Below are 57,671 nucleotides of genomic sequence, written 5' to 3'. Positions count from 1 at the left end.
AAAGCTTCGTGACAGTATTGCAAAATACGTCGTTGAAGGTGATCTTCGTCGTGAAATCTCGATGAACATCAAGCGTTTGATGGACTTAGGCTGCTACCGCGGTCTGCGTCATCGCAAAGGTTTGCCTGTTCGTGGTCAACGTACACGTACTAACGCACGTACACGTAAAGGCCCACGTAAAGCAGCGCAATCATTGAAGAAATAATCCAGTAAGCTGGATTCAAGGAACCAATTATGGCAAAAGCACAAAATAACGCAGCGGCAGCTCGCGCTCGTAAAAAAGTTAAGAAAAATGTTGCTGAAGGTATCGCACACGTTCACGCATCTTTCAACAACACCATCATCACGATCACTGATCGTCAAGGCAATGCATTGTCTTGGGCAACAGCTGGTGGTCAAGGTTTTAAAGGCTCTCGTAAATCTACACCTTTCGCGGCTCAGGTTGCGGCAGAAGCAGCTGGTAAGGTTGCGGTAGAATGCGGTATCAAAAATCTTGAAGTACGTATCAAAGGCCCAGGCCCAGGTCGTGAGTCCTCTGTGCGTGCTTTGAATAATTTGGGTATCAAGATCTCTTTGATTCAAGACGTTACGCCAGTTCCACATAACGGCTGCCGTCCTCCAAAGCGTCGTCGTATCTAATTCATCGCTTAGCTTAGGCTAGGCTTTGGACAATTCTAGCAATCATGTTAGAATGCAGCCCGCCAATTCAATTGGTGGGTTTTGTCTTTCGTATTTTATACGTTTATCATTCTTATTTACACCTTGTTTAATAAGACCACTGTCTGATAGCAGGTAGATCAGACTAGCGCAGTTTGTTTAACGGCATCTGCGTCATTTTTAAAGGAAATTACTGTGGCACGTTATATCGGACCTAAAGCAAAATTATCCCGTCGCGAAGGCACGGACCTGTTTCTGAAAAGCGCGCGTCGCTCTTTGGACTCCAAATGCAAATTAGATGTAAAACCAGGTCAACACGGCGCGAAATCTGGCGCACGTACATCTGACTTCGGTAATCAATTGCGTGAAAAACAAAAAGTTAAGCGTATGTATGGCGTTTTAGAGCGTCAATTCCGTCGTTATTTCGCTGAAGCGGATCGTCAAAAAGGTAACACTGGCGAAACTTTGTTGAAGTTGTTGGAATCTCGTTTGGACAATGTTGCATACCGTATGGGTTTTGGCTCTACACGTGCAGAAGCGCGTCAATTGGTTAGCCATAAAGCATTTACAGTAAACGGTACCGTAGTAAACATCGCTTCTTTCCAAGTTAGAGCTGGCGACGTAGTTGCGGTTCGTGAAAAAGCGAAAAAGCAAACACGTATCGTTGAAGCTTTGTCTTTAGCAGAACAAGTTGGTATGCCATCTTGGGTTTCTGTTGATGCGAAGAAAATGGAAGGTACTTTTAAGTCTATGCCTGATCGTAGCGACATCGCTCACGATGTCAACGAATCTTTGATCGTTGAATTGTACTCACGTTAATATTCAGTTTCACCGCCTGCCCATTTTACGATGGGCAGGCTTTTTTCTTTTTGCCATCAGCCTTATCGGTGTAACGAGCCGAGGGTATTGAAAAGGACAAATCATGCAAAACAATCTGTTTAAGCCTCGTATTATCGACGTTGAAATGTTGGGCCCTGGTTCAGCGAAAGTAGTGATGGAGCCATTTGAACGTGGTTTTGGTCATACTCTCGGTAACTCTTTACGTCGTGTCTTGTTATCTTCTATGGTTGGTTATGCGCCAACTGAAGTGACGATCGCTGGCGTCGTTCATGAATACTCAACTCTCGATGGCGTGCAAGAAGACGTCGTTGATATTTTGTTGAACTTGAAAGGCGTGGTCTTCAAGTTGCACGAGCGTGATGAAGTTACTTTGACTTTGAAAAAAGAAGGCGAAGGCGCAGTATTGGCTTCCGACATCGATTTGCCACATAACGTAGAACTGATTAATCCAGATCACGTGATTGCGAATTTGACCGCCGGCGGCAAATTGGATATGCAAATCAAAGTAGAAAAAGGTCGTGGCTACGTTCCTGGTAACGTACGTCGTTTGTCTGAAGATGCGAACAAAACTATTGGTCGTATTATTTTGGACGCGTCTTTCTCTCCAGTACGTCGTGTTTCTTACTCTGTTGAATCTGCTCGCGTTGAACAACGTACAGATTTGGACAAATTGATCATTAACATCGAAACAAACGGTGTAATCACGCCAGAAGAAGCGATTCGCCAATCTGCTCGCGTATTGGTTGATCAGTTGCACGTATTCGCTGCATTGGAAGGCACAGAAGCGGCTGCAGAAGCACCATCACGTGCACCTGCTGTTGATCCAGTATTGTTGCGTCCAGTTGATGATTTGGAATTGACTGTACGTTCCGCAAACTGCTTGAAAGCAGAAAACATTTACTATATTGGTGATTTGATCCAGCGTAGTGAAAACGAATTGTTGAAGACACCAAACTTGGGTCGCAAATCTTTGAATGAAATCAAAGAAGTATTGGCTTCCCGTGGTTTGTCTTTGGGCATGAAGTTAGAAAACTGGCCTCCTGCTGGTTTAGAGAAGTAATCTTGATGTCGGGTCGACTCGTTTGACCCGACGTTTTATTTGTAGTGCGTAGTAAGAACATTACCGGTCCGCGTCAAATGGTTTGACGATAGAAGAACTGGAATTTTTAAACTTATTGAAAGGAAGTACCATGCGTCATCGTCACGGCTTACGTAAGCTGAATCGTACATCATCCCACCGTTTAGCAATGTTGCGCAATATGACAGTTTCTCTGTTGCGTCACGAAGCAATTAAAACAACTTTGCCAAAAGCAAAAGAATTGCGCCGTGTTGTTGAGCCAATTTTGACTTTGGGTAAAACAGACACATTGGCAAACAAGCGTTTGGCATTCAACCGTTTGCGCGATCGTGAAATCGTACAAAAATTGTTCGCTGAATTAGGCCCACGTTTTGCAAATCGCAACGGTGGTTACCTGCGTATTTTGAAAATGGGTTTCCGCGTTGGCGACAATGCGCCTATGGCCTACGTAGAATTGTTGGATCGTCCAGAAGTTACTGACGCTGCAGATGCACCAACAGTAGAAGAATAAGCTGAACTTTCATTAGTTCGCTTGTATAAAAAGCCGTTCAGTAAAATGAACGGCTTTTTTTATGTCTTAGACGTTTTGCTGTTGAAATTGTTCTTTTGCTTGATTTCAGAAAATACGTGCGCAGCATTGAATTGTATATTCCGTTAAGATACTGAAACTTTCAATCTTGTAGTGCGGATTCGCTTTGTGCCGCATAACGAGATGGCTTAAATTAAAACGCGGCAATTATTCACGAAGATATTTATGAAATTTATTGGAAGCTTCAGTTTTCTTTTACGAATTCGTTTTTTATTTGAGCGAAGCTATCTGTTAGGCATGAGCTTAATGCTTTGCCTTATCACTAGCGGCAGTTTGCGCGCCGAAGATTTTTTAGCACCTGAGTTAGCTTTTAAAGTGAAAGCGCAGATGGTTTCAGCGAATCAAATGGCGGTCCGCTTTGATATTGCAGATGGCTACTATTTGTATCGGGATCAATTTAAGTTCGAGGCCAAAGGCGCTGAATTGGGCGCCTTTGAGATCCCTGCTGGAAAGGTAAAGTTCGATGAGACTTTTCAAAAGGATGTTGAAAGTTACTACCGCGAATTAACTGTACTGATTCCCGTTAATGCCAAATCAGATTTTCAAGCACTGATTCGACTTCAAGGATGTGCAGATGCAGGCTTGTGTTATCCGCCTATGGATTTGGTGCTCCCCGTCAGCTTAGCTGAGATTGCGCCGTTGCCCGCTTCAAAAGTTTTACCAACGGATAGCGCGTCGAGTGGCGAGCAATCAAGCATCGCAGAAGCGCTCAAAAGTGGTCGATTGGCATTAATCGTGCCTTTGTTTATTTTGTTGGGTCTTGGTTTGTCTTTGACACCATGCGTGTTGCCGATGGTGCCAATTCTGTCATATATCATTGTTGGAGAAGGTGCGGGAATTAAGCGTAGTCGCGCTTTCTTTTTATCTTTGAGTTATGTATTGGGTATGGCGCTCGTCTACACTGCTTTGGGGGTGGCCGCAGGCTTGCTTGGGGAAGGTCTGTCCGCTAGCTTACAAAACCCTTGGGTGCTCAGTGCCTTTGCACTATTCATGGCGATCCTTTCACTATCGATGTTTGGCATTTATCAATTGCAAATGCCGGTGGCTATACAGACCAAGTTGACTTATTTCTCCGAAGGGCAGCGAAACGGCAAAATGCTTGGCGTGTTCTTAATGGGAGCTGTGTCAGCGTTGATTGTGGGGCCTTGTGTTGCCGCGCCACTTGCTGGGGCCTTAGTGTACATTAGCCAAACCAAAAATGTGGTGGTCGGTGGAGCTGCCCTGTTTGCGATGGCAATTGGCATGGGCGTGCCACTACTCTTGGTGGGTATTTCAGCGGGAAGTTTGTTGCCTCGCGCGGGCGTATGGATGGAGCAGATCAAACGATTTTTTGGTGTGCTTATGTTGGCGATGGCTATTTGGATGGTGTCGCCTGTTATCCCGGCCTTATATCAGATGCTGGCATGGAGTCTTCTTTTGTTGACATATGGCGCCTACCAGTTGTTTGTGTATAAGGGGCGTGTATTCTCAAAATTTTTAGCGATGTTATTTATTTTGGGCGGCGCTGCGCAATTGATTGGCTTGATTACTGGTGGGCGTGATCCACTTTCCCCAGTTGCCCATTTGACTGGGAATGTGGTGCATGTGCAGTTCCAGCGCGTAAAAACGACGGCTGAGTTGGACACGATTCTCGCGCAGTCGAGAGAAAAGCTCGTGATGTTAGATTTCTACGCGGACTGGTGTATCTCCTGTAAAGAAATGGAGAAGCTAACCTTTGTCGAGCCGCGTGTAAAAGCCAAATTGGATCAGATGCTGTTATTGCAAGTGGATGTGACGAAAAATGATTCTGATGATAAAGCGATGCTAAAGCGCTTCGGTTTGTTTGGTCCGCCAGGGATCATCTTCTTTGATCGCACTGGTCAAGAAATTGTAGGCAAGCGCGTAATTGGCTATCAAAACGCTGAGAAATTTTTGCAGTCTTTGCAGCAGTTAGAAACCGTTAAGCCGTAGTTGAGTTATTCTTACTTGACGGCACAAAGAAACAAAAAGCTGGAATAAATCCAGCTTTTTTGTTTCTATCGAACAGGCACAACCAGCTCAGCGTAGTCGTACAGAGCTCCCAAAATATGCTGCTCTTCCTCATCGGCATTTTCGGATAGTTGATCAATTTCATTGAAATAGGCATCGACCGTGCGAGCATTTGCTTCACCATCTAATAAGCGTGCCCGTCGATGTTCTTCCCACAGCGCTTGTTCTTCTACATTGAGACTCGTTGGGAAATTACGTGCGCGATAACGAAATACCAGTTCCTCTAAACGACTATCGTTGAAATGTGGATGCGTGGATGCCAATTGCTGTGGCGTAAGTTGACGTAAATCGTTCAAAATTTTACGGTCTGCGCTGCTGATAAATCCACCATACAAATCTTCATCGACATCAACAGCTTCATGAGCAGGACGCGAATACACTTGCTGCCAAAGTTGCGGATCCAATGTCGATTGTAACTCGCGCGCTACTTCGATATTAGTCATCACTTGCTGCATATCGATATTCCAACGGGCAGCCATTTCACTGCTGAGTGTTTTGAGATTACCAATCACGATAGGTGATTTGTTGAGGTGGATACTTTTTACCGGTAAACGTAAAACGCCTTCGGGTAGCACATCGCTCTTGCTAAACATGCGTTGTTGAATGGTCGCGATGTCTAAATTTTGCAGCTCGCTAGGATCAAATTGTAGATCCCAAGCGATTACCTCGTTTTTATTGCTTGGGTGAATTGCTAACGGCCACATCACGGCAAGACAACCGCGCTCGGTACTAAACATGCCAGAAACGTGCAAGAAAGGTTTTGCAAGTAAGGGAAGACCGATTTCACTGGCGACCTTTTCTTTCTTGTGTAGTGCAAAACAAAAATCAAATAATTTAGGTTGTTTTTCTTTGATTAATTTTGCCAATGCAATTGTGGCACGCACATCTGATAGTGCATCATGTGCTGCGTCGTGGGTGATGCCGTTTGCCGCCGTGAGGTGTTCCAGCCTAAAGCTCGGTTTTCCCTCATCATTTAATGGCCAATTGATTCCGTCTGGTCGTAACGCGTAGGTGGTACGAACCATGTCCATGATATCCCAGCGCCCACATTGATTTTGCCACTCGCGCGCATAAGGATCGATTAAATTACGCCAAAACATAAAACGTGTAATTTCATCGTCAAAGCGTATTGTGTTGTAACCTACACCAATCGTGCCCGTCGTCGCTAACTGCTTCTCAATTTGGGCGGCAAACGCGTGTTCAGGCAAGCCTTGTTCAAGGCATTGCTGCGGTGTGATATGTGTGATTAGGCAGGATTGTGGATCGGGTAAAAAGTCGTTGGCTGGCTTGCAAAATAAATTAATTGGCTCACCGATTTCATTTAAGTCGGCATCGGTACGAATCGCCGCAAATTGTGCTGGGCGATCGCGTCGAGCTTGTGCGCCGAAGGTCTCATAGTCGTGCCAGAGAAAGCTATGTGTTGTCATTGTGAATGCGCGTGCTTTGGGAGTCGTGAATTATTCATTGCGCTGTCCGCGACCCTCTAAATAACCTTGCAGCCGCATCGCAATTAAAAAAAGGATGACGGTGAGTGCCATCAGTCCAAGTACGAGTTTGAAACCAGTATCTTCATTAATCCACGGCATCTTTGCGAAATTCATGCCGAAAATCCCTGTGATTAAAGTCAGCGGCATAAACAAAGCGGTGATCACCGTCAAGATACGCATAATCTCGCTGGTTTTGTGTGACACGGCCGCGAAGTGAATTTGCACCGACGATTCAAGCGATGCTTCGAGCCGTCGAGTGTGATTGAGCACGCGATTAATATGTTCCATCACATCATTAGTGCGAACCAATAACAAATCTTTAGCGCGACTTTGTTTGTTACCAGACCCGTCAAACGTGTCAATAAAGTGATCGCGCAGCTCTTGTAAAGCATCATATTGTTCTTCACACAAATGCTCCAGCTTACGCAACTCTACCCGTGAGTCGAGTAAAGCAACCCAATTATTAAACGGTTTGCGCGGATCAAGTAAGGCATGCTGCCAGCGATCTAATTGATTGGTTAATGGCTGGCGTAAATCAAGATATTGATCAACCATGGCATTTAACAAACGCAGCATTAAATCCTCTGGTGATGCCGGTAATTTACTACTCAAGTTATTATTGTCTTTGGGCTTAAAGTTGAGTAAGCGTGCGCGCATAGTTTCAACTGTGCGGCTATAGTTTGCGCGTACTGTGATCAGTGCGTTACCAATCAAGAGAAAAGAAACAGGTTGCGTTTGCAGTCGATGTAAAACTGCCGGCATTTTTTTCTTGGCGTTATGACTCTCTTGTGGAGTTGAATTGGATTCGCCACTCTCCCCATTTAATGCCAGCTTTTGAAAGATCACTAATTCGTAATCTTGTGTCGCATCAAAATTGGATGGGTGGCTGCGATTGCAAATATCCTTGAGATGTAAATCAAAGATGCGTATGCCAGTGAGTTTTTCAACTTGATCACGCCAAGCATCAGCATCTCGCTCAACTTCATCATGCGTGATGTCTATCCACATAAACCGATATGTGTCATCCCCAGTATCGTTTTCACCATCGCCAATTAATTCGATCGCTCTATTTAATGTGGTCGGGTTCAGAGTGACTTGCGTATCGCTAATGTAGAAAATATCCATGAAATGCAAACTCAATGATCAAAGTGAATTTATTTGCTTTGCTGTAGCAAGCGTGCAATGTCGCGTGCAAAGTAAGTTAGCACACCGTCAGCACCAGCACGTTTAAATGCCATGATTGCTTCCATCATGGTCTTGTCATGATCTATCCAGCCGTTCTGCGCTGCCGCTTTAATCATCGCATATTCACCGCTAACCTGATAGGCAAACGTCGGCACTTTAAACTCATCTTTTACGCGACGTACGATGTCAAGATAAGGCATACCAGGCTTCACCATGACCATGTCCGCACCTTCTGCCAAATCAAGTGCGACTTCACGCAATGCCTCATTGCTGTTGGCTGGGTCCATTTGATAATTGGCTTTGTTACTTTTTCCTAAATTGCCAGCAGAGCCAACAGCGTCGCGGAACGGACCATAAAATGCTGATGCGTATTTCGCAGAGTAAGCCATAATCCGTGTGTAGATGAAACCTTGTTCCTCAAGCGCGCTACGAATGGCACCAATTCTGCCATCCATCATGTCGCTAGGAGCGACAATATCGGCACCAGCCGCGGCATGGGTGAGCGCTTGCTTGACCAGTATTGCAGTCGTTTCATCATTTAACACATAGCCATCGGCATTAATCAAACCATCTTGTCCGTGACTGGTATAAGGATCTAATGCGATATCAGTCAAAATGCCTAACTCTGGGCAACGCGCTTTCAGTGCGCGAATAGCGCGCGGAATTAAACCATCTGGGTTCGTCGCTTCCACGCCATCTTCTGTTTTTAAATGATTCTCGATCGACGGAAATAAGGCCAATACAGGGATTCCCAACGCAACGCAATCATCGGCAACTTCCAATAGCTTATCCAAGCTCATGCGTTCGACACCAGGCATGGACGCGACAGGTTCGATTTTGTTTTCACCGTCAACCAAAAACACGGGATAGATTAAATCTGCAGCAGTGACGTGATTTTCACGCATTAAGTTACGAGAGAACGTATCTTTGCGCATACGGCGCATACGCAGGTGCGGAAATTGGGATGAGAGAGTAGTGGACATAGAGATTTAAAAAATTATCGAGGTTAATGAAACTTTTCTTACGAATTTAGCTCTTAGTATTAGGCATTATGCTTACCGCTGGTCCTCCCTAAGCGGGCGCCACTTGTTCCCATTCGATTGGCGTTTTTTTCCTCGGCACTACAAAGTGCCGGGGTTTTTTTATGCCAAATCAGAATTGCTGTCTGCTTGCTTCAAGTCTTCAAAGATTGGTGTTGCATCCAAGCCAGTCAATTCACGAATCTTTGCATCCGCTTCTTCGATACCAGTTCGGTTTAATGCTGAAAATAATTGTGCAGTAAATGGATAGGGCGTGCCGATTGCATCCACATAACTAGCCAAAATATTTTGTGCTAAGCGAAGCGCATTGGTTGCGTCATTGCGATTGAGTTTATCGGCTTTTGTTAATATGCAGTGAATTGGACGGCCTGTAGGCGCGAACCACTCTAACATTTGTTTATCTAAATCGGTGAATGGGCGGCGTGAATCCATGATCAAAATCAAAGCCGCTAATTGCTCACGTCTTTGTACGTAGCTGCCGAGTAAGACGTTCCAATGATTCTTGGCCGCACCCGGAACTTCAGCGTAACCGTAACCTGGCAAATCGACTAGTAAAGCGCGAATTTCATCTTGCCGTGTCTCATCCTTGCGGTGTTGGCCGACGTGTGCACCGCCAATTGAAAAAAAGTTAATATGTTGCGTGCGACCGGGCGTTTTAGATGCGAAACAGAGTTTTTTCTGATTACATAAAATATTGATCGCGGTTGATTTGCCTGCATTTGAACGACCAGCAAATGCGACTTCAGGCACTTGTAAGCTCGGCAGATCGCGTAAGTGGTTGACTGTGGTAAAGAACCGGGCTTGCCAGAGGATAGACATAAATCAGAGCCAATCAAAAAGGAGGGGCAAAAATGCAAAAAAAGGGACAAAACGATTAGTTTCATCTTGAAATGTGAGGTTTCTTAACGTCAATTGACTTGGAATAGCTCAACATTTCCACGAAAGCTATTGTACAATAAGGGGTTAGCTACGTGGGCTCCATGGCATCATTGCTTGTCACGTATGTTTTGCTTCTCAGATGCTTCAATAGAACCGATTTCCAATTTTTAGTCTCAAGGTGTTTGAATGAACCGTGCATTTTTATCATTTTCCAAGTCCCTCAGCATCGTTGCTTTAGCGGCATCTTCACTCGTTTCTATTGCCTCTGCAACTGAGCCTGTAGCTAAACCAGTCAAAGCTGATCTGGCAAAAGGTGAAGCTTTGTACAGCAACGGCGATGCAGCTCGCGGTATTGTTGCTTGCGTTTCATGTCATGGTGCGGCAGGAAATTCAACAATCAGTATTAATCCTAAATTGTCAGGTCAGCATGACGCTTACCTCGTAAAACAATTAATGGATTTCACGACACCAGCGCGTAATAATGCAGTGATGACGACATTCTCTAAGTTAATGACTCCAGAAGACATGAAAAATGTGTCTGCCTATTTGGCTGTGCAAAAGCCGAAGGCTGGCGCTGCAAAAAATAAAGACATCGTGAACTTAGGTCAAACTATTTACCGCGCAGGTATTGCGGAGAAGAATGTTGCTGCTTGTGCTGGTTGCCATAGTCCAAATGGCGCAGGTATTCCAGCGCAATTCCCACGTATCGCTGGTCAACACCAAGATTACACTGTGGCGCAGTTAACAGCGTTCCGCACAGGCGCTCGTAAAAATAGCGCACAGATGACAACTATTGCAAAACGTATGTCAGATGAAGAAATGAAAGCAGTTGCTGACTATGTTGCTGGCTTGAAGTAAGCGCTTCGCAACTACAATAACAAGTAAAACGATTAACGGAGGGGGTGGCAAATGCCATCCCCTTTTTGTTTTTGGACATGTATGGAACTTGAAACTAACACCTCAGGCCTAGAAATTAAAACGCAACGTGTTTGGCTCGCCAGTAGTGTAGAGCTTTTGTCATCGATGCGTTTTGCGATCAGCTTGCTCACTATTATCGCGATCTCGTCGATTATTGGCACCGTACTGAAACAAAATGAACCTTTGCCAAATTACGTAAATCAGTTTGGCCCATTTTGGTTTGAGGTTTTTCAACATCTGAGTTTGTACTCTGTGTACTCTGCATGGTGGTTTTTGGCCATCATGGGCTTTTTGGTTTTGTCGACAAGCTTATGCTTGATTCGCAATACGCCGAAAATGCTCAAAGATATGCGTAGTTGGCGTGAAAATGTACGCGAGCAATCATTGCGTAATTTCCGTCATAAAGCTGAGTGGCGTAGCACGGTCTCAAGAGAGGCAATGATTCAGCAGATGACACAGCAAATAAAGAATTTAGGATATCAATTTAAGCTGGTTGAAAAAGAAAATGCGAGTTTGATCGCAGCAAAAAAAGGCGCAGCAAATAAGTGGGGTTACATTTTTGCACATGCTGCCATCGTTGTTATTTGTATTGGTGGCCTATTGGATTCGGATCTAGCGATTCGATTTCAACAATGGTTTGGTGGCAAAGTCCCGTTTGAGGGCAGTGGGGTATTAATTTCGCAAATTCCCGCGCAGCACAAATTGTCGTTAGCGAATCCGACTTTCCGCGGCAATATTGCTATTCCAGAGGGAAAAAGTGGCGATACGGCGGTCATTCCGCAGGCAAAAGGCGTGTTGTTGCAAGAGCTGCCGTTCACTATTCGATTGAAGAAATTTCATATTGATTTTTATTCGACAGGGATGCCAAAACTATTCGCAAGTGATGTCACCATCGTTGATCATGAAACTGGCAAAACCTTTGATTCGACTATTAAAGTCAATCATCCTTTAATCTATAAAGGAATCGCCATTTTCCAATCTAGTTTTGATGATGGTGGAAGCTTGTTGCAAGTACAGGCACACAGTATGACTGGGGCTAATTTAGGAAAGTTTCCAATTAGCGCCAAAATGGGTGGCGAGAATAAGCTGACTGCTGAACAAGTAAATGGCCGTGATGAATATACGATCGAATGGAGCGCTTTTAGACCGTTTAATGTCGAAAATTTAGCACGTGAAGGACAAGACTTACGCGCAGTTAATTCGAATCAAAACTTTACGCAAAAATTAACTGCTGACTTAGATAAGCATTCAGGTTCTGCCGCCAAAAATGCGAACAATAAAGACTTGAAAAATGTCGGTCCAAGTATGCAATACAAATTACGCGATAAGACTGGGCAGGCGAGAGAGTTTCATAACTACATGCAGCCCGTTTTGTTGGATGGTAGTTGGGTCTTCTTAGCTGGTGCGCGCGACTCACCAAATGAGCAATTCCGTTATTTAAGAATTCCTGCGGATGAAGATGATAAGTTAGATGAATGGATGCGTTTGCGTGCTGCGTTGGCTAATCCAGAATTAAGATCGAGGGCTGCAGAAGTGTATGCCAAACGTGCGTTGCCAAACGCAGGGGCCGAAGCAATGCAAGTGCAGTTGGCTAATTCCGCCAAGAAAGGCTTGAGCATTTTTGCTGGTGAAGGCGATGCGCCAAAACTGGCGGGATTTACTGCGATTGCCGGTTTCTTAGAAAATATTCCCGCAGAAGAACAAACTAAAGCAGCAGATGTGTTTATGAAAATCCTCAACGGAAGTATGTGGGATTTGTGGCAGTTGGCTCGTCAGAAAGAAGGCTTGCCAGCATTGGAGTTGACCGAAAAACGCGCTCAGTTTTTGCAATTAGCGACCTCAGCTTTGTCTGACGCCTTCTTCTATGGTGCACCTGTCTATTTACAAATGACTGGTTTTGAAGAGATCAAGGCTTCGGTATTTCAGGTGACGCGAGCACCAGGACAAAATGTGGTGTATCTTGGCTGCTTATTTTTGGTGATCGGTGTGTTTTCAATGTTCTATATTCGCGAACGACGTTTGTGGATTTGGATTAAACATGATGCGGGTGAAACACACGCATTGATGGCATTGAGTTCTCAGCGCAAGACTTTAGATTTTGAAAAAGAATTTGAGCTATTGAAAAAGCAGCTCGGCGTACCTGAGCAGCCAACTGAATCTGTGACTACTTCAAGTTAATATTTGCACCGAATTGCTTGACTCAATCAACCAAGAATTTAAAAATTATTCTCACGGGATTTGTATGGAAACGAGTTTGACATATCAAAATTATTTTCAGCGCCGCAGCGCTTTCGATTGGATCTATGCGGCATTGCTGTGCGCAGGTGCTTTTTTTGCGTTTCATCGTTACGGCCAGTACATGGATATTTACGAGGAAGCTATTTTGCTTTTGAGTGCGCCGACCTTTGCTTGGTTAGGATGGAATTGGAAGCCAATGCGTGCCTTGATGATTGTCTTGGCGGTGCTATCGCTATTCGCAATTTCTCAATATGCAGGTTCACTAGATCTCGCGAATAAGAAATTTTTCTTGAAATACTTACTCTCAAGTCAATCTGCGATTTTGTGGATGAGTACTTTCTTTGTGCTATCCACTTTGTTTTATTGGGGTGGTTTGATTTTGCGTTCTGATTTTGGCGCATCAGTTGGATCAGGCTTATGTTGGGCAGCGGTGGTAATGGGCTTCACCGGCTTATTGGTGCGTTGGTATGAGTCTTATTTGATTGGGCCAGATGTTGGTCATATTCCGGTCTCGAATTTGTATGAAGTATTTATCTTATTTTCTATGATTACTGCCTTGTTTTACTTGTACTACGAGGAGAGCTATGGAACACGTCAGCTAGGTGCCTTCGTCTTATTGGTGATCTCAGCAGCGGTCGCGTTTTTGTTGTGGTACACCGTGAGTCGCGATGCAGCAGAAATTCAACCTTTAGTGCCCGCATTACAAAGCTGGTGGATGAAAATCCACGTGCCGGCCAATTTTATTGGTTATGGCACTTTCTCCTTAGCTGCGATGGTTGGCGTTGCCTATTTATTTAAATCGAAAGGGATGCTGCAAGATCGTTTGCCTAGCCTTGAGGTGTTGGATGACGTGATGTACAAAGCAATTGCGGTTGGTTTTGCTTTCTTCACGATTGCGACAATTTTAGGCGCATTATGGGCGGCCGAGGCATGGGGCGGTTATTGGTCATGGGACCCAAAAGAAACTTGGGCTTTGATCGTTTGGCTTAATTATGCTGCATGGTTGCATATGCGCTTGATGAAAGGTCTCCGTGGTCAGGTGGCTGCGTGGTGGGCAATCGTAGGTCTGTTGGTGACGACCTTTGCCTTTTTAGGCGTTAATATGTTCTTATCTGGATTGCATTCATACGGCGCACTGTAATTCTCTGCTAAATCACATAAAAAGCGGCACAAGCATTTTGTTTGTGCCGCTTTTTCTTTGACGATTTATCAGTGTTTGTTGAAAGGGGCAATTTGAACCGTTACACCAGAAACTTTCTGTTTTCTGTAAGGTTCAAACCGAATTCTCGACTTATGAGACACTAAGCAAGTTTGAATCAAGTTGTGTTGTTGTGCATTTAAAAAAAGGAGTCATTATGCGTATGCCTTTTCAGCAATATGGTGATCAGCCACCCACTGCTTCAGAAATTACACCGCGTGTTATTGTTGAATCGCGTCGTGATTTTATGCGACAACTAGCAGTCGGTTCTGTGGCTAGCGCCGCAGTACTTGAAATGCTGCAGCGCGAGGCGTTTGCGCAAAATCCAAGCGCGCAAAAATTAGCTGCTGCGGCCAATTCTAACTACTTGATATTGGACAAAAAGACCTCGTATAAGGATGCGACGACTTACAATAATTTTTATGAATTTGGTACCGACAAGGCAGACCCTGCGGAGAATGCCGATAGCTTGAAGACGCGTCCATGGACGGTGACGATCGAAGGCGAAGTAAAAAAATCTGTCACTTTGGATTTGGATAGTTTATTAAAGTTAGCACCTTTGGAGGAGCGTGTGTATCGCTTGCGATGTGTTGAAGGGTGGTCGATGGTGATACCTTGGATTGGTTACTCTTTATCTAACTTATTAAAGAAAGTTGAGCCAACAGGAAATGCACGTTATGTTGAGTTCATCTCATTGGCAGATAAACGTCAAATGCCTGGCGTGAACAGTCGCGTTTTGCAGTGGCCTTACACCGAAGGTTTAAGAATGGATGAAGCGATGCATCCATTAAGTCTGCTTGCACTAGGCATGTATGGTGAGGTTTTGCCCAAGCAGAATGGCGCACCTGTGCGTTTAGTATTGCCGTGGAAGTATGGATTTAAATCGGCTAAATCCATTGTGAAAATTCGATTGACCAAAGATCAGCCTCGTACTTCGTGGAATTTATCGGCACCAGAAGAATATGGGTTTTATTCAAATGTAAATCCTGAAGTAGATCACCCTCGCTGGTCACAAGCAAGCGAGCGACGCATCGGTGAAGATGGATTCTTATCGCGCAAACGCAAGACGCTGATGTTCAATGGATATAGTGAAGTCGCCAGTTTGTATACCGGAATGGATCTAAGAAAGTTCTATTAATGCTGACAATTAAATCCTTAAGTCCGCGCCAATTATTCTGGTGCAGAGTGATTGTGTTTGTATTGGCTTTGCTACCGTTTCTGCGCTTGGTTTATGCGGTTTACCAAGATGCACTTGGCGCGAATCCTTTGGAGTTTATTACGCGTAATACCGGTGATTGGGCGCTATATTTTCTTTGTATTAGCTTGGCGATTACGCCACTGCGTAAAATTTTAGAGTGGCATTGGTTGATTCGCTTGCGTCGTATGCTTGGTCTGTATGCCTTCTTTTATGCGTCGCTGCATTTCTTAACTTTTTTATGGTTTGACCATTTCTTCGACCTGAGTGATATGTGGCTTGATGTGGTAAAGCGTCCTTTTATCACCGTGGGCTTTGTCGCATTCGTGTTGTTGCTGCCATTGGCTTTGACGAGCAACCAATGGATGATCAGGCAGTTGGGCGGTAAACAATGGCAACTACTGCACCGTTTGGTTTATTTGATTGCGCCCTTAGGCGTACTGCATTATTTCTGGATGAAGGCGGGGAAAAACTTATTACTGCAACCCTTGTTATTTGCGGTGCTAGTCGGTGGCTTGTTGGGAGTGCGTCTGTATTGGCGTTTGCAGTCACGCATGAAACGCTAGCGACTCATTTTGATGGCATTGTCTCAGTTTGTGTCGGCATTGATTGCGTCACGTTTGTCGTCGCTGAGCTCGCTTTTTTTTCTGGCATGTAAAGTGGTCCCTTTTGACCGCAAGCGCTTAGTAACAAAGTGCTGAGTAGAATTGTCCCTGCGATACGTGGAGAAATGCGTGTGTGCTTATTCAAAATCTTGTAACCCGTATAGAATGCCGCATGGATATGCAGAATTTCATTGAAAGTGGGAGTGTAACATGACGGAATCGGAATTTTTAGTGCTGGCGGATAGCTGCTTGCAACAAGTGCAGGAAATGTTTGAGACAGCGTTTGAAACGGATGTATGGGATGTGGATACCAAACGCAGCGGCAATGTTTTAGAAATTGAATTTGTTGGTAATGGTTCTAAGATTATTGTGAATAGCCAAGCACCGATGCAAGAAATGTGGGTGGCTGCGCGATCTGGTGGATTTCATTACAAATATGATGGCGCGTTTTGGCGTAATACACGCGATCAATCTGAGTTATTTGCTGTTCTGCGCGATATTGCAGAATCGCAGAATTGAATCGTTTAGAAAAATAAATTGTAGTCTCAATAAAACACAAAAAAATAGCGAGAAATTTTCTCGCTATTTTTTTATTCGTCTATTTATTCAATAATTACTTCGTCTGCATTCAAGGCGCGAGGCACTGAGCCCGGTGGATTTTCTACATAGAAGTAGTCGCCCTCGGCTTGAATAATACCGTTTGGAACAGGTCGTTCCATAATCGGGATATCACGTAAAGCGCGTTGCATGTAACTAATCCAAATAGGTAGGGCGAGGCCGCCACCGGTTTCGCGATTACCTAGATTACGCGGTTGGTCATACCCCATCCAAGCAACGCCAACGATTTTTGCTTGATAACCTGCGAACCAAGCGTCGATCGAGTCATTCGTCGTACCCGTTTTGCCGGCAATATCTGGTCGTTTTAGCGAGAGTGCTTTGGTCGCGGTTCCAAAGCGAACCACATCTCTGAGCATACTATCCATTAAGAAGGCATTGCGTTCATCGATGACGCGATTGGCTTCGTCCGCTGCTGTGTCGGGCTTGGCTTGCGCGATGACTTTTCCTTCGGAATCCGTAATTTTGGAAATCAGGTAAGGATTTACTTTGTAGCCCCCATTTGCAAACACTGCATACGCTCCAGCCATTTGTAATGGCGTAACGGCACCAGCACCCAACGCCAAGGTTAAGTAAGGTGGATTTTTTTCAGGAAGGAAGCCGAAGCGACTGGTGTACTCCTGCCCGTACTTGGCACCAACTTTTTGCAGTATGCGAATCGACACCATGTTTTTGGACTTGGTCAGACCTTTGCGCATCGACATAGGGCCTTCGTACTTTCCATCGTAATTCTTTGGTTCCCAAGCTTGTCCTCCAGTTTGACCAGCATCGAAGCTAATTGGCGAGTCATTAATAATTGTTTGTGGGGACAGCCCTCTTTCTAGTGAAGATGAATAAATAAAAGGCTTGAAACTCGATCCAGGTTGGCGCCAGGCTTGTGTCACATGGTTGAACTTATTCAAGTTGTAATCAAAACCGCCCACTAGTGCGCGAATCGCGCCATCGTGCGTATCTGCGGCAACAAATGCGGATTGCACTTCAGGCATTTGAATGATGGACCAGTTCTTTCCTTCTAAAATTACTCGAATTACTGCACCACGTTGTATGCGCTTATTGGGTGGGGCATTGGCTTTTAAACCTGAGGCTGCAAAGCTTAAGCCAGCTCCTGTAATTTGAATTTCCTCTCCGTTTGATAAAGTTGCTTTTACCGACGTTGGACTTGCCTCGGTCACCATGGCAGCCAAGATGTCATCACTATCTGGGTGATCGGCCAGTTCTTTCTCGATAATTTCATCGGCCACTTCTTTGTTTCTAGGTAGTTCAACAATCGCTTCCGGACCGCGGTAGCCATGACGGCGTTCGTAATCAAGTACGCCTTTTCGCAAAGCGGCATAGGCAGTTTCTTGTTCTTCTTTGGTGATTGTTGTATAGACGTTAAATCCGTGCGTGTAGGTATCTTCCTTAAATTGTTCGTACACCAACTGACGAGCCATTTCTGCTACATATTCCGCGTGAATCGCAAATTCTGCACTATTGGTTTTGATGTGTAACTTCTCCACCTTAGCAACTTCATACTGTGCTTCCGTTATGTAGCCTAGTTGTTTCATGCGTTGCAGAATGTACTGTTGACGTACGGTTGCACGTTTAGGATTGGCAACGGGATTGTAAGCGGATGGTGCTTTTGGGAGACCCGCGAGCATTGCTGCCTCTGCTACCGTGATGTCTTTTAAGCTCTTTCCGAAATAAATTTGTGCAGCAGAGGAAAAACCATAGGCGCGCTGTCCCAAGTAAATTTGGTTCATGTACACCTCGAGAATCTGATCTTTGGTCAGATTTTGCTCGATCTTCCAAGCAAGCAAAATTTCATAAATCTTGCGTTTAATAGTTTGCTCGGTCGATAAGAAAAAATTTCTCGCAACCTGCTGAGTGATGGTGGAAGCACCTTGTTTGTTACTAGTTGTTACATTATTGATAGCAGCACGGGCAATGCCGATATAATCGACGCCACCGTGTTCGTAGAATCGATCATCCTCAATGGCAAGTACCGCTTTCTTCATCACATCGGGAATTTCTGTGAAGTGAACAACATTGCGTCTTTCTTCCCCAAATTCGGCAATCAAGACATTGTCAGCAGAAAACACCCGCATGGGCATTTTGGGGCGGTAACTGGTAATCGCATCAATCTCAGGGAGGTTGGGATAAGCCATTGAAATTGCAAAAACTAGCACTAGAACGCCAGTCAACATAAGACCAAAGACAACGAGCAAGAATTGCAAAAATATGCGTGCCACCAAATTTGGTTTAGATGCGCTTGGGGCTTGAGCTTCGTTGCTTGGTTCGATGGGGGATGTTGATGACATGATGGCATAGTAAAAAACAGGTAGGTCAGCATTATAGCTGGGCTGAATCAACTATAAAAATTGCATTTCGGGCTTTTTATGCATCAAGTGGAGAATTGACAACGTAAAACCGCCACTTCTACCGGAAAATGCTTTACATTACACTCCCCTTATTGCTAGGATTTAACGTAAGCTAGTATGAGTGTCTGCTAAATCGCGGTTTTTAAAAGAAAAATTGAATTTTGAGGCGGTTTAATTTGTTTTTGCTAGGCAACATCAATAGCAGATTTTTGGTGTATTTTGCATGAAAAAAATATTTATTTGAGGGGATTTCCTTGGCTTTCGATCTTGCGTCATTGCTTGGACAAAAGAATCCGCCCCTGGTGGGACTGGATATCAGCACGTCCGACGTTAAGCTGGTAGAACTCTCACGTGCCGGCGAAAAAGACTTTAAATTAGAACGTTGTGCTTTCGAACCTTTGCCTAAAGGGGCTGTGGTAGACGGCAACATTGAAAACTTAGAGCAAGTTTCGGAAGCAGTATTGCGCGTGTTAAAGCGTAGCGGTACTGGTACTAGAAATGTTGCTTTAGCGATGCCTGCTGCGTCAGTCATCACAAAGAAAATGATTTTGCCTGGCAGCTTGACTGAACAAGCACTTGAATTTCAAGTTGAGTCTGAGGCAAGTCAATATATTCCATTCTCGATGGATGAAGTTAGCATTGATTTTTGTGTTATTGGGCCAACTGCCAATTCAGAAGAAGACGTAGACGTTTTGCTTGCTGCTTCACGTAAAGAGAAGATTGAGGACCGCGTAGCTGCAGCGCAAGCTGCAGGTCTACAGGCAAAAGTGATGGACATTGAGTCTTTTGCCGCCAGGGCCGCTGTTGAGCGATTGATTGAGCAGCAACCGAATGGTGGGCAAGATCAAATTTATGCCTTGTTTCAAATTGGTTCAAAAGTCACATATATATCGATCATGCTCAATGGCGAAGTTATCTATGAGCGAGATCAGCAATTTGGTGGTAACCAGTTGACGCAAGATATTGTTCGTAATTACGGGTTGTCATTCGACGAAGCGGAGATGAAAAAGCGCCAAGGGGATTTGCCGGATAGCTATGAAATGGAGTTATTGGAACCATTTTTAGAAAATGCTGCTCTAGAAGTTACCCGCGCCATTCAATTCTTCTTCACCTCGACCCCCTACACGCGCATCGATCAAATTTTCCTCGCTGGTGGGTGTTCGATGTTGCCCGGTTTAGTTGAGATTGTTGCTGAACGAACCAAATTGTCGACCTCAGTAATTAGCCCATTCAAAGGTATGGAGTTAGGTTCGAATGTGAACGAGAAAACATTGAGAAGTGATGCGCCTGCCTACTTAGTTGCTTGTGGTTTAGCAATGCGGAGGTACGGATAATGATTCGAATTAACCTACTTCCACACCGCGAAGCACGTCGAAAAGAGCTAAAGAGTCAGTTCTATTCATTAATGATGCTTGCCGGATTAGTTGGCGCAGCAGTTGTTATCTTAGTCGGCTTTGTTTTCTCTACACAGTTATCCGCACAGACGGAGCGAAATGCTTTTATCACTCAAGAAAATCTTGAGTTGGATAAAAAGATCAAAGAAGTTGCCAACTTGAAGCAAGAAATCGATGCATTAAAGGCGAGGCAACAAGCGGTTGAAGATTTGCAAGGAGATCGCAATCAACCTGTCTATATGATGAATGAGCTGGTCAGGCTGGCCCCTGAAGGTTTGTATTTGACGGTCATCGAACAGAAGGGGCAAAGAATCGCAATCAAGGGGTATGCTCAGTCACATTCAGTGGTCGGTCTATTCGTTACAGAGTTGAGTGGTTCGCCGTGGATGAGCAAACCTGAAATTATTCAGAACAAGGCGGTGGGGCTTGGCCAGGGACGTGACGCAAAACGCGTTATCGAGTTTGATTTGAGTGTTGATATTCGCCGTCCACGTGAATTAGAAGCTGCAGCCAGTGCTGCTGAAGCTGGTGCAGTTAAGAAAAATCCAGCAGACGCAAAATCGCCTTAACGAAGAGAATACTATGTCAGATTTTAAGGAAAAGTTTGAGTCGCTTGCCAGTCAGTTTCGAGACCTTAACGGCTTGCATCCCGGTTTATGGCCACTAGCACCTCGGATATTGTCGGCAATTGGTCTATGTATTTTTGTTCTATTTGTTGGTTGGTGGTTTTATTGGAGTACTCAATTAGAAGAAATTGATCTTGGTCAGCAAGAAGAGCAAAAATTGAAAGATACCTTTAAAGTAAAGGTTCAGCAGTCAATTAGTTTAGATGCCTTGAAAGAACAACGTAAGTTGGTATTGCAATATGTGTCGCGTATGGAGAAGCAATTACCAAGTACGGCAGAATATGCTGCCGTGTTAGCCGATATTAACTCTGCTGCGAATGGTCGTGGCTTGAGCATGGATATTTTTAAGCCTGCTGGTGCAACGATTAAGGATTATTACGCGGAGTTGCCGATTGAGATTCAGATGGTTGCAAATTACCACGATATGGCGCAATTCGTAGCCGACGTAGCAAAGTTGCCACGTATTGTTACCTTAAACAATCTTAGCTTCAAAGTAAGTAAAGATGCAAAAAAGCCGGGAATAGTTATGGATGGCATTGCCAAGACTTATCGTTATCTGGATCCTGAAGAGATTGCCGAGCAAGCTGCTGAACGCAAGAAAAATAAAGAGGCGAAGAAATGAAAATAGTGCCTAAATTTATTATCTTTTTCTTGCCTTTCCTATTGAGCGCCTGTGGTGATAACGGACTTGATGAATTAAAGGGATGGATGGATCAAGTGAAAAAGGAAACCAATGTTAAGGTTGCACCAATAGCTGAGCCCAAAGTCTTTATCCCTGCCTCTTATGAAGGTACTGACTTCATCGATCCGTTTGATTCTGGGAAGTTGTTAGTCGTGTTCGCTCGTATGAAGGCTGCAAATGACAATGGATTGAAACCAGATTTTGATCGTCCAAAAGAAGCGCTTGAAGGTTACGCTTTAGAGTCAATGAAAATGGTCGGTACATTTGACAATCATAAGACATTGCAAGGTCTTATTCAGATTGGGAAAGCGGTATTTCCTGTTGTTGTCGGCGGGTATATAGGACAAAATTTTGGCAAAGTTATTAGTATCAATGAAACCAGAATTGATCTTGTAGAAGTGGTGCAAGACGCGACCGGTGAATGGACAGAAAGAAAAGCAAGCTTAGAATTGCAAGAGGCGAAAAAATGATGAGATTGATAAAAGTAATTAATAGGAGCATCAAGAACATGAAGTACTTCTTTTTGGGACTAATGTTCTTGGGTCAGTTCGTTCAAGCGCAGACCACTAATACGATCGAATCGATTACCGCCAATCAGCAAGGTGCGAATATTATCGTGAAGATAAATTTTAAGACACCTCTGGTTAAACCGCCCGTCGCATTTTCGATTACAAATCCAGCTAGAATTTCTTTTGATTTTGCAAATACAAGTAATGGTACCGGTAAAAGTACCGTGGATGTGGGATTGGGCGAAGTCCGTAGCGTTAATTTGATTGAAGTGCCAGAACGGTCTAGATTGGTTTTTAATTTGAACCGCTCGTTGAACTATGCAACCTTCATTGAAGGTAGCTCATTGATAGTAACGATTGATGGTTCAGGTGGGCTGGCGACACCAGTGAATGCTATTGGTTTGCCAGTTAATAATAGAGAAATAGCGCAGCCAACGAAACAATTGTTGCGTGATATCGATTTTCGTCGTGGCGTCGCAGGAGATGGTCGCGTCGTAGTTGAACTGCCGAGTAATCAAGTGGCGATTGATGCAAAACTTCAAGGTCAAACTATAGTTGTCGACTTTATGAAGGTCGGAATCCCTGATATTTTGCGTAAGACTTTGGATGTGTCTGACTACGGTTCTCCTGTACAGAAAGTGACAACCACTCGGCAAGGCGAAAATGTCAGAATGTTGATCGAGCCAAAAGGACTGTGGGAGCACAGTATTTATCAAAGTGATAGCCAGCTGGTAATTGAGGTTAAGCCGATTAAGGAAGATCCGAATAAGCTGACCCAAGGTACCCAAGGTTACAAAGGTGATCGGTTTGGTATGAATTTCCAAGATGTTGACGTCCGAGCTGTGCTGCAAATTCTGGCAGAGCAAGGTGGTGTCAATATTATTGCAAGTGACTCGGTGACGGGTAATATTACGATTCGTCTAATTGATACGCCTTGGGATCAAGCGCTTGATATCGTGATGCAAATCAAAGGCTTGGATATGCGTAAGAATGGGAATGTTATTTTGATTGGCCCTAAAGACGAGTTGCTAACGAAAGAAAAACTCGAACTGGAGCAGAAGGCTGCGATTGCCGAGCTTGAGCCTCTGAAAACGGAGTCTTTCCAGTTAAAGTATCAGAAAGCGGATACTTTCAAGAAGCTTTTTGGTGCGGAAGATACCACCACTAATCGTATTCTTTCCAAGCGCGGCAGTGTGCTAACTGAACCAAGAACGAATCAATTATTTATTACCGATATTGCTTCCAAAATTGAAGAAGTCCGTAAATTAATTCAAAAAACTGATATCGCAACGAAGCAAGTAGTAATCGAAGCGAGGATCGTCGAAGCAGATAATAAATTTAGCCGCAATTTGGGAGCGAAATTAGGCTTCGCAGATTTGCGCGGCATTAGTGGTGGGGATACAGGTTTCCAAATTTCAGGAAATCAACGTGCCGCAATTACGGGGAATTATTTAGGTGTTGGTGAGCAAACCGGACAAGCAAAGATTACAGAGAAGAGTTATATTCCGAATACGCAGTTTGTTAATTTGCCAGCTGCTGGTATTGGTGGTTTAGATGCTGGTAGTCTGGCGGTAAGTTTGTTTTCAGCAGCTGCCAATCGATTCTTAAACTTAGAGTTGTCTGCCTTAGAGGCAGATGGCGATGGTAAAATTATTTCAAGTCCACGAGTAGTAACAGCCGATCAAACACCTGCACACATCGAGCAAGGTCAAGAAATTCCTTATCAGATCGCTACACTCAGTGGCGCAACGGCAATTTATTTTAGGAAGGCAACATTAAGCTTGGATGTGACCCCGCAAATTACGCCAGATGGGACGATTATTCTTGCTGTTGATGTTCACAAAGATAGTCGCGGTGAAGAAACTCGTGGAGGTCCCGTAATTAATACGAAACAAGTCAAAACCAATGTGTTGGTTGAGAATGGTGGCACTGTCGTATTGGGCGGTATTTACACACAGGAAGAGCGTGCCGACGTGACTAAAGTGCCTTTCCTTGGTGATCTGCCGCTCTTTGGTAACTTATTTAAGTCAACAGGTAAGACAAATAATAAAACTGAGTTATTGATTTTCATCACACCAAAAGTTCAGCTCACTGGAACATTTGCAAATCAGTAAAGCGATTGTTAATAAGATTTTTGATTCAAATGTAGGATGTCTCTACATTCATTTATATTTAATAGGTGTTACATGACGAAGTTAATTCGCGCGTTTTTTGCAATGGCTGTGATTTCGCTCCTTTCTGCTTGTGGCGGTGGTGGTGGGTCTGCCGGGAATACTAGTGGGGTCGCGCTTTTTACTAGCGCTGCTGAGAAAATTACAATCTCACCTGGTGAGGTACAAACTTACAATATCGGTGGCGGTATTCCAGCTTATATCGCGACTAGTAGTTCGAGTGCAGTTAGTGTCCAGGTGAGTGGTAAAACGCTACGAATCACTGGAGGCAATGGGGGATCTGCGGTGGTCGCGATCACCGATGCCGCTGGTGCGAAAGTGCTTATTGAAGCAACCGTAGGTTCAGGAATCGATCTGTATACAAGTGCTCCGAGCACGGTTTCAGTTGGAGTGGGAGGTACCTCTGCCGTATATCGTATTGGTGGAGGTAGCCAAGTTTATTTGGTAACTACAAGTGATACTCGAATTGCAAGTGTTGGTCAGACCACATCTCGTGAGTTTGTTATAACTGGTCAATCTGGTGGTAAAGCTGTTGTCACAGTTAAAGATACTTTAGGTAAGGAAGTAAAGATTGATGTAGTCGTTGGTACAGTTGATCAGCTTTTTTCTACTGCTGCGAAAGACGTGACAATTGAAGTCGGTGGAGCGAACACCTATAAAGTCGGTGGTGGATCGACTATTTACGCTGCAGACAGCAGCAACATTGCAGTTGCAACAGCAAAGATCACGGGAAACGATCTTGTAATTACAGGTGTTTCGACGGGGAAAGCTACTGTGGTAGTTCGTGATTCCACAAATGGAAGTTTGGAAATTAATGTTACGGTTGGAACGGGTACACCGACGCCTTTATTCACTACAGCATCTCCGAGCTTAGTTGTCGCACCATCAACTTCGCCCAGCTTTACAATTGGTGGTGGACGAGCACCCTACCGCGTAAGTAGCAGTAATGCAAGCATTGTTACTGCGACAGTGTCAGGCACCAACTTGACGTTGAATGGTGTGGCAAAAGGTAGCGGTCAAGTAATTGTTACTGATTCTGCTGGAACTACTGTGACAATCAATGTGACGGTTGGTACGGGTACGATTGTCGCCCTTTTTACGACCGCTCCGGGTACGGTCACAATAGTTTCCCCTGCTTCAGCAACTTATAGTATTGGCGGTGGGAGTGCTCCTTACACTGTGACAAGTAGCAACGTTGCTGTAGCGTCAGTAACAAGTACCGAATCTGGATTTACCGTGAAAGGTGAAAGTTCAGGAAATTCACAGATTCTAATCAGGGATTCATTAGGAGCATCAGTAACTGTGAATGTCACAGTTACAGCGGCAGCCGCTGTTCCGGTTGCAGTACTTCCTGGTGATTCAACAGGTGCTGTTGGTGATACTTTGACATTTAATATGTCAGGTGGATCTTCGCCATACACTGTTTCAAATAACAATCCGAGTATTGCGACTGTGACGCAAACAGGTAATTCTTTTACTGCTAAATTATTGAATGTTGGCTCAACTAAGGTTACTGTTTTTGATTCATTGGGTAAAACTGTTGAAGTTACGATAACAGCTTCTGCAGCAACTTCTCAATTACGCATATCTCCTGCAACGATTACAGTGGGTGAAGATAGCACCAATGATGTTAGCTTAACCATTTATGGTGGCACCGGTCCATATCGTGCTTTTACAAGTGATTTAGTACTTTCTTCTGTGCCAGCTGCGGCAATCGCTCAGTCGGCAAACGGTACAGCATTTGTGGTTGGATTAGGTTCTAAAGGTAATCGTTGTATGACCTCTGGTGCTGGTGGGATCGTAACTCTTGGTGGGACTTACGCGATTACTCTGACTGTATTGGATAGCAATGGTGCTTCTGCAACATCTACTATGAATATTAAAGACAATAGTAAAGGTGGCGTTGATTGTAATTAGTCGCAATTACTATTGGACGTGAAGAAATATAGTGACAAGTAATATATTTTTAGTAGGTCTGATGGGCTCTGGCAAAACTACGGTTGGCAGAGCCCTCGCCAAGAAACTGAACAAACGGTTTATTGATTCTGATCATGAAATAGAAGCGCGTACTGGCGTCGCTATTTCAGTGATTTTTGAAATTGAAGGTGAGGCGAGTTTTCGTCAGCGTGAAGCTGATGTGATTCGCGATCTTTGTCAACAAGAAGACATCGTCCTTGCTACAGGTGGGGGCGCTGTGTTGAATCCCCAAAGTCGAGAGTTACTCCATACCCGTGGCACGGTCGTTTATTTGAAAGCGAGTATCAGCAATATTTTGCATCGCACTCGACACGACAAAAAGCGGCCATTGTTACGTACTCCCGATCCGCGCAAGAAGCTTGAAGAGCTTGAGCAGCAACGAGATCCACTCTATCGTGAAGTCGCGCATATCGTGATCGAAACTGGTCAGCCGCAGTTACAAACCTTGGTTCAAACGATCGTCGAAAAGCTACCCGCAGCTGCGAGTAGCTTGAACCAAGCCGTGCAGAAAATCACCCAGCAGTTACCAACTGTGGCGCAAAACAAAGTCATTATGGAACAGGAAATACATCAAGCACGAACGCTGCAAGTGGATCTTGGTGAGCGAACATATCCGATCACGATTGGTGAGGGTTTGTTGTCTAATCCAGCATTGCTGCAAAGCCGAATCAAAGGCCAGCGCGTTGTGATCGTAACAAACACGGTCGTTGCACCGTTGTACCTAGAGAATCTGGCTACGCAATTGCATATGCTTGGTAAACAGGTCGAATCCATTATTTTGCCCGATGGGGAGGAGTACAAAAATTGGGAAAATTTGATGTTGGTATTCGACGGCTTGTTGGCTAAGAAGTGTGATCGCAAGACAACACTGATCGCTTTGGGCGGCGGCGTTATCGGTGATATGACTGGGTTTGCCGCTTCAGCTTATATGCGTGGCATCCCATTTATACAAATTCCAACTACGCTGTTAGCTCAAGTTGACTCCTCAGTGGGTGGCAAGACCGGGATTAATCACCCCTTAGGCAAGAATATGATAGGCGCGTTTTATCAGCCGCAAGCAGTGATTGCCGATATGAGTAGCTTGAAAACTTTACCCGATCGCGAACTGTCTGCCGGTTTGGCCGAGGTGATTAAACATGGTGCAATTATCGACTCCGGTTTTTTTACTTGGATAGAAAACAATATTGAGAAGTTACGTGCGAAAGATATTGAAGCCTTGTCCTATGCGGTATTGCGTTCGTGCGAGATCAAAGCCAATGTGGTGCGACAAGATGAGCGAGAAGGTGGCTTGCGCGCTATTTTAAATTTTGGTCATACTTTTGGCCATGCGATCGAGTCAGGTTTAGGTTACGGTAACTGGCTACATGGTGAAGCGGTAGGCTGTGGTATGGTGATGGCGGCAGACTTATCTTATCGACTTGGGTATATTGATTTTGTTAGTAAAACACGCATTACTCAATTAGTTGAGGCAGCCGGACTGCCTATCGTCGCCCCAGATTTAGGTGAACAAGTGTGGGTTGATTTGATGGAAGTCGACAAAAAAAATGAGGGCGGCCAAATTAAATTTATTTTGCTCAAGCCATTAGGCAATTGCCTTATTACCGAGGTGCCGAAAGATCTGCTGTTAGCAACTTTAAGAGCTAGCATCCAGTAAATCCCTTACTGTTTGAAAGTAATTTTATGTTCTCCGATAATCAACTCGCTCCTTACGCTGCACAATCTGCGCAAACCAAGGGGCGACGATTTTCGGAGCCAACCCCAAGCTCTCGTTCAGAATTTCAAAGAGACCGAGATCGCATCATTCACAGCACGGCTTTTCGTCGTCTCGAATATAAAACACAAGTCTTCGTTAATCATGAAGGTGATTTGTTCCGTACCCGCTTGACGCACAGTATTGAAGTCGCACAAATCGCGCGCTCTATTGCGCGTAACTTGCGTTTGAACGAAGATTTGGTGGAGGCAATTTCGCTCGCGCATGATCTCGGCCACACTCCGTTTGGTCACGCCGGCCAAGATGCCCTCAACGCGTGTATGAAAGACTATGGCGGGTTCGAACACAATTTGCAAAGTTTGCGCGTGGTGGATGTATTAGAAGAGCGTTATGCAAGTTTTGAAGGATTGAACTTAAGCTTCGAAGCCCGCGAAGGAATTCTCAAACACTGCTCTTTGAATAACGCGCGCACGCTCGGTGAATTAGGCCTACGCTTTATTGAGAAAAAGCAGCCAAGTTTGGAAGCACAGCTAACCAATTTGGCCGATGAAATTGCTTACAACAATCACGACATCGATGATGGTTTGCGCTCGGGTTTGCTGAGTGAATCACAGTTGATGGAAGTCGACTGCTATGCCCGATTTCGGCGTGAGGTAGATCATACATATCCTGGCATTGCTGGACGGAGAGCGATCTCAGAAACCATTCGTCGTATGATCAATTTGTTGATCACCGATCTGATCCAAACATCGGAACAGCGTATTGCCGACTATGCGCCTAAGAGTATCGATGATGTACGCGCGCTGCCTGCCATGATCGCTTTTTCCGATCATATGCATCAGGAGGCGAAAGTGCTTAAACAGTTTTTATATGAAAACTTGTATCGGCATTACTTAGTCAATCGCATGAGTAACAAAGCCAAAAATACAGTGCGCGAATTGTTCACCCTCATGTTGGCTGAGCCAGGATTAGTACCTCCAGATTATCGCGTCAGCGCACACGATGACCCGCAACAAACACAAATCGCACGAGCCCGACGAATTGCCGATTATATTGCGGGTATGACGGATCGCTTTGCGATTCGCGAGCATCGTCGCTTGTATCAGATCGAAGAAGTATAAGTTCGAAGTTAATTTACTAGCTCACAAGGAAAACTATGCGAACAATGAAATCAATGCAGTCTGTAGTCTTAGTTTCAGCACTAATGCTTCCTGCATTCAGCTACGCTGTCGATTTGAGCCAGCTGAGTACCAAGGATGCCAATAGTGGATTGAAAGCGGCTTTAGAACAAGGTGCGAATGCAGCGATTTCTAAGCTTGGTGTTGCTGACGGATTCTTAAACAATGAAAAAGTAAAGATTCCATTACCATCGATTTTGGAAAAAGCAAAACCTATCCTTAAATTGAGCGGACAAAGTAAGTATCTCGATGAATTGGTCGTGGCGATGAATCGTGCGGCAGAAACCGCCGTGCCGATGGCGAAGCCATTGCTATTAGATGCGGTGAAAACAATGTCGGTCACCGATGCGAAAAATATTTTAAGTGGCGGTGAAACTTCTGTCACCGATTTTTTCAGACAAAAAACATCTGTAGCATTGACGACCAAGTTCACCCCGACTGTGAAAGGGGTAACGGATAAAGTAGGACTCGCCAGTAGATACAATTCGGTGATGGCTAAAGCACAAAAGATGGGGGCAGTACCTGAAAAAGAAGCGACGGTCGAATCTTACGTATCAGGTAAAGCGGTAGAGGCCTTATATACGATGATCGCTGAAGAAGAGAAAAAAATACGTCAGGATCCTATTGGTACCGGCAGCAAAATTATTGGTAAAGTTTTTGGTTTGTTGAAATAAGCTTTTATTTTGATCGTTTAGTACCATCAAAATCGAGCACCTCGTCGACAGCAAGGCCAGTACCAACTGATTGGTACTGGCGTACGATGAACTCGCTATGTCATTGTTTATTGCAGGTGAGCTAAAGGATGGGCATAACTTGGCCACACTTCAGCAAAAAAGCTTGCAACTAGCGCTGCATCCACTTCCGCGATAGTTGCAGGTGACCATTTGGGCGTATTGTCTTTGTCCACAACCAAAGCACGTACGCCTTCCAATACTTCGCCATGTTTAAAGCAATGTCTCACCATCGTTCGTTCTATGCGTAGGCAATCTGCAACCGATTTTTGTCGGCAGCGCTGAAGCTGTTCAGCAGTGACTGCCATCATCAGCGGTGAGCGTTTTTGCATGGTGGATAATGTGGCGATTGCAAAGTCACTTGTATCTTTTGCGAGAGATGCCATTACTTCATCAACGCTAGCTGTTTTAAAGTGATGATCGATAGCGCTTCTTTGTTGGGCCAACTTGCAGTTGTGGATATCTGAAGCTTGATAAAACTCCGATGCGAAATCGCGAATAGCGATCCGGATATCTGGAACTTTTGATTGCGCAATCAGTAGCAATAGATCGGGAATAGCAGAAGTCGGTATGAACAAATCAGCGAGATTCGCATAAATGGCATCCATACCTAGAATCACTTCACCCGTAAGACCCAGATACCGTCCAATTTCACCTGGTGTTTGATTTAAGAAATAACCACCACCAACATCGGGAAATAAGCCGATATTCACTTCTGGCATTGCCATCTTAGTTCGTTCTGTGACTATACGTAAGCGACTTGCGACACCTGATTGGGCAATTCCCATACCACCACCCATTACAACGCCATTTAGCAAGGCGATATAAGGTTTGGGATAAAAATGGATTAAATGATTTAGTGCATATTCTTCGGTGAAGAAGTCTTCTAATAGGGCACTATCCTGCATCGGTGTTTTCGTGCCGACATCGTAGAAGAAGCGAATGTCACCGCCAGCGCAGAAAGCTTTTTCGCTACTGCTATGAATAAAAACAGCCTTGACTTCTGGATTGTCGCGCCACGCGAATAAAGTTGCGGTAATCGCACGCACCATCTCAAGTGATAAAGAGTTAAGTGCTTTCGGACGATCAAGTGAGATGATGCCAATATTGTTATTGATTTCGGTTAAGACGTGAGAGCTCATAAGCTTGCCGTAAGATTTAGTAGAGTTCGATTTTAACTCAGAGCGATTGGCTTGAAAAATCAAAATAGAGCAAAATAAAAGGGCGCTGAAAAGCGCCCTAGGATCATCACAGAAAGTGAATTGAAATGGATACTTAATCTAATTGTGTTGAGGTCGGATCAGGAATATGTTTGATCGCATCATGTTGATGGTCTTGAATTTTATCCTTATGTTTAATCACTTGACGATCAAGTTTATCGACTAAAGCATCAATGGCTGCATATAGATCATGCGCCAAACTTTCAACGTGGATGTCTTTTCCACTCAGATGCAAATTAATATCGGCTTTGTGGCGCTTGTCCTTTTCGCGGAGCTTATCGACCGTCAAAATGACGGCAATATCAATGACTTGATCGAAGTGTCGTCTTACCCGTTCGAGCTTTGTTTGTACATATTCACGAATTGCAGGAGTTACTTCGACATGGTGTCCACTGATGGTGAGATTCATACTGCGCTCCTTTAGTGATATTACTTTTATTTACTTCTATACTGCCGTTACTACGATCGCTCATGGGCAGAAATGTGTATTGAGCTAAATCATATATAACGATAGAAAACAGTATTTCAAGAACTGGTTTATAGAGATTTTCGCAGACTGACTGGAGGAATTTTCAGAGCTTCGCGATATTTGGCAACAGTGCGCCGCGCGATGACCATGCCTTGTTCTCCCAATATGTCGGCAATCTTGCTATCCGAAAGGGGTTTCTTCTGGTCTTCTTCTCCTATTAATTGTTTGATCAGTGCCCGTATCGCAGTAGAAGATGCTTCGCCCCCAGTTTCTGTCGCGACGTGACTACCGAAAAAATACTTTAACTCAAACATGCCATGGGGCGTCAGCATAAATTTCTGAGTTGTTACACGAGAAATAGTGCTCTCGTGTAATCCTAGTGTATCAGCTATTTCGCGTAAAACAAGGGGTCTCATCGCAACAGCGCCATGCGTGAAAAAATTGTATTGTCTTTCCACTATAGCTTGTGCAACGCGCAAAATCGTATCGAAACGTTGCCGCATATTTTTGATCAACCAACGTGCTTCTTGCAGCTGCGGATTGAGATTGGTATCGCCGCGTTGCTGTTTCATTAAATTCGCATACATTTGATTGATGCGCAGGCGCGGCATCACATCACGATTAAGCATGACTTGCCATTCGTCACCAATTTTTTTGACCACCACATCTGGCACGACATAATCTGATTTTGCTGCAGCAAAGGCGAGCCCTGGTTTGGGATTGCATTGGCGAATCACGACTTGCGCTTCACGTAAATCTTCGTCGTCGCATTGTAAAAATTTGCGTAGTTTAGTGAAATCTCGTTGTGCAAACAAAGGCAAATAATCCTGCACAATTTGTAGCGCAAGGCGTCGTGTAACAAAAGGAATTTTGGGAAAACGCTTGATTTGAATTGCTAGACATTCCGCAGTGGTTCGGGCCCCAACACCTTCAGGCTCGAAACTTTGCAGCATATTCAAGGCGAATTGGAGTTCTTCAATTTCAACGCATAAATCAATCGGCAAACTCGCATGAATCTCTTCTAATGACTCACACAGATAACCATTTTCATCAATGGCGTCGATGACCAATTCAATCAGAGCACGATCACGTGGCTCGCGAATCGAGATGCGCATTTGCTCCAATAGATACTCGCGCAATGTGGTTTGTGCCGCTTCTAATTGCGGCCGACCGTCTTCATCATCTTGATTGCTTTTTGAGCCAGAGATAGGCGCCTCATCGAAACTCCAATCATCGCCAGCATTTTGTACTTCGACCTCAACTTGATTGTCAGGCGTGTCATTCGCTGTGTTGATCGCAACGCTATCTGTTGTCGCTGTTTCAGTTTCAGGTGATTTGAATTCGCTCTCGTTTTGTACACTGGCGTTATTGATACAGCCATCGGCTAACAGACGCACGGCATTATCCAATGCATCATCGACTCTTTCTAGCATCGGATTTTCGATGAGCAAGGTCTCTAACTCTTGATGCAGTTCTAAGGTCGACAATTGCAGCAAGCGGATAGATTGCTGTAGTTGTGGCGTGAGCGCAAGATGTTGCGAGGTGCGTAGTTGTAGGCTTTGCTTCATGACTTAGACATCATCGTATGGTCTGAGCTACATGCGGAAATGTTCACCCAAGTAGACACGTCTAACGGTCTCGTTGGTGATGATTTCGTCGGGGCGACCGCTTGCTAATACCGAGCCTTGATTAATGATATAAGCATGGTCGCATATCCCTAGTGTTTCACGTACATTATGATCGGTAATTAACACACCGATATCGCGTTCCTTGAGGAAGCGAACAATACGTTGAATTTCGATGACCGCAATCGGATCGACGCCGGCAAATGGTTCATCCAGCAATACAAACCTTGGATTGGTTGCGAGTGCACGCGCGATCTCTACACGGCGTCGTTCGCCACCAGACAAGGCACGCGCTGGGCTCTCGCGCAAGCCATCGATTTGGAGTTCTTCGAGTAGCGTATTTAAGCGTTGCTCGATTTCTGTTTTGCTGAGTGGTTTTCCGTTTGAATTTTTTTGCAATTCTAAGACCGCGCGAACATTATCTTCCACCGATAGTTTTCTAAATACCGAGGCTTCTTGGGGTAGGTAAGACAGCCCTAATTGTGCACGTTGATGAATCGGAAAATTAGAAATATTGACGCCATCGACATCAATTTTGCCAGCATCGGAAGGGACTAGGCCAACAATCATATAGAACGAAGTTGTTTTGCCTGCGCCATTTGGGCCAAGTAAACCAACAACTTCGCCGCTCTTCACTTGCAAAGAAACATCGTGGACGACTTGGCGCATGCCATAGCGTTTTTGTAAGCCTTCGATTACGAGTGTGCTAGTCATAAGATCACTTATTTTCTTTACTGTCCTGTTTGCTATCGGATTTTTTTTCTTTAGGTTCAGACGTAATTGTCACGCGACCGCCACCGGGAACGTGTTTGCCGCTCGCTGAGTTGGTTGCGGTGAAGACGTCGTTCACACTGTCGTAAGATAAAAATTCACCATTTTGTTCTTGCGTGACTTTTTGTTGGCTTAAATAGCGAACTTTTGCTTTGCTAATAAAGCGTACTACTTCTGATTTTTTATCGTACTCAACACGATCCGCGGAACCCTCTATCCATAAATCGTCACCGCCATCACGTTTTTGACGAAAGAAAACTTGACTACCAGCGTGGCCAGATAAGGTCACGCTGCCGCCACCGTCAGCGGTTTCGGTTTCTACACCATTTTCTGCACGGATCAATAAAGTGCCACGGGTTAATTCAACTTTGCCTTTTAGTACCTTGGTATTTGTTTTGCCATCAAATTCGGTATATTCAGCAGAAATGTTGGTACGTTTTTGGCTATCCGCTTTTTCTGCACGCACGCTGAGCGGTAGAAGAACCACCGCGCACAAGCTAAGCGTACTAAGGACGCGTATCGTTGGCATCGATTTGAGTGAAATATTTCTTGGTATGCTCATGTGTGTTCCTTAATTTTTAATCGTCACCGTGGCCTTGGCGCTCTGCTGAATGGCGCACATTTCTATATGACCAGATTTCAATTTACTTTGACGAAGGTGGTGCAATACTAATTTGTACTTTATTGAGTAAGCGGATTTTTTGCGTGCTATTGTCTGCTTCCATTCCGTTCGCTGTGATATTCGCGCGCGCCGTCGTCATTGTGATCTGCTCAGATGTACGCATTCTTTCGCTGTCTGGAAACAGAATCAGGCTATTCGTCGCCATGGTTAAATGACCACCTTGATCGCTTTTGCTGCGTTCGACTAATACATTGCCCTGCATGTGAATTTGGTCTTCCGGTTTGCTTTGTGATTTCTCTTGTACTTTTTGTTTCACGATGGCGCGTTCGGCACGGATCGTCATAGGTGTTTTTTCTTGATCGATACCAACGATTCTCGGCTGTACGATTTCGAATTCATCTTCGCGCGGATAATGAATCAGTTTTTCACCTGTGACGCGATAATTGGTTTGTTTTGATTGTGACAGTCGCACAAAATTAAAATTCTCAACGTAGTAATCAGGCTCGCTGCGATTCTTTGCATTGGCGGCCTCATCTTCACTTTGACGTCGCATCACTTCATAGATCCAAAAACTACCGAGCATGACTAAGCCAAGCAGGGCGACACCAAGCCAAACTCGGATACGATCAGCAGTCATCGTTACTCACATCTAAAAATGGCGCAATCGCTGCTTGGTATTTATTTTGCGCTTGTAAAATAAAATCGCAGATCTCGCGTACCGCACCTTTACCGCCATGTGCTTTTGTCACGTAAGCAACACGCTGACGTACTTCTTCATGCCCATTCGGAACACTCGCAGCAAAACCAACACGTAACAAGATTGGCAAATCTATGACGTCATCACCAATGAAACCGCATTCCTGATGTGGTATCTGAAGTTCCTTGGTCAGTGTTAAAAATGCCGATTTTTTATTGTGAATCCCTTGCATCACATGCGTGATGCCGAGATCACTTGCACGTTTGCTGACGATGGCCGATTGTCGTGCACTGATAATTGCAGTGGCGATGCCTGCATTTTGCAATAGTTTGATGCCTTGACCATCGAGGACATTAAAGGTTTTCATCATTTCGCCATCAGCGCCAAAATGTAAGCTGCCATCAGTCAAAATGCCATCCACGTCAAAGATCATCAGGCGTACTTGTGTCGCTTGTTGTATCGCGCTCGACGCTGAAAACACCGAAGCATGTGTGGTCTGTGAAGTCATCAAATTACCTTGGCTCGTGTCAAATCATGGATGTGTAATGCGCCAACGAGTTTGCCGTCGGCGTCTGCCACCAATAATTGATTGATTCGATGTTGCTCCATAATTTCTACCGCTTCTACTGCTAATTGTTCAGGGCCGATGCGATGCGGATTTTTGCGCATAATATCGGCAATCATCAATTCAGAAAAATTGAGCGGTTTATCCATTAAGCGACGTAAATCACCGTCGGTAAAAACGCCGACGATACGCTGATCATGATCGACGATCGCCGTCATCGCCATCCCTTTTTGGGTGATTTCCAGCAAGGCACTGCTGAGTTTGGTATCCGGTTTGACCTGCGGAATTGCATTACCGGTTCGCATTACGTCTTTTACATGCGTGAGTAAGCGTCGACCAAGTGCGCCACCTGGATGTGAACGCGCAAAATCTTCTTCTTTGAATCCTCGTGCATCAAGCACCGCGACAGCGAGCGCATCACCGAGCGCTAAAGTAACCGTCGTGCTTGCGGTTGGTGCCAGATTGAGAGGGCAAGCTTCTTTTTCGACATGCACACTTAAATGCAAATCAGCGAGTTTGGCTAGGGTCGAATGCGGGTTACCAGTGAGGGCAATCAACTTGACACCGAGACGTTTTAAGATCGGCAAAATAGCAATCAATTCGCCCGCTTCACCAGAGTAAGAAATGGCGATGAAAACATCTTGTGAGGTGACCATGCCGAGATCGCCATGTGCAGCTTCAGCTGGATGCAAGAAAAAGGATGGTGTACCAGTAGAGGCAAAAGTAGCGGCAATCTTGCGGGCAATGTGACCAGATTTGCCAATACCGGAAATGACTAACCGGCCTTTGCAATGTAAAACCAAATGGATCGCATTGATAAATGCGGAAGAGTCACCGCCACTCAAGCGTTGCTTGAGATTGGAAATCGCATCCGCCTCGATTTGTAAAGTTTCGCAAGCCAGTTGTAAGGCGTGTTCAGCCTTCGCGTCCCTTGAGGGCGCTAGGCTTTTTTCTGAAGAGGTATTTAATGTGCTCATGCGTGGAGTATAAACTAAATATGATTAAGCAAGAACTCTGCCAGATGTGAATTTGTTATCAAGGACTTCGGCAAGTGTCTTGCAATCTGTTGGTTAAACGTAGCAAAGATCGAGAAAATGACGAGAAATGGAAGTTTGGCGATCTAGAAATAAGACGAAAGCTTGTCAATTAATTTTTATTCAAGGATACTTTTGCTGCTACGAAATTGCGTAAATGTACTATTGGTACGATTTTCTTCTAACACTTTTTAGAAAGCTTATATATGAATGTGAACCCTGATCAGCCAGAAAATAATTTCCCAAACATGAGTAACCTCGTGTCGGAAGTTCCGCTGCAAGCAAAATATAATCCCGAAGGTAATGCCATTGATGCAGGCAAAGCCACATCTTGGTATGGCTATGGCTTCGATCAGTTTAAAGCGAATGCAGGTGTGTGGATAGGCATGGTGGTCGTACTGTTTGTGATCATGTTTGTGCTGAATGTGATTCCTGGTATTGGACCCTTTATTTTTAATTTGTTGATGCCTGCGTTTTTCGGCGGGTTAATGTTGGCTTGCCAAGCGCATCGTGAGTCGAAACCCGTGACCTTTGAGTTTTTGTTTGCAGGATTTAAAGATAAATTTGGTTCATTAGCATTGCTCGGCTTGATTTGGATGATTGGTTTCTTTGTCGTATCGATGATCGTTGGTGTTTTTGCAGTGGCTGTGTTTGGTGGCGCCATTGCGACAGGCGCAGCATTTGGTAGCGCGAGCTTGATGGGCTTGGGTTTTAGTGCATTGCTTGGTTTTGTATTGCTGGCGATGTTGATCGCGATCCCATTGGCGATGGCAATTTGGTTCGCGCCAGCCCTAGTGGTGTTTCATAACGTCGCACCGATTGACGCATTGTTGATGAGCTTGAAAGTTAGCTTGAAGAATTGGGCAGCGTTCTTGTTATTCTTTGTGCTGTATATTGTTTTCGCTATTTTGGCGTCGATCCCCTTGGGGCTAGGATGGTTGGTATTGGGACCAGTATTAATTGGCGCAATTTATGCAGCCTATCGTGATATTTTTCTTGCTTAATTTTGGTGAATCTTTGGTTTGTGCGGAAAGTGGCATGAACATCTAACGTACTAGCAACAACAGCGACATGCTGAGTCTGTAGTTAGAAAAATAGAAAACGCGGTAACGATTTTGGGGCAGCTCAATTCGTTCCGCGTTTTTTATTTACTGCGTTTTTCTCTATCGATGAATCAAGTACTTTCGTCGTTTTCTCTCCATCTAGGCTGTGTCTGGTGTGAATAATCGGTAATAATAAGCAGCATGAATGCTCTTGATACAACTTTACTTTTGTTAAGCAGCGCCGTGTTAGGTGTGGTTGCTTTACGCTTATTGAATCTGCCACCCATGCTCGGATATCTCGCAGTTGGGATTGTGATTGGTCCGCATGCATTTGGTTGGGCGCAGGAAAGTTCAACTACACATTTACTGGCTGAGTTCGGCGTCGTGTTTTTGATGTTTTCGATTGGGCTTGAATTCTCTTTACCGAAATTGATTTCGATGCGCAGAGCGGTGTTTGGTCTCGGCATGGCGCAAGTGGTGAGTACGATAGGCCTAGCGATGCTGATGTGCTTTGGCGCTGCGGTGGTGTTACCAGAGTATTTTGCGATTAGCTGGGAGGCAGCATTTGCTATTGGTGGGGCTTTATCGATGTCGTCGACGGCGATTGTGTCAAAAATGTTGACCGAAAAATTGGAATTAGAAAGTCCGCACGGTCGGCAAATCATCAGTGTGCTGTTATTTCAAGATCTCGCTGTCGTGCCTCTATTAATTTTGGTACCAGCCTTGGCTGCTGATTCGGACAACCTCAGCATGAGTTTATTGACTGCAGCGGGCAAGGCAACGGTGGTCTTATTTTTGCTGTTTTTTGTTGGCAAAAGAGTAGTGCGAGAGTGGTTTGCGATTGTCGTGCGCCGTCGCTCGCAAGAATTATTCATGCTGAACTTGTTGCTGTTCACTTTGGGGGCGGCATGGCTAACCGAAAAAGCTGGCTTGTCGTTGGCGCTAGGTGCATTTGTCGCGGGAATGTTGATTTCTGAAACCGAATACAAGCATCAAGTTGAAGAAGATATCAAATCGTTCCGTGATGTTTTATTGGGCTTGTTTTTCATCACGGTTGGCATGTTACTCAATCTGCAGCTAGTGCTCGACTACGGGTGGTTAATCTTGCTGTTATTGATTGGGCCGGTTGTATTTAAATTTGGATTAATCTTTTTACTTGCTCGCTTATTTTCATGCCCCACTAGCGTCGCTCTACGTACCGGCCTTGGTCTAGCACAGGCAGGTGAGTTTGGTTTTGTATTATTGAATCAAGCTGGCGGTTTGAATTTGATTGATCCCATGTTGTTACAGTTGATCTTGGCGTCGATGGTGTTATCGATGTTGATCTCGCCATTTATTTTGGCGAAATCGGATTGGATCGTTTTAAAGCTATCGTCTAACGAATGGATGATGCAATCCTTAGCATTGACGCAAATAGCGGCGCGTACCATGAAAGTAAAGAAGCATGTGATTATTGCTGGCTTTGGTCGTAGCGGCCAAAATTTGGCGAAATTATTAACCGATGAACATATCGATTATCACGCTTTAGACTTAGATCCAGATCGAATTAATGAGGCGCAAAATGCTGGCGCGAACGTGTCTTATGGCGATGCGGGACGCCGAGAAAGTTTGACGGCAGCTGGGATTAATCGTGCTGCTGCATTGGTGATCACTTATACCAATACACCATCAGCGCTAAAGATTTTACATTTGGTGCATGAGCTTAATCCAAGTTTGCCGGTGGTGGTGCGTAGTCACGATGATACCGATTTAGAGAAATTGCGTGCAGCAGGTGCGACTGAAGTGGTTCCTGATTTGATGGAAGGCAGTTTGATGTTAGCGTCGCACGCCTTGGTATTGTTGGGCGTACCTTTAAGGCGCGTGGTACATACAGTTCAAATGGCACGCGATGCGCGTTATGAATCATTGCGTGGATTCTTTCATGGCGCCAGTGATGTGGTTGATGATGCCGAGAATTTACAGCTACGTTTGCATACCGTGGTCTTGAGTGAGCGCAGTAAAATGATAGGTAAGCGTATTCAAGAATTATCATTGAACGAATTGGCGGTTGATGTCACAGGCGTCCGACGCGGTAAAAATCGTTTGTCCGCTGACAGTGATTTGGTCTTGCAGGCGAGCGATGTGATCGTATTGCGTGGTACTGCCGAGGGAGTCGCCCGCGCAGAACAGAAATTATTAAAATAGGAAAAACAGATGGTTAATCCCAGCGAATTTATCAAACAACATATCCGTACCGTACCCGATTGGCCACAAGCGGGCGTGCAGTTTCGCGATATCACCACCTTATTGCAAGATCCAAAAATCTTCCGTGTCTTGATTGATATTTTTTTAGCGCGCTATGCGGATGCGAAGCTGGATTTAGTGGCGGGTATGGATGCGCGTGGATTTATTCTCGGTTCGGTGGTTGCGTATGAATTAAACATTGGTTTTGTCCCGATTCGTAAGAAAGGTAAGTTGCCTTTTACCACCGTTTCTGAAAGCTACGAGTTGGAGTATGGCAGCGCAACCGTTGAGCTACATACCGATGCTTGTAAAGCGGGCGATCGTGTCTTACTCATCGATGATTTGATCGCTACCGGCGGTACGATGATGGCTGGTAAAAAACTACTTGAGCGTCTTGGTGCGACCGTTGTTGAGGGCGCAGTCATCGTGGATTTACCTGAATTGGGTGGATCAAAATTGATTCAAGAGAGTGGTTTGTCTTTATTTAAAGTATGTGATTTTGCTGGGCATTAATGGCCTAATTAAAATCTTCTCATGTGTTTTTGCTTAAGTGGTTGCTTAAATTTTGAGCATAAATTTTTTTGAGTGATCACAAAAGCGCCTATTTTGCGTTATACTTCATGTTCTCCAAGGAGCGCTGCGACAAGTTTCGATAAGTGATCTACGATCAAATCAAACTGCCAGGCTTGGATCAGACGAGTTCACTGCATTCAGTATTGATATTCAGTAAGCTCACAGCAACCGCGCTCACGTATCTTTTTTCTTGATCATTTTTAGAAAGGAGGGCGTGAGAACGCCACCATCATGACATCCCAAACCACACAAGATTTTCACGTTGCTGACTTAAGTTTGGCCGACTGGGGTCGCAAAGAAATTCAAATCGCAGAAACAGAAATGCCAGGCTTGATGGCGATTCGTGAAGAATTCGCTGCTAGCCAACCTTTGAAAGGCGCGCGTATCACTGGCTCATTGCACATGACCATTCAAACCGCGGTGCTGATCGAAACCTTGAACGCACTCGGCGCGCAAGTACGCTGGGCATCTTGCAATATCTACTCAACCCAAGATCACGCTGCTGCGGCGATCGCTGCTGGCGGCACGCCGGTGTTTGCATTCAAAGGCGAGAACTTGGATGAATACTGGGAATTCACACACCGCATTTTCGACTGGAAAGATGGCGGCTACTCCAATATGATTTTGGATGACGGCGGCGATGCAACTTTGTTGTTGCACCTCGGTACCCGTGCAGAATCCGATATCTCCGTATTGAATAACCCAGGTTCAGAAGAAGAAACTTGCTTGTTCAATTCCATCAAAAAACATTTGGCGATTGATGCTACTTGGTATTCCAAACGTTTGGCAGCAATCAAAGGCGTGACGGAGGAAACCACGACAGGCGTGCATCGTTTGTATCAGATGCACAAAGAAGGCAAGCTTGCCTTCCCAGCAATCAATGTCAACGATTCCGTTACTAAATCCAAGTTCGATAACTTGTATGGTTGCCGCGAATCTTTAGTCGATGGCATCAAGCGCGCAACCGACGTCATGATCGCTGGTAAAGTTGCTGTGATCGCTGGTTATGGTGATGTAGGTAAAGGTTCAGCGCAAGCGATGCGTGCATTATCTGCACAAGTGTGGGTTACAGAAATCGATCCTATCTGCGCCTTGCAAGCAGCGATGGAAGGTTATCGCGTCGTGACTATGGATTACGCTTGTGAACATGGTGATATTTTCGTGACGACCACCGGGAACTACCATGTGATTTCACACGAACACATGTTGAAGATGAAAGATCAAGCCATTGTTTGTAACATCGGTCACTTCGATAATGAAATCGACGTTGCTTCGCTCAAGCAATACAAGTGGGAAAACATTAAACCACAAGTGGATCATGTGATTTTCCCAAGCGGTCGCCGTATTATTTTGTTGGCGGAAGGTCGTTTGGTCAATCTTGGTTGCGGTACTGGACATCCATCGTATGTGATGAGTTCTTCTTTCGCGAATCAAACCATCGCGCAAATCGAATTGTTCTGCAATACCGATAAATATCCAGTTGGTGTTTACACTTTGCCGAAACACCTCGATGAAAAAGTCGCACGTTTGCAATTGAAAAAACTCAATGCACAATTGAGCGTTTTGACGGATGAACAAGCGAGCTATATTGGCGTGAAAAAAGAAGGTCCGTATAAGCCTGAACATTATAGATATTAATAAAGGATGGCCCAAATTCAATTTGGGCTTCAAAGCTCCCCCTCCCGTAAGCGGGAGAGGGTTGGGGTGAGGGACATTCAGCTTTGCTGAGAAATTTCAGCATGTTTGGAAAATGTTTTGAGTACCAGTTTAGTGAGATTAGCTCGTCAAACACCCTCATCCCCGACCCTTCTCCCGCTTGCGGGAGAAGGGAGCCAAACCAAAGGAGAATCCATGCGTTTACTCGCTACCTGGTTGATCAACGCGTTGGCATTATTAGCCCTGCCGTATTTACTCAGTTCCATCACGATAGATAGTTTCACAACTGCGCTATTAGTCGCGGTAGTTTTAGGTTTTGTAAACACCGTGATCCGCCCTGTCTTATTAATCCTGACTTTGCCAGTGACAGTCTTTAGTTTGGGACTGTTTATTTTGGTACTTAATGGACTGATGTTTTGGGCGGTAGCCAGCATGTTTGATGGTTTTCATGTGGCTGGTTTTTGGTCAGCGGTTTTTGGCGCTTTGTTATACAGCGTGATCTCATGGACGCTCTCCACCTTACTTCTACAAAAAAATGAATCCACATAATTTTAGTATTGAATTCTTTCCGCCCAAGACGGAAGAGGGCACAGAGAAATTACGGGTGACACGTGCCAAGTTGGCAGAGCTGAATCCGAAATATTTTTCCGTGACCTTTGGTGCAGGTGGCACAACGCAACAAGGCACTTTAGATACGGTTGTTGAAATCCGTAAAGAAGGCTTTGATGCTGCCCCACATCTCTCATGTGTCGGTGGTACACGCGACTCGATTCGTCAGATTCTCAAAACCTATCAAGAGCAAGATATTCATCGTTTAGTCGCACTCCGTGGCGATTTGCCGAGTGGTTACGGTATGGGCGGCGAGTTCCGTTATGCGAATGAATTGGTTGAATTTATTCGCGCCGAAACAGGCGACTGGTTCCACATCGAAGTGGCTGCTTATCCAGAAATGCACCCACAGGCCAAATCACCGCAAGACGATTTGCAGAACTTTGTGCGCAAAGTGCAAGCAGGAGCGAATGCTGCGATCACACAGTATTTTTATAACGCAGATGCGTATTTTCAATTCGTTGATAATGCGCAAAAAGCCGGTGTGAATGTGCCTATCGTCGCAGGTATTATGCCGATCACCAATAGTAGTCAACTGATGCGTTTTTCAGAAATGTGTGGCGCAGAAATTCCACGTTGGGTGCGTCTGAAGTTGGCAAGTTATGGCGACGACAGTGCATCGATTAAAGCTTTCGGTTTAGATGTGGTGACGCAGATGTGTGAACGCTTGTTGGCTGGAGGCGCTCCGGGTTTGCATTTCTATTCTTTGAATCAGGCGGCAGCAACTACCGCGATTTGGCAGCGCTTAGTATAAAAAATAGCAAGTCAATCCAGTAGTTTCAAGTACACTGTGACCACGGCAATTCATATTGTCGTGGTTTTTTTATGCGCTTGAGACTTGTTCTGTTGAAATCAAACTACAAAAAAATAATACTTGTATTGCTAGTCGTCTTGCTTTTCTATGGAATTTTTTTCCATGGTCAAACTAAAAATAGCCATACCGCACCCGCGATCTTGAAAACAAGTAATTTGTACGGAAGTCAGCAATAGATCGATATACCTACTAAGTTCAAGAACGAGAAAAGTACCCTTCCAATTGGCTCATCCGAGGTCGTTTCCGCCTCTAAAAAAATCAATGATGCTTCGGAACTTTGTGAAGAGTTACTAAGCAATTCAAATGATCGAGTCTCATACGAGCAATTAACTAGACAAATTCAGCAGAGTTTGAAGCGCGCTGATCCTGATATTACGCTGATTCTTCAACGGTGGGCAAACGATAGTGACCCACGTCGGCGCGCTGCTGCGCTCAGTTTGTGGGCAACTAAAAAGTACGAGGATTTTAGACAAAATTTTTTTAACACGCACGCTAGTTGTGAATCTAGTCGTGAATGTGAACTTCAAATGCTCAAGTTAAGTAACAATGCTGTTCGCTCTGAGCTTGCCTTCATAGCAAAAATGGCGATTTATTCTTCTGATCCCATCGTCTATGGAATGGCATTTAATGCTTGTAATGCTTGGTCTGATATGACGATTGATTTTTGTGCGCAGATTAGTGCGGCACAATGGGCGCACCTTGATCCCGATAACGGCATCGCATGGATGCGAACCTTAGAGCAACTGGGTGCTGCAAGCGGGAAAAATCTAAGCGCAATTGAGAATGCTTTGTATCGAATTTCCCAGGTAAATCGTTTTGATGCGCAATTTGACATTCTGAGTAATTTGCCAGAAGACGAACTAACTCGATACGATTATGTAACACGTACAAGTATAGAAAACTTGGTGACGCTTTATTGGGGAAATTCTCCACTGCCAGCGTATTCACCTATTGTAAATGCATGCAAAGGCGCTGCTCTGAATGACGCAAATCGTCGTTACATGTGTGAACAAATTGCAGGTAAATTGCAACGTGAAAATAGCTTTCTAATTGATCATGGGATCGCTAGAAGAATCGGTGAGAACTTGGGATGGGATAAATCGAAAATTCAGGCCATGTTTGATGAGTTTGACGCGATTAGAGGGATGATGATTGATCGAGATCGGCGTAGCAAAGCCGCACTAGCTTCTCATGAAGGTGTAAGACAAGCATGTACAACCGAGCTCAACTGGTTTGGCCTGATACGCACGCAAATGAAAGTCGGAGAATTTAAATCATTACGTGCCGAACTTGCAAAATATGATGTACCTCGGGAAACGCTAATTCGACTTGTCCGTGAGCCTCTCAAGAAGTAGTTTCTATTTACATGTTTTGTGCAGGATGCAGCTGGACAAGCTTGTGGAACAAGATGCCAACTGAGCCTTAATTTAATCGATAAGCCTTTTTTATTCGCTGAAAAAGAGTTTATCGAGTTCTACCCCTGGTTCATCGGCCCGCATAAAAGCTTCACCCACCAAAAAACTCAAGCATACGTTGCACATCAGTCTTGTTCATAATGCCGGATTCCGCAATCACAAGTTTGCCATCGGGAATGCGTGAGCTTTAATATGTGTCTTTTGATATTTTTGTTTGTTTGCACTCAATTTTTTTGAATTAAATACAATGCAATATTGTTCAATGTTAGCAATATTTATTAGCCGTCTTTGTTAATCTGATACATTAAGCCCTTTATTTCAAAATCAAGTCTAAGATTAAAAAAATCGACGACCTTCGCAAACAATGATTTTTAGCACAGTTACTTTTCTTTTTTATTTTTTGCCTCTTTTCCTCATCATATATTTCGCATTGCCGTTTCGAAATACCACTTTATTGATTGCAAGTCTCATATTTTATGCGTGGGGGGAGCCACAAAATCTTGATTTGTTGGTGATTTCTATTTTGCTTAACTATGGATTTGGATTGGCAATCGGTGAGGCAAAGAGCCGCGGGCGTAGTGGTAAGCCAGCTTTGATTCTTGGCATTGTGGTTAATTTGCTTGGATTGACTTACTTCAAGTATTTTAATTTTTTAATGGACGGAATTGGCAACGTCTTTATGAGTGCAAATTTTTCGGTGCCTGAGTTTGAGAAAATCACATTGCCTTTAGGCATTTCCTTTTTTACCTTTCATGCCATTTCGTACTTAGTGGACGTTTATCGAGAAAAGACTAAGTGCGAGAAAAATGTTTTTGCGCTTTCCACCTATATTACGATGTTTCCTCAGTTGATTGCTGGACCAATTATTCGTTTTTCGACAGTGGCTCGACAGTTACATCAACGCAATCATACTTGGAGTCGGGTCGATTTAGGAGTTCAAATTTTCATTGTCGGTTTGGCTCAAAAAGTATTGATTGCCAACACCTTAGCACTCCCAGCAGACAAAATATTTGCAGTGGCCTCAAATGATCTGAGTTTTGTCGTCGCCTGGCTAGGTATCGTTTGTTATTCTTTACAGATCTATTTTGATTTCTTCGGGTATTCGAACATGGCAATTGGACTTGGATTGGTGCTTGGTTTTACGTTCCCAAGAAATTTTAACCTGCCCTATCTCTCACGATCTTTAACGGAGTTTTGGCAACGCTGGCATTTGAGTTTATCTCGCTGGTTTAGGGATTATCTATATATTCCACTGGGTGGCAATCGACTTGCACCTTGGCGTACTTATCTTAATCTTTTAATTGTTTTCTTCTTGTGTGGATTGTGGCACGGTGCGAGTTGGACCTTTGTCTTTTGGGGACTTTTCCACGGATTTTTTCTGGTCATTGAACGAGCAGGGGGAGAGGCATTGTTAAAAAGACTGCCAAGTCTTGTGCGTCATTGCTATACCTTAATAGTGGTAATGATCGCCTGGGTTTTTTTTCGCTCGGATTCATTTTCTCAAGCATCTAGCTTCTTGTATGCGATGTTTGGGTTAAACCGTTTTCACATTGCAGCAGCGCCAGTCGGTAGTTTTTTGAATGGTATGACAACCGCTGCATTAATCATTGGCATATTCCTCGCGCTGCCAGCTAAAAATATCGCAATAAATCTGGTCCAAGTATATCGTCGCAGTGTAATGGTAAGAATGGATTGGCTCTTTGGAATCGTTCGGCGTGTTTGGTTACTAGCCATTTTTACGTTTTCTGCAGTCAGTCTTGCCAGTGGTGCGTACAATCCATTTATTTATTTTCGGTTTTAAGAGGGGGCGAGAAATGATCAAGTTAGCAAATGCTCTCTCCAATTTTAATAGGTTTGTGTCTTTAGCTTTTATTTTTATTTGGTTTGCTCTGTTGGTTACTCCATCTGGCATTCATATTTTTATATCGAATAGCGAGAAATCAAATAGTGAAAATCGTGAATTAGCACTACTTCCACCAACACCATTAACATTGCGGGATCGCTTGTCTTGGCCAGGAAAAATGGATCTCTATTTAAACGATCATTTTGGTCTTCGCATGGAGATGATTGAATGGAATAATTTAGTACATTTCAATATTTTTCGCGATCTGAATTCGCTACAATTGACTTCAGGTAAGGATGATTTCCTGTTTTTTAATTCGCATATTGCGCAAGATCCCTTGTCGATGATCCATTTTTTGTGTGGTCGTAGAACTAAGCCTCATGACTATCAGAATATGGCAACTACATTGAGTGCATTTATGCATTTAGCGTTGGCTACGATTCCAAATAGCCACTTTGCCGTTGTACCGACTAAACCTGTTGTTTACCAAGACAAGTTCCCGGATTGGTTGCAGCAACAGTGTACTGGAGCGATACCACCAGTTCCGGAAATCATTAAACAAGTTAAGAGGGATCCTTCTTTGGCAGGAAAAATTATTTCTCCAGTATCAGAGATGAGGGAAATTGCGACACGGCATGAATTTTATACGAAAGCAAATTTTCATTGGATCGGCGATGGGGCGAGACCTGTAGCACAACTTATTGCTTCGGACTTTTTTCACTTATCAGCAATACTCGCTTTGCCTACTGCTCCGAAAAAAGAGCCCGCAGATATACAAAGATTTTTGCCGGGCGTTCGTTTAGAAAATAACTTCAGTGAACCAAATTATCAAAAAGCAGGTATAACAGAATGTCGCGGATCAGTTTGTTTTCCTGAGTTTTCCACTTCAGCAGCGAAAATTGGAGACCTATCCCGATTTACACATAGTGACAACAAAGGCCCCAAACTTTTGATTATTTCTGATTCATTTGGCAATGGAATTGCTGGATTGTTTTCAGAGTACTTTGGTGAGATTTGGCACATTTCTGTCAACAATATTAAAACCCTCACTCCTGCAGAATTAAGTTCTGTTCGGGATATTTCTTTAAATCAGTTTAAGCCCGATCATGTTTTGTTTCTATGGCATGATTTTTCTATTGGCTATTTCGATCAAAATGCAAAAATTTTTGTAACAGCACATAAGAATTAGTTTGCATCAACTCAACTCAATTAGAAATTTTGGGGAGTTGAAAAAAAATTAATAGGCTTCCGATGTAGAGATAGCAGATGATTTGAACCGATTTATAAAAATAATTAGGTTGGACGCATTAAATATGGAAAAAGTGGAAGGGGTCACTTTTTCCAATAAGCACTTTGACGAACACTCAATTTACTTCAGCGCCGTATTTATAAAGAGTTTTTCTAGTTCCAAACCTGGTTCTTCCGCGCGCATAAAAGCTTCGCCAACCAGAAAGCTATGCACGTTTGCCTTACGCATTGAAGCAACGTCGTTGCGTGTGAAAATTCCCGATTCCGTAATAGTGAGCTTGTCCCTAGGGATGCGTGGTAAGAGTCCTATCGTTGTATCAAGACTCACTTCAAATGTCCGCAAATTGCGATTATTGATACCGAGTAAATTAGTCTTGAGTTTTAACGCCGCATTGAGTTCTTCTCCGTTATGCACTTCAACCAAAACACCCATACCGAGCTCGTGGGCACAGGCTTCGAGTTCCGCCATCAAGCCATGGTCTAATGCAGCGACGATTAGTAAAATACAATCTGCACCCCAGCTTCTTGCCTGATAAACCTGATACGGGTCGATCATGAAATCTTTGCGTAAGACTGGCAAAGCGCATGCTGCGCGTGCTTGCTGCAGGTAGATCGGTGCACCTTGAAAAAATACTTCATCAGTTAATACGGATAAACAAGCAGCACCATGTTGCGCGTAACTGGCGGCGATTTCTGCTGGCTGAAAATTTTCACGAATCACGCCTTTGGAGGGCGACGCTTTCTTGATTTCTGCAATTACAGCTGCTTGGCCTAGCGTGATCTTATCGCGTAGACTGGCTTCAAATCCGCGCAGACTTTGTTGCGCTTCTTTATTGCTTTCTACATCGGCACGTAAGCTAGCGTAACTCTTTACTTTTTTGTCACGCGTGACTTCTTCGGTTTTGACTTCGAGAATTTTATTGAGTATGTCTGACATGCTTATTTACCTAACTGATGCGTGACTTCGATAAGTTGACGCAGCTTGTTGAGTGCTGCTCCCGAGGCGATAGCCGCTTGCGCTTTCTTTACGCCATCGGTGATGGATTCAGCGATTCCCGCGCCATACAAGGCCGTGCCAGCGTTCAAGCTAACGATATCGGTTGCTGGGCCAGCGACGTTATTGAGTACATCTAAAATACGTGCTTTGGATTCGTCAGCGCCCGACACTTTCAAGCTGCGATTCGAAACCATCTGCAAACCAAAGTCTTCTGGATGAATATCGTATTCGCGAATTTCACCGTTCACCAATTCGCCAACCATCGTAGGTGCGCCTAATGAAACTTCATCCATATTGTCACGACCCCAAACAACAATCGCATGTTGTGCTCCGAGGCGTTGCAAGACACGCACTTGAATACCAACCAGATCAGGATGAAATACGCCCATCAAAATATTCGGCGCACCAGCGGGGTTTGTGAGGGGTCCCAAAATATTAAAAATCGTACGGACGCCAAGTTCACGTCGCACCGGTGCTGCATGTTTCATCGCCGCGTGGTGATTCGGTGCGAACATAAAACCGATATTGGTTTGCGCAATCGATTGTGCGATTTGCTCTGGTTGCAAATTAATATTCACGCCCAGGGATTCGAGTACATCTGCGCTACCTGATGAAGATGACACGCTACGACCACCATGCTTAGCAACACGTGCGCCTGCTGCTGCGGTGACGAACATCGATGCGGTAGAAATATTAAAGGTATGGGCGCCATCGCCGCCGGTGCCGACGATATCAATTAAATTCTTGGTGTTCGCCATCGGTACTTTGGTCGAAAATTCACGCATCACTTGTGCTGCGGCGGTGATTTCTCCTATGCTTTCTTTTTTGACGCGTAGACCCATGGTGAGTGCCGCGATCATGATCGGCGACATTTCACCACCCATGATTTTGCGGAACAGCGACAACATCTCATCATGGAAAATTTCGCGATGTTCGATGAGGCGGGTTAAAGCTTCTTGCTGTGAGATCGTCATTTTATTTTCCCAATAAAAAATTCTTCAACAATGCATGACCGTGTTCTGACAAAATTGATTCAGGGTGAAATTGCACGCCCTGCAACTCAAAAGTCTTGTGACGCACACCCATGATTTCACCATCTTCGGTCCATGCCGTGACTTCTAAACAATCTGGCAAACTGGAGCGCTCGATCGCCAGTGAGTGATAACGCGTCACCGTGTAAGGACTAGGCAAGTCGCTGAATACGCCAACGCCGGTGTGGGCAATTGGTGAGGTTTTACCATGCATGACTTCTTTGGCGCGAATCACTTTGCCACCAAAGGCTTCGGCGATACTTTGATGGCCAAGGCAAACACCGAGAATAGGAATTTCGCCAGCAAAGCGTGTCAGCACAGGTACGGAAATGCCCGCTTCCAAAGGTGTGCAAGGGCCAGGAGAAATGCAAATCCGATCAGGCTTCATCGCCTCGATTTCTTCCAGCGTAATTTCATCATTGCGATACGTGCGAACTTCTTCACCCAACTCAGCAAAATATTGCACGAGGTTGTAAGTGAAGGAATCGTAGTTGTCTATCATGAGTAGCATTTATATTTCTCCGTCTAAACCATCTTGTACTTGTTCAGCGGCACGCAACATGGCGCGTGCTTTGTTTTCAGTTTCTTGCCATTCCATTTCAGGCACAGAATCGGCAACTACGCCAGCTGCAGCTTGCACATACAACATGCCGTCTTTCAATACACCAGTGCGGATGGCGATTGCTAAATCCATTTCGCCACCAAACGATAAGTAGCCGCAAGCGCCGCCGTAGATGCCGCGTTTGACAGGTTCGAGCTCATCGATCAATTCCATCGCGCGAACTTTTGGTGCGCCGGACAATGTGCCTGCAGGGAAGGTGGCTTTGAGTACGTCTAAATTGGACATATTTGGCTGTAATAAGCCTTCGACATTCGAGACGATGTGCTGTACGTGCGAGTACTTTTCAATCACCATTTTTTCGGTCAGCTTGACGCTGCCAGTCTGGGCGATACGACCAATGTCGTTACGCGCCAGGTCGATCAACATCACGTGTTCAGCGATCTCTTTAGGATCTGCCAATAATTCCACTGCGAGCTCTTCATCACGCTCTGGCGTTGCGCCGCGTGGACGTGTACCAGCCAGCGGACGTATCGTAACTTTTTTATTGCCATCGCTGAGCTGTTCATTACGCACGAGAATTTCTGGCGATGCGCCGATGATGTGCATATCGCCAAAATTGTAGAAGTACATATACGGCGATGGATTAATTGAGCGCAGCGCACGATACAAGGACAGTGGAGAGTCAACATATGGTTTCTTAATCCGCTGTCCAATTTGTACCTGCATCAAGTCGCCCGCCATAATGTATTCCTTGGCTTTGAGCACGGCTTTTAAATAATCTTCTTTGGCGAAATCGCGGATGGCTTCGGTGCGTACAGATGCGGATGTTACTGGCACATCGACACTGCGCCGTAACATTGCACGCAAGTCTTTCAAGCGTTGGCGTGCTTTGCTCCACGCCTCAGCTTGCGTCGGGTCGGCATACACGATCAAGTACAATTTGCCAGAGACATTGTCGATCACCGCGAGCTCTTCGGTCAGTAGGAGCTGGATATCAGGCAGTCCCAGATCATCTTTTGGCGCAGTTTTTTCTAAGCGCTTTTCCACGTAGCGTACGGCATCATAGCCGAAGTAACCAGCCAACCCGCCACAAAAACGTGGCAAACCAGGACGTAAGGCGACGCGGAAACGCGACTGATATTCGGCGATGAAATCTAAAGGATTGCCTTCATGTGTTTCTATTACTTGGGCGTTTTTGATGACTTCGGTGTGAAAGCCCGTTGAGCGCACCACGGTGGAAGCGGGTAAGCCGATGAAGGAATAGCGACCAAAGCGTTCACCGCCTTTGACCGATTCCAACAAGAAGCTATTTTTTCCACCATTGGTCGCTTGTGCAAGTTTGAGGTAAAGCGTGAGTGGCGTTTCCAGATCGGCAAAAGCTTCGGCGATCATGGGGATACGATTGTAGCCTTGTGCGGCTAAGGATTTAAATTCGAGTTCAGTCATGATGTATGTACGTTAAATGTGTTTTTACCGCAGCTTTCTCATTCGATCAGCGCCAAACGTCGGAAATATGGACGAGGCGAATGACAAAATGTGAAGTCGAAGGTTAAAACGGTAGTGCTAAAACTTACAAAAACTTGTCAAAGATGACGAGAGATGAAAAAACGTCGTTGGCGCGCATCAGGGCTTGGATAAAACTCAGACACATAGACGAAAGCGCCCACGCTGGTCAGTTAGATTGCCAGCGTCGCCATAGCCAGGCCTCAAAAGTGCCTGGAGTAGTTGATGGACGTTTCTTATCGAGGAACATTCTAATTTTGTTAGAAGCTTGATGAAATTATTGGGTTTTTTCTACTGAGTAAAAATTGTGCAGCACTCAGTAAGGTTTCGACTATACCATCACTTTCAATAGTTTGTACAGCCTCGCCGTGATTGTAGCCATACGGCACGATTAAGACTGGGCAGCCCGCGGCACGTGCGGCCTGTGCATCATTGGAAGAGTCACCAATCGCCACCACTTGGGCTGGCGCTAAGTGAAAATCGAGGCAAACTTGCAGCAACGGTAAAGGATCAGGTTTTTTGCGAGGCAAAGAATCGCCGCCATACACCACACTAAAAAAATCGCTTAAGCCCATCTTTGCCAGCAAAGGCGTGGTGAACGCGATTGGTTTATTCGTCACGCAGGCCAGACGTAATCCTTGCGCCTTGAGTGCTTGCAATCCTTCGAGTACCTCTGGATACAAAGTGCTGTAATTACCATTGATCGCTAGATAGTGCTTTTGATAGCTTGCCAAGGCTTGTGCAAAATGCTGTTTGACTTCGGCTTCATTAAAGTCTGTTGCTAACACGCGCTGGATTAAATTTTCTGAACCTTTACCCACAAAATGTGTAATGGTCGTGAGGTCTAAAGGCGAGAGTAAAAACTCTGCACGCATGCGATTGATCGCGACTAAAAAATCCGGCGCGGTGTTGAGCATGGTGCCGTCTAGATCGATGATGGCGGCTTGGATGTTTTGGAATTTAGGCATGTTGGTATTCTTCGAATTCCCACTCAAGATATTTACTTAGTTTATTCGCAGCGTCATCCCATGTGTCGACTGAAATACTCGATACTAATTGTCGAACTCTGTTTTCAATGTCTATCCAAGAAAATTCAGGCATTAAAAGATAGCCTTTGCCCCACCGTACTTCTGGGTGAGTCAATAAAAATTGAGGCGTGATAATTAAGAAATGAAATTGGTCTCCACTTTCCTTTCCTACCTCTCCGATATCTGCGTAAATTAGTACGGAGCAACAAGTTGGGTCCTCAGGAATTTCTGAAGTGTTGAGTTGTGTACTGAAAATTCTCTTTAATTCGATCCGCATAATATCTTTTTTCTTGATGAATTTAACCTACTAGCCCCAACTCACCCCGCATAGCATCAATCACAGCCTTGTAATCAGGCTTACCAAAAATCGCAGAGCCCGCCACGAAAGTGTCGGCCCCCGCAGCTGCAATCTCACGGATGTTATCGACTTTCACACCGCCATCGACTTGCAACATAATGTCGCGGCCAGATTCGTCAATCATGCGGCGCACGGCGGCGATTTTTTTCAAAGTATGTGGAATGAAAGACTGTCCGCCAAAGCCAGGATTAACCGACATTAAAAGTATCAAATCGAGCTTATCCATCACATGTTCCAATACATGCAAAGGCGTGGCGGGATTAAACACCAAACCTGCTTTGCAGCCGTGATCGCGAATTAATTGCAAGCTGCGATCAATGTGCTCGGAGCCTTCTGGATGAAAACTGATGATGTTCGCGCCCGCTTTGGCAAAATCAGGAATGATGCGATCGACAGGTTTTACCATCAAATGCACATCAATCGGCACTTGCACATGTGGACGAATCGCTTCGCATACCAAAGGGCCGATGGTTAAGTTAGGGACGTAATGATTATCCATCACGTCAAAGTGGATCATATCCGCGCCAGCAGCGACGACATTCCGAACTTCCTCTCCCAAACGGGCGAAGTCGGCAGAGAGAATACTGGGAGCGATGCGATAAGTTGTCATATTAAAATCTCGAAGAAATGCACAAAATGGAAGTCCTGACCGCAAAATGTCGGCGAATGCCGTATTTTACTCCTGCGAAGTTTGGCGTGCTCTTGTAATATGCGGGTTTTGTAAGCATTTCCTTGCCTTTGCAACTTTCTGAAGATCTTGCGAGTGCGTGTTAAGCGGAGATGTCTCTGGCCTTCTTACTGAATTTTTAGCTGATTTTTCTGGGGTTTTATGAGGAAATACGATTTTACGGTGTCAGTGGTGACGCAATATTTGGAGGAACAATCCCATCCTGATCAGGCGCATTTTGTTTTTGCCTATACGATTACGATCAAAAACACGGGAGATATTCCAGCGCAGTTAATTTCTCGGCATTGGATTATTACCGATGCTAAAAATAAGGTGCACGAGGTTCAAGGTTTGGGCGTCGTTGGGCATCAACCTTTACTCAAACCGGGTGAAGCTTTTGAATACACCAGTGGCAGTTCTTTGGAGACCCCGCATGGGACAATGAAGGGAAGTTATTTTTGTGTCGCCGAAGATGGACACAAATTTGATGTAGCGATTCCGGAATTTGTTTTATCTTTGCCGCGCACTTTACATTGATTACCTTGATAAATTTTCTTGGATTGTTTTACTAGGAAAATACCTAGCATTTATCGATTTTGATCTTGGTTCTGATCTTTGCTTGTTTTATTTTTGTTCGGTGGTTTTTTTCCTGAAAACATGGTCCACCACACAATAAAGACAAAAAGAAAAAAAGCACCTAATGCTTCGACAGCTAATAACCACATAGTTAAGCCTTTATGAAATTTTTGTTTGAACAAAGACGTATTTTAGCAGTATCACTGCTGTTGACATTGGCGGCATGTACAACGCCACCTAAGGTGACGCCGACAGAGCCGGTGCCAGTGACTCCACCTGTCACGCCACCTGTGACGACGGTGCCAGCGACGCCGCCTGTGCCACCTCCAAAATTGGCGCCGATCACAAATTACTCGCAAGCCTATAAGTTAGGTTCTTACGCTGACCTGCCAGGTTGGGCGAATGATGATCTGAGAGAGGCTTGGCCTGCTTTTGTTAATTCATGTTCCGCTTTACGTAACAAATCAGAGTGGCGCGAGGTTTGTGCCAATTTGAGAAACGTTGATGCAAAAGAATCGTCGGCTATCCGCGCTTTTTTTGAAGCGAATTTTTTACCTTATCAGGTTGCGCATCTTGATGGTAAAACAGAGGGCTTGGTCACAGGATATTACGAACCTTTACTAAAGGGTTCGCGCAATAAGGGCGGGATTTATCAAACGGCTTTATATGCGGTACCTAACGATTTGTTGACGATTGACCTTGGAAGTGTGTATCCGGATTTGAAAAACATGCGTCTACGCGGTCGCTTGGTTGGCAATAAAGTGGTTCCCTATGCTTCGCGCGCAGATATTTTGCCATTTTTATCTGGCAAAGAATTGGTTTGGGTTGATGATCCAGTTGACGCTTTTTTTCTACAAATACAGGGATCAGGTAGAGTACAGTTGGATGGTTCCGGTGAAACCATACGTCTAGCCTATGCGGATCAGAATGGGCATCCGTATAAATCGATTGGGCGTTATTTGGTCGATAAAGGGGAGTTAACTTTAGATCAGGCATCAGCGCAAGGTATTAAGGCCTGGATTGCAAAGAATCCAAATCGCCAAGACGAATTATTAAACGCGAATCCTAGTATGGTTTTTTTTAAGGAAGAGAAATTGCTCGATCCAAGTATCGGACCTAAGGGCGCGTTGGGTGTCCCCTTGGTGCCACAAAGATCAATTGCGATTGATCCAACGCAATTACCATTGGGGGCACCGGTATTTTTATCAACTACAATGCCACTCAGCAGTAACCCATTGCAAAGACTGATGATGGCGCAAGATACCGGTGGCGCGATTCGCGGTGCTGTGCGCGCGGATTTCTTTTGGGGCTTTGGTCGTGAACCGGGCGAATTAGCTGGCCGAATGAAGCAACGCGGCGCAATGTGGTTACTCTTGCCCAAGACATTTGAAATGAAAAATAACTAGTTACTTTTGCGGAGAAGATGATGGAATACCAAAATATTATTGTGGAAACCAAGGATAAAGTGGGCGTGATCACTTTAAATCGCCCTAAAGCCCTAAATGCATTAAATGATCAGCTGATGGACGAATTGGGTCATGCCTTATTGGCTTTTGATCAGAACGATGAGATTGGCTGCATGATTATTACGGGTAGTGAAAAGGCGTTTGCTGCTGGAGCAGATATCGCTGCAATGGCTGACTACAATTATATGGATGCTTATAAAGGCAATTATGTTACTAAGAACTGGGAACACATCCTTCGTGTGAGAAAACCAGTGATTGCGGCGGTGGCTGGATACGCATTGGGTGGTGGCTGTGAACTCACGATGATGTGTGATTTCATTATTGCTGCGGATAATGCTAAATTTGGCCAGCCAGAGATTAAGTTGGCAACTTTGCCTGGCTGTGGCGGTACACAGCGCTTACCACGTGCCATTTCTAAATCAAAAGCGATGGATTTGTGTTTGACCGCGCGTTTAATGGATGCGAATGAGGCTGAACGTGCTGGTTTGGTGTCGCGTGTGGTTCCGTTGGATAAATTAATGGAAGAAACTTTGGCGGCTGCGACGACCATTGCTTCAATGTCGCTTCCAGTTGTGATGATGATTAAAGATGCCGTGAATCGTTCGTTTGAATCTGGTTTAACTGAAGGCGTGCATTACGAACGTCGTTTATTCCATGCGAGCTTTGGTACTCACGATCAACGTGAAGGTATGAAGGCCTTTTTGGAAAAACGACCAGCTAATTTTCAGAATAAATAATAGTTGAATCGCCCATTATTCTGGGAGCTTCTAATCTTCTAAATAAAGCGCTCCGCTTGCGGAGCGCTTTATTTCTTGTGAAGGGTAGTTTAAAACGATTTATTCGATTTATTTAGTTTGGCGAAATAAGCCTTGCCAAGGAAGTGAAGGGTTTGCTATAGTTCGCCTCCCGCAGAAATGCGGGTGTGAAATAAGAGTAATGCAAGTAGTAAGACGTTGATTTTCCTGGTGTTTAAATCGATTAGTAATAAACGATTTAAATCAAAACTAAAAACAGGGGGTTGACGAGAAGTTAGAAGTACTGCATAATCTCGTTTCTCTGCTGCTGACGAACACAACGCTTCGAAGCAAAAGCAGAAAAGAATTGAAGATCTTTAACAATTAACAGTCAATAAATGTGGGCACTTGATAGTGATAGCGACTAGCTG

At 44.6% G+C, this 57,671-nt stretch carries 54 protein-coding genes, 1 pseudogene and 1 riboswitch (1 of these 56 running past the window's edge); of the genes and pseudogenes, 33 read left to right on the top strand and 22 right to left on the bottom strand.

What is annotated here, in order from left to right:
- The 6 genes from rpsM to dsbD form a co-directional block, all read left to right on the top strand.
- On the top strand, nucleotides 1–205 hold the 3' portion of the coding sequence (rpsM, locus tag KDM92_RS17115; protein WP_186917419.1) for a 30S ribosomal protein S13. It extends 161 nt beyond the left edge of the window; only the last 205 of its 366 coding nucleotides appear in the window; its start codon lies beyond the left edge, outside the window; its stop codon occupies nucleotides 203–205.
- Between the two features lie 29 nt (nucleotides 206–234).
- A complete protein-coding gene (rpsK, locus tag KDM92_RS17110; protein ID WP_186892601.1) occupies nucleotides 235–639 on the top strand; it encodes a 30S ribosomal protein S11 in 405 nt (134 codons plus the stop codon).
- A gap of 213 nt (nucleotides 640–852) precedes the next feature.
- A complete protein-coding gene (gene rpsD / locus KDM92_RS17105) occupies nucleotides 853–1,476 on the top strand; it encodes a 30S ribosomal protein S4 (protein WP_189347755.1) in 624 nt (207 codons plus the stop codon).
- A 103-nt stretch (nucleotides 1,477–1,579) separates the two neighbouring features.
- Nucleotides 1,580–2,557: a DNA-directed RNA polymerase subunit alpha gene (locus KDM92_RS17100; protein ID WP_186892603.1), complete on the top strand. Its 978-nt coding sequence runs from the start codon at nucleotides 1,580–1,582 to the stop codon at nucleotides 2,555–2,557.
- A gap of 130 nt (nucleotides 2,558–2,687) precedes the next feature.
- Nucleotides 2,688–3,086: a 50S ribosomal protein L17 gene (gene rplQ / locus KDM92_RS17095; protein WP_189347757.1), complete on the top strand. Its 399-nt coding sequence runs from the start codon at nucleotides 2,688–2,690 to the stop codon at nucleotides 3,084–3,086.
- Between the two features lie 243 nt (nucleotides 3,087–3,329).
- Nucleotides 3,330–5,114, top strand: a complete 1,785-nt coding sequence (gene dsbD, locus KDM92_RS17090; RefSeq protein ID WP_212685623.1) for a protein-disulfide reductase DsbD — start codon at nucleotides 3,330–3,332, stop codon at nucleotides 5,112–5,114.
- 65 nt (nucleotides 5,115–5,179) lie between these two features.
- On the opposite strand, the gene sbcB is transcribed toward dsbD, so the two are convergent.
- The 4 genes from sbcB to yihA all read right to left on the bottom strand — a co-directional run bounded on the left by sbcB (nucleotide 5,180) and on the right by yihA (nucleotide 9,723).
- On the bottom strand, nucleotides 5,180–6,619 hold the full coding sequence (gene sbcB / locus KDM92_RS17085) for an exodeoxyribonuclease I (RefSeq protein WP_212685622.1): 1,440 nt from the start codon (nucleotides 6,617–6,619) through the stop codon (nucleotides 5,180–5,182).
- 30 nt (nucleotides 6,620–6,649) lie between these two features.
- Nucleotides 6,650–7,804, bottom strand: a complete 1,155-nt coding sequence (locus tag KDM92_RS17080; protein ID WP_212685621.1) for a magnesium transporter CorA family protein — start codon at nucleotides 7,802–7,804, stop codon at nucleotides 6,650–6,652.
- A 29-nt stretch (nucleotides 7,805–7,833) separates the two neighbouring features.
- Nucleotides 7,834–8,847 (bottom strand): porphobilinogen synthase, encoded by a 1,014-nt coding sequence (gene hemB, locus KDM92_RS17075; RefSeq protein WP_212685620.1) that lies wholly within the window; start codon nucleotides 8,845–8,847, stop codon nucleotides 7,834–7,836.
- Between the two features lie 159 nt (nucleotides 8,848–9,006).
- Nucleotides 9,007–9,723 (bottom strand): ribosome biogenesis GTP-binding protein YihA/YsxC, encoded by a 717-nt coding sequence (gene yihA / locus KDM92_RS17070; RefSeq protein WP_212685619.1) that lies wholly within the window; start codon nucleotides 9,721–9,723, stop codon nucleotides 9,007–9,009.
- 246 nt (nucleotides 9,724–9,969) lie between these two features.
- Between yihA and KDM92_RS17065 the strand changes: the two genes are divergently transcribed.
- The 5 genes from KDM92_RS17065 (at nucleotide 9,970) to KDM92_RS17045 (ending at nucleotide 15,898) form a co-directional block, all read left to right on the top strand.
- A complete protein-coding gene (locus KDM92_RS17065) occupies nucleotides 9,970–10,641 on the top strand; it encodes a c-type cytochrome (RefSeq protein ID WP_189347768.1) in 672 nt (223 codons plus the stop codon).
- 81 nt (nucleotides 10,642–10,722) lie between these two features.
- Nucleotides 10,723–12,879, top strand: a complete 2,157-nt coding sequence (locus tag KDM92_RS17060) for a cytochrome c biogenesis protein ResB (protein WP_212685618.1) — start codon at nucleotides 10,723–10,725, stop codon at nucleotides 12,877–12,879.
- A gap of 64 nt (nucleotides 12,880–12,943) precedes the next feature.
- Nucleotides 12,944–14,080 carry a c-type cytochrome biogenesis protein CcsB gene (ccsB, locus tag KDM92_RS17055; RefSeq protein WP_212685617.1) on the top strand — a complete coding sequence of 379 codons (1,137 nt, stop codon included), beginning with the start codon at nucleotides 12,944–12,946 and terminating at the stop codon, nucleotides 14,078–14,080.
- Between the two features lie 214 nt (nucleotides 14,081–14,294).
- Nucleotides 14,295–15,275: a protein-methionine-sulfoxide reductase catalytic subunit MsrP gene (gene msrP / locus KDM92_RS17050; RefSeq protein WP_212685616.1), complete on the top strand. Its 981-nt coding sequence runs from the start codon at nucleotides 14,295–14,297 to the stop codon at nucleotides 15,273–15,275.
- On the top strand, nucleotides 15,275–15,898 hold the full coding sequence (locus KDM92_RS17045) for a protein-methionine-sulfoxide reductase heme-binding subunit MsrQ (protein WP_212685615.1): 624 nt from the start codon (nucleotides 15,275–15,277) through the stop codon (nucleotides 15,896–15,898). The genes msrP and KDM92_RS17045 overlap by 1 nt, the downstream gene beginning before the upstream one ends.
- Nucleotides 15,899–15,902: 4 nt before the next feature.
- Here KDM92_RS17045 and lptM read toward each other — a convergent pair whose 3' ends face one another.
- A complete protein-coding gene (gene lptM, locus KDM92_RS18975) occupies nucleotides 15,903–16,082 on the bottom strand; it encodes an LPS translocon maturation chaperone LptM (protein WP_212685614.1) in 180 nt (59 codons plus the stop codon).
- Nucleotides 16,083–16,147: 65 nt separating this feature from the next.
- Between lptM and cyaY the strand changes: the two genes are divergently transcribed.
- Nucleotides 16,148–16,456 carry an iron donor protein CyaY gene (gene cyaY / locus KDM92_RS17035; protein ID WP_189347780.1) on the top strand — a complete coding sequence of 103 codons (309 nt, stop codon included), beginning with the start codon at nucleotides 16,148–16,150 and terminating at the stop codon, nucleotides 16,454–16,456.
- Between the two features lie 83 nt (nucleotides 16,457–16,539).
- Here cyaY and KDM92_RS17030 read toward each other — a convergent pair whose 3' ends face one another.
- Entirely contained in the window at nucleotides 16,540–18,852 is a 2,313-nt protein-coding gene (locus tag KDM92_RS17030) for a penicillin-binding protein 1A (protein WP_212685613.1), read from the bottom strand.
- 314 nt (nucleotides 18,853–19,166) lie between these two features.
- Between KDM92_RS17030 and KDM92_RS17025 the strand changes: the two genes are divergently transcribed.
- The 9 genes from KDM92_RS17025 (at nucleotide 19,167) to KDM92_RS16985 (ending at nucleotide 29,834) form a co-directional block, all read left to right on the top strand.
- On the top strand, nucleotides 19,167–20,246 hold the full coding sequence (locus KDM92_RS17025) for a pilus assembly protein PilM (protein ID WP_212685612.1): 1,080 nt from the start codon (nucleotides 19,167–19,169) through the stop codon (nucleotides 20,244–20,246).
- On the top strand, nucleotides 20,246–20,875 hold the full coding sequence (locus KDM92_RS17020) for a PilN domain-containing protein (RefSeq protein ID WP_189347785.1): 630 nt from the start codon (nucleotides 20,246–20,248) through the stop codon (nucleotides 20,873–20,875). The genes KDM92_RS17025 and KDM92_RS17020 overlap by 1 nt, the downstream gene beginning before the upstream one ends.
- Nucleotides 20,876–20,888: 13 nt before the next feature.
- Entirely contained in the window at nucleotides 20,889–21,554 is a 666-nt protein-coding gene (locus KDM92_RS17015) for a type IV pilus inner membrane component PilO (RefSeq protein ID WP_212685611.1), read from the top strand.
- Nucleotides 21,551–22,084: a pilus assembly protein PilP gene (locus tag KDM92_RS17010; protein ID WP_212685610.1), complete on the top strand. Its 534-nt coding sequence runs from the start codon at nucleotides 21,551–21,553 to the stop codon at nucleotides 22,082–22,084. The genes KDM92_RS17015 and KDM92_RS17010 overlap by 4 nt, the downstream gene beginning before the upstream one ends.
- 38 nt (nucleotides 22,085–22,122) lie before the next feature.
- Entirely contained in the window at nucleotides 22,123–24,237 is a 2,115-nt protein-coding gene (pilQ, locus tag KDM92_RS17005; RefSeq protein ID WP_230408406.1) for a type IV pilus secretin PilQ, read from the top strand.
- A 108-nt stretch (nucleotides 24,238–24,345) separates the two neighbouring features.
- Complete coding sequence (locus tag KDM92_RS17000) at nucleotides 24,346–26,211, top strand: beta strand repeat-containing protein (protein ID WP_212685608.1); 1,866 nt, start codon at nucleotides 24,346–24,348, stop codon at nucleotides 26,209–26,211.
- Nucleotides 26,212–26,242: 31 nt separating this feature from the next.
- The gene (gene aroKB / locus KDM92_RS16995) at nucleotides 26,243–27,925 is read left to right on the top strand and encodes a bifunctional shikimate kinase/3-dehydroquinate synthase AroKB (RefSeq protein ID WP_212685607.1); all 1,683 of its coding nucleotides are present in this window, start codon (nucleotides 26,243–26,245) and stop codon (nucleotides 27,923–27,925) included.
- Between the two features lie 26 nt (nucleotides 27,926–27,951).
- A complete protein-coding gene (locus KDM92_RS16990; protein WP_212685606.1) occupies nucleotides 27,952–29,103 on the top strand; it encodes a deoxyguanosinetriphosphate triphosphohydrolase in 1,152 nt (383 codons plus the stop codon).
- A gap of 44 nt (nucleotides 29,104–29,147) precedes the next feature.
- Nucleotides 29,148–29,834 (top strand): DUF4197 domain-containing protein, encoded by a 687-nt coding sequence (locus tag KDM92_RS16985; RefSeq protein WP_230408407.1) that lies wholly within the window; start codon nucleotides 29,148–29,150, stop codon nucleotides 29,832–29,834.
- Nucleotides 29,835–29,941: 107 nt separating this feature from the next.
- Here the strand turns inward: KDM92_RS16985 and KDM92_RS16980 are convergent, their stop codons facing one another.
- The 8 genes from KDM92_RS16980 to KDM92_RS16945 all read right to left on the bottom strand — a co-directional run bounded on the left by KDM92_RS16980 (nucleotide 29,942) and on the right by KDM92_RS16945 (nucleotide 36,837).
- The gene (locus tag KDM92_RS16980) at nucleotides 29,942–31,033 is read right to left on the bottom strand and encodes an enoyl-CoA hydratase/isomerase family protein (RefSeq protein WP_212685604.1); all 1,092 of its coding nucleotides are present in this window, start codon (nucleotides 31,031–31,033) and stop codon (nucleotides 29,942–29,944) included.
- A gap of 133 nt (nucleotides 31,034–31,166) precedes the next feature.
- A complete protein-coding gene (gene hpf, locus KDM92_RS16975) occupies nucleotides 31,167–31,520 on the bottom strand; it encodes a ribosome hibernation-promoting factor, HPF/YfiA family (protein WP_189347799.1) in 354 nt (117 codons plus the stop codon).
- 128 nt (nucleotides 31,521–31,648) lie between these two features.
- The gene (locus tag KDM92_RS16970) at nucleotides 31,649–33,148 is read right to left on the bottom strand and encodes an RNA polymerase factor sigma-54 (RefSeq protein WP_212685603.1); all 1,500 of its coding nucleotides are present in this window, start codon (nucleotides 33,146–33,148) and stop codon (nucleotides 31,649–31,651) included.
- 27 nt (nucleotides 33,149–33,175) lie between these two features.
- The gene (gene lptB / locus KDM92_RS16965; protein ID WP_212685602.1) at nucleotides 33,176–33,919 is read right to left on the bottom strand and encodes an LPS export ABC transporter ATP-binding protein; all 744 of its coding nucleotides are present in this window, start codon (nucleotides 33,917–33,919) and stop codon (nucleotides 33,176–33,178) included.
- 4 nt (nucleotides 33,920–33,923) lie between these two features.
- Nucleotides 33,924–34,538 carry a lipopolysaccharide transport periplasmic protein LptA gene (lptA, locus tag KDM92_RS16960; protein WP_212685601.1) on the bottom strand — a complete coding sequence of 205 codons (615 nt, stop codon included), beginning with the start codon at nucleotides 34,536–34,538 and terminating at the stop codon, nucleotides 33,924–33,926.
- Nucleotides 34,539–34,620: 82 nt separating this feature from the next.
- Complete coding sequence (gene lptC / locus KDM92_RS16955) at nucleotides 34,621–35,235, bottom strand: LPS export ABC transporter periplasmic protein LptC (RefSeq protein WP_212685600.1); 615 nt, start codon at nucleotides 35,233–35,235, stop codon at nucleotides 34,621–34,623.
- Entirely contained in the window at nucleotides 35,225–35,803 is a 579-nt protein-coding gene (locus tag KDM92_RS16950) for a KdsC family phosphatase (protein ID WP_212685599.1), read from the bottom strand. The genes lptC and KDM92_RS16950 overlap by 11 nt, the downstream gene beginning before the upstream one ends.
- Entirely contained in the window at nucleotides 35,803–36,837 is a 1,035-nt protein-coding gene (locus tag KDM92_RS16945) for a KpsF/GutQ family sugar-phosphate isomerase (RefSeq protein WP_212685598.1), read from the bottom strand. The genes KDM92_RS16950 and KDM92_RS16945 overlap by 1 nt, the downstream gene beginning before the upstream one ends.
- 305 nt (nucleotides 36,838–37,142) lie before the next feature.
- On the opposite strand from KDM92_RS16945, the gene KDM92_RS16940 reads away from it, so the two are divergent.
- From KDM92_RS16940 to KDM92_RS16910, 7 genes are all read left to right on the top strand, one after another.
- On the top strand, nucleotides 37,143–37,898 hold the full coding sequence (locus tag KDM92_RS16940; RefSeq protein WP_212685597.1) for a BPSS1780 family membrane protein: 756 nt from the start codon (nucleotides 37,143–37,145) through the stop codon (nucleotides 37,896–37,898).
- 240 nt (nucleotides 37,899–38,138) lie between these two features.
- Entirely contained in the window at nucleotides 38,139–40,121 is a 1,983-nt protein-coding gene (locus KDM92_RS16935) for a monovalent cation:proton antiporter family protein (protein WP_212685596.1), read from the top strand.
- Nucleotides 40,122–40,130: 9 nt separating this feature from the next.
- On the top strand, nucleotides 40,131–40,673 hold the full coding sequence (locus KDM92_RS16930; protein WP_212685595.1) for an adenine phosphoribosyltransferase: 543 nt from the start codon (nucleotides 40,131–40,133) through the stop codon (nucleotides 40,671–40,673).
- Nucleotides 40,674–40,783: 110 nt separating this feature from the next.
- Nucleotides 40,784–40,916, top strand: a riboswitch (S-adenosyl-L-homocysteine riboswitch).
- Nucleotides 40,917–40,964: 48 nt separating this feature from the next.
- Nucleotides 40,965–42,371 carry an adenosylhomocysteinase gene (gene ahcY / locus KDM92_RS16925; protein WP_212685594.1) on the top strand — a complete coding sequence of 469 codons (1,407 nt, stop codon included), beginning with the start codon at nucleotides 40,965–40,967 and terminating at the stop codon, nucleotides 42,369–42,371.
- 213 nt (nucleotides 42,372–42,584) lie between these two features.
- Entirely contained in the window at nucleotides 42,585–42,938 is a 354-nt protein-coding gene (locus KDM92_RS16920) for a phage holin family protein (protein ID WP_212685593.1), read from the top strand.
- Nucleotides 42,925–43,752 (top strand): methylenetetrahydrofolate reductase [NAD(P)H], encoded by an 828-nt coding sequence (gene metF / locus KDM92_RS16915; RefSeq protein ID WP_189347815.1) that lies wholly within the window; start codon nucleotides 42,925–42,927, stop codon nucleotides 43,750–43,752. Before KDM92_RS16920 ends, metF begins: the two co-directional genes overlap by 14 nt.
- 587 nt (nucleotides 43,753–44,339) lie before the next feature.
- The gene (locus KDM92_RS16910) at nucleotides 44,340–45,167 is read left to right on the top strand and encodes a hypothetical protein (protein WP_212685592.1); all 828 of its coding nucleotides are present in this window, start codon (nucleotides 44,340–44,342) and stop codon (nucleotides 45,165–45,167) included.
- 90 nt (nucleotides 45,168–45,257) lie between these two features.
- Here KDM92_RS16910 and trpC (KDM92_RS18670) read toward each other — a convergent pair.
- Nucleotides 45,258–45,405, bottom strand: a pseudogene (trpC, locus tag KDM92_RS18670) (indole-3-glycerol phosphate synthase TrpC); the annotation flags it as partial.
- A 186-nt stretch (nucleotides 45,406–45,591) separates the two neighbouring features.
- Here trpC (KDM92_RS18670) and KDM92_RS16905 point away from each other — a divergent pair.
- The gene (locus tag KDM92_RS16905; protein ID WP_212685591.1) at nucleotides 45,592–47,028 is read left to right on the top strand and encodes an MBOAT family O-acyltransferase; all 1,437 of its coding nucleotides are present in this window, start codon (nucleotides 45,592–45,594) and stop codon (nucleotides 47,026–47,028) included.
- A gap of 13 nt (nucleotides 47,029–47,041) precedes the next feature.
- The gene (locus KDM92_RS16900) at nucleotides 47,042–48,259 is read left to right on the top strand and encodes an alginate O-acetyltransferase AlgX-related protein (protein WP_212685590.1); all 1,218 of its coding nucleotides are present in this window, start codon (nucleotides 47,042–47,044) and stop codon (nucleotides 48,257–48,259) included.
- Between the two features lie 180 nt (nucleotides 48,260–48,439).
- Here the strand turns inward: KDM92_RS16900 and trpC (KDM92_RS16895) are convergent, their stop codons facing one another.
- The 7 genes from trpC (KDM92_RS16895) to rpe all read right to left on the bottom strand — a co-directional run bounded on the left by trpC (KDM92_RS16895) (nucleotide 48,440) and on the right by rpe (nucleotide 54,407).
- Entirely contained in the window at nucleotides 48,440–49,255 is an 816-nt protein-coding gene (gene trpC / locus KDM92_RS16895; RefSeq protein ID WP_212685589.1) for an indole-3-glycerol phosphate synthase TrpC, read from the bottom strand.
- Nucleotides 49,256–49,257: 2 nt separating this feature from the next.
- On the bottom strand, nucleotides 49,258–50,289 hold the full coding sequence (trpD, locus tag KDM92_RS16890; RefSeq protein ID WP_212685588.1) for an anthranilate phosphoribosyltransferase: 1,032 nt from the start codon (nucleotides 50,287–50,289) through the stop codon (nucleotides 49,258–49,260).
- A gap of 1 nt (nucleotide 50,290) precedes the next feature.
- Nucleotides 50,291–50,857, bottom strand: coding sequence for an anthranilate synthase component II (locus KDM92_RS16885; protein WP_212685587.1), 567 nt, complete (start codon nucleotides 50,855–50,857; stop codon nucleotides 50,291–50,293).
- Nucleotides 50,858–52,354, bottom strand: coding sequence for an anthranilate synthase component I (gene trpE / locus KDM92_RS16880; protein WP_212685586.1), 1,497 nt, complete (start codon nucleotides 52,352–52,354; stop codon nucleotides 50,858–50,860). It abuts the gene before it with no gap.
- A gap of 317 nt (nucleotides 52,355–52,671) precedes the next feature.
- Nucleotides 52,672–53,379: a phosphoglycolate phosphatase gene (locus tag KDM92_RS16875; RefSeq protein WP_212685585.1), complete on the bottom strand. Its 708-nt coding sequence runs from the start codon at nucleotides 53,377–53,379 to the stop codon at nucleotides 52,672–52,674.
- The gene (locus tag KDM92_RS16870) at nucleotides 53,372–53,716 is read right to left on the bottom strand and encodes an Imm8 family immunity protein (RefSeq protein ID WP_212685584.1); all 345 of its coding nucleotides are present in this window, start codon (nucleotides 53,714–53,716) and stop codon (nucleotides 53,372–53,374) included. The genes KDM92_RS16875 and KDM92_RS16870 overlap by 8 nt, the downstream gene beginning before the upstream one ends.
- 22 nt (nucleotides 53,717–53,738) lie before the next feature.
- On the bottom strand, nucleotides 53,739–54,407 hold the full coding sequence (rpe, locus tag KDM92_RS16865; protein ID WP_212685583.1) for a ribulose-phosphate 3-epimerase: 669 nt from the start codon (nucleotides 54,405–54,407) through the stop codon (nucleotides 53,739–53,741).
- A gap of 219 nt (nucleotides 54,408–54,626) precedes the next feature.
- Here rpe and apaG point away from each other — a divergent pair, with 219 nt between their 5' ends.
- The 3 genes from apaG to KDM92_RS16850 all read left to right on the top strand — a co-directional run bounded on the left by apaG (nucleotide 54,627) and on the right by KDM92_RS16850 (nucleotide 57,243).
- Nucleotides 54,627–55,001: a Co2+/Mg2+ efflux protein ApaG gene (gene apaG, locus KDM92_RS16860; RefSeq protein WP_212685582.1), complete on the top strand. Its 375-nt coding sequence runs from the start codon at nucleotides 54,627–54,629 to the stop codon at nucleotides 54,999–55,001.
- Nucleotides 55,002–55,201: 200 nt separating this feature from the next.
- Complete coding sequence (mltA, locus tag KDM92_RS16855) at nucleotides 55,202–56,446, top strand: murein transglycosylase A (RefSeq protein WP_212685581.1); 1,245 nt, start codon at nucleotides 55,202–55,204, stop codon at nucleotides 56,444–56,446.
- Nucleotides 56,447–56,466: 20 nt separating this feature from the next.
- Nucleotides 56,467–57,243, top strand: coding sequence for an enoyl-CoA hydratase (locus KDM92_RS16850; RefSeq protein ID WP_189347837.1), 777 nt, complete (start codon nucleotides 56,467–56,469; stop codon nucleotides 57,241–57,243).
- Nucleotides 57,244–57,671: the final 428 nt, after the last annotated feature.

It is taken from the genome of Affinundibacterium baiyunense (assembly GCF_018139645.1).
Taxonomy (GTDB): domain Bacteria; phylum Pseudomonadota; class Gammaproteobacteria; order Burkholderiales; family Burkholderiaceae_D; genus Undibacterium; species Undibacterium baiyunense.
This window is presented reverse-complemented; position numbering and strand designations above follow the sequence as displayed.

Excerpts from the sequence above, each read along its gene's own strand:
- KDM92_RS16850 (WP_189347837.1), top strand. The coding sequence starts at position 56,467 with ATGGAATACCAAAATATTATTGTGGAAACCAAGGATAAAGTGGGCGTG.
- trpD (WP_212685588.1), bottom strand. The coding sequence starts at position 50,289 with ATGACGATCTCACAGCAAGAAGCTTTAACCCGCCTCATCGAACATCGC.
- KDM92_RS16920 (WP_212685593.1), top strand. The coding sequence starts at position 42,585 with ATGCGTTTACTCGCTACCTGGTTGATCAACGCGTTGGCATTATTAGCC.
- rpsK (WP_186892601.1), top strand. The coding sequence starts at position 235 with ATGGCAAAAGCACAAAATAACGCAGCGGCAGCTCGCGCTCGTAAAAAA.
- dsbD (WP_212685623.1), top strand. The coding sequence starts at position 3,330 with ATGAAATTTATTGGAAGCTTCAGTTTTCTTTTACGAATTCGTTTTTTA.
- lptA (WP_212685601.1), bottom strand. The coding sequence starts at position 34,538 with ATGAGCATACCAAGAAATATTTCACTCAAATCGATGCCAACGATACGC.
- rplQ (WP_189347757.1), top strand. The coding sequence starts at position 2,688 with ATGCGTCATCGTCACGGCTTACGTAAGCTGAATCGTACATCATCCCAC.
- KDM92_RS17045 (WP_212685615.1), top strand. The coding sequence starts at position 15,275 with ATGCTGACAATTAAATCCTTAAGTCCGCGCCAATTATTCTGGTGCAGA.
- lptC (WP_212685600.1), bottom strand. The coding sequence starts at position 35,235 with ATGACTGCTGATCGTATCCGAGTTTGGCTTGGTGTCGCCCTGCTTGGC.
- ccsB (WP_212685617.1), top strand. The coding sequence starts at position 12,944 with ATGGAAACGAGTTTGACATATCAAAATTATTTTCAGCGCCGCAGCGCT.
- KDM92_RS16990 (WP_212685606.1), top strand. The coding sequence starts at position 27,952 with ATGTTCTCCGATAATCAACTCGCTCCTTACGCTGCACAATCTGCGCAA.
- KDM92_RS17060 (WP_212685618.1), top strand. The coding sequence starts at position 10,723 with ATGGAACTTGAAACTAACACCTCAGGCCTAGAAATTAAAACGCAACGT.
- KDM92_RS16980 (WP_212685604.1), bottom strand. The coding sequence starts at position 31,033 with ATGAGCTCTCACGTCTTAACCGAAATCAATAACAATATTGGCATCATC.
- hemB (WP_212685620.1), bottom strand. The coding sequence starts at position 8,847 with ATGTCCACTACTCTCTCATCCCAATTTCCGCACCTGCGTATGCGCCGT.
- KDM92_RS16945 (WP_212685598.1), bottom strand. The coding sequence starts at position 36,837 with ATGAGCACATTAAATACCTCTTCAGAAAAAAGCCTAGCGCCCTCAAGG.
- KDM92_RS17065 (WP_189347768.1), top strand. The coding sequence starts at position 9,970 with ATGAACCGTGCATTTTTATCATTTTCCAAGTCCCTCAGCATCGTTGCT.
- yihA (WP_212685619.1), bottom strand. The coding sequence starts at position 9,723 with ATGTCTATCCTCTGGCAAGCCCGGTTCTTTACCACAGTCAACCACTTA.
- metF (WP_189347815.1), top strand. The coding sequence starts at position 42,925 with ATGAATCCACATAATTTTAGTATTGAATTCTTTCCGCCCAAGACGGAA.
- sbcB (WP_212685622.1), bottom strand. The coding sequence starts at position 6,619 with ATGACAACACATAGCTTTCTCTGGCACGACTATGAGACCTTCGGCGCA.
- KDM92_RS16900 (WP_212685590.1), top strand. The coding sequence starts at position 47,042 with ATGATCAAGTTAGCAAATGCTCTCTCCAATTTTAATAGGTTTGTGTCT.
- KDM92_RS16940 (WP_212685597.1), top strand. The coding sequence starts at position 37,143 with ATGAGTAACCTCGTGTCGGAAGTTCCGCTGCAAGCAAAATATAATCCC.
- KDM92_RS17100 (WP_186892603.1), top strand. The coding sequence starts at position 1,580 with ATGCAAAACAATCTGTTTAAGCCTCGTATTATCGACGTTGAAATGTTG.
- KDM92_RS17020 (WP_189347785.1), top strand. The coding sequence starts at position 20,246 with ATGATTCGAATTAACCTACTTCCACACCGCGAAGCACGTCGAAAAGAG.
- KDM92_RS17010 (WP_212685610.1), top strand. The coding sequence starts at position 21,551 with ATGAAAATAGTGCCTAAATTTATTATCTTTTTCTTGCCTTTCCTATTG.
- trpE (WP_212685586.1), bottom strand. The coding sequence starts at position 52,354 with ATGACTGAACTCGAATTTAAATCCTTAGCCGCACAAGGCTACAATCGT.
- rpe (WP_212685583.1), bottom strand. The coding sequence starts at position 54,407 with ATGACAACTTATCGCATCGCTCCCAGTATTCTCTCTGCCGACTTCGCC.
- mltA (WP_212685581.1), top strand. The coding sequence starts at position 55,202 with ATGAAATTTTTGTTTGAACAAAGACGTATTTTAGCAGTATCACTGCTG.
- KDM92_RS17015 (WP_212685611.1), top strand. The coding sequence starts at position 20,889 with ATGTCAGATTTTAAGGAAAAGTTTGAGTCGCTTGCCAGTCAGTTTCGA.
- KDM92_RS16950 (WP_212685599.1), bottom strand. The coding sequence starts at position 35,803 with ATGACTTCACAGACCACACATGCTTCGGTGTTTTCAGCGTCGAGCGCG.
- ahcY (WP_212685594.1), top strand. The coding sequence starts at position 40,965 with ATGACATCCCAAACCACACAAGATTTTCACGTTGCTGACTTAAGTTTG.
- KDM92_RS16885 (WP_212685587.1), bottom strand. The coding sequence starts at position 50,857 with ATGCTACTCATGATAGACAACTACGATTCCTTCACTTACAACCTCGTG.
- KDM92_RS16870 (WP_212685584.1), bottom strand. The coding sequence starts at position 53,716 with ATGCGGATCGAATTAAAGAGAATTTTCAGTACACAACTCAACACTTCA.
- KDM92_RS16930 (WP_212685595.1), top strand. The coding sequence starts at position 40,131 with ATGGTTAATCCCAGCGAATTTATCAAACAACATATCCGTACCGTACCC.
- KDM92_RS16905 (WP_212685591.1), top strand. The coding sequence starts at position 45,592 with ATGATTTTTAGCACAGTTACTTTTCTTTTTTATTTTTTGCCTCTTTTC.
- hpf (WP_189347799.1), bottom strand. The coding sequence starts at position 31,520 with ATGAATCTCACCATCAGTGGACACCATGTCGAAGTAACTCCTGCAATT.
- msrP (WP_212685616.1), top strand. The coding sequence starts at position 14,295 with ATGCGTATGCCTTTTCAGCAATATGGTGATCAGCCACCCACTGCTTCA.
- trpC (WP_212685589.1), bottom strand. The coding sequence starts at position 49,255 with ATGTCAGACATACTCAATAAAATTCTCGAAGTCAAAACCGAAGAAGTC.
- KDM92_RS17030 (WP_212685613.1), bottom strand. The coding sequence starts at position 18,852 with ATGTCATCAACATCCCCCATCGAACCAAGCAACGAAGCTCAAGCCCCA.
- lptB (WP_212685602.1), bottom strand. The coding sequence starts at position 33,919 with ATGACTAGCACACTCGTAATCGAAGGCTTACAAAAACGCTATGGCATG.
- cyaY (WP_189347780.1), top strand. The coding sequence starts at position 16,148 with ATGACGGAATCGGAATTTTTAGTGCTGGCGGATAGCTGCTTGCAACAA.
- KDM92_RS16935 (WP_212685596.1), top strand. The coding sequence starts at position 38,139 with ATGAATGCTCTTGATACAACTTTACTTTTGTTAAGCAGCGCCGTGTTA.
- pilQ (WP_230408406.1), top strand. The coding sequence starts at position 22,123 with ATGAAGTACTTCTTTTTGGGACTAATGTTCTTGGGTCAGTTCGTTCAA.
- KDM92_RS16875 (WP_212685585.1), bottom strand. The coding sequence starts at position 53,379 with ATGCCTAAATTCCAAAACATCCAAGCCGCCATCATCGATCTAGACGGC.
- KDM92_RS16970 (WP_212685603.1), bottom strand. The coding sequence starts at position 33,148 with ATGAAGCAAAGCCTACAACTACGCACCTCGCAACATCTTGCGCTCACG.
- apaG (WP_212685582.1), top strand. The coding sequence starts at position 54,627 with ATGAGGAAATACGATTTTACGGTGTCAGTGGTGACGCAATATTTGGAG.
- KDM92_RS16910 (WP_212685592.1), top strand. The coding sequence starts at position 44,340 with ATGCTCAAGTTAAGTAACAATGCTGTTCGCTCTGAGCTTGCCTTCATA.
- KDM92_RS17080 (WP_212685621.1), bottom strand. The coding sequence starts at position 7,804 with ATGGATATTTTCTACATTAGCGATACGCAAGTCACTCTGAACCCGACC.
- KDM92_RS16985 (WP_230408407.1), top strand. The coding sequence starts at position 29,148 with ATGAAATCAATGCAGTCTGTAGTCTTAGTTTCAGCACTAATGCTTCCT.